Annotated in this window: 52 protein-coding genes (2 of these 52 running past the window's edge); 24 read left to right on the top strand and 28 right to left on the bottom strand. The window is 64.4% G+C overall.

What is annotated here, in order from left to right:
- From phaC (EPK82_RS06650) to EPK82_RS06610, 9 genes are all read right to left on the bottom strand, one after another.
- Nucleotides 1-1503: the 5' portion of a class II poly(R)-hydroxyalkanoic acid synthase gene (gene phaC / locus EPK82_RS06650; RefSeq protein ID WP_134676120.1), read on the bottom strand. The gene continues 180 nt to the left of window position 1, outside the view; 1503 of the gene's 1683 nt are visible here — the first part of the coding sequence; the start codon lies at nucleotides 1501-1503; its stop codon lies off the left edge, out of view.
- A gap of 216 nt (nucleotides 1504-1719) precedes the next feature.
- Nucleotides 1720-2577 carry a poly(3-hydroxyalkanoate) depolymerase gene (phaZ, locus tag EPK82_RS06645; protein ID WP_037049877.1) on the bottom strand — a complete coding sequence of 286 codons (858 nt, stop codon included), beginning with the start codon at nucleotides 2575-2577 and terminating at the stop codon, nucleotides 1720-1722.
- Nucleotides 2578-2721: 144 nt separating this feature from the next.
- On the bottom strand, nucleotides 2722-4401 hold the full coding sequence (phaC, locus tag EPK82_RS06640) for a class II poly(R)-hydroxyalkanoic acid synthase (RefSeq protein WP_037049875.1): 1680 nt from the start codon (nucleotides 4399-4401) through the stop codon (nucleotides 2722-2724).
- A gap of 296 nt (nucleotides 4402-4697) precedes the next feature.
- Entirely contained in the window at nucleotides 4698-5069 is a 372-nt protein-coding gene (locus EPK82_RS06635; RefSeq protein WP_037049873.1) for a gamma-butyrobetaine hydroxylase-like domain-containing protein, read from the bottom strand.
- Nucleotides 5070-5162: 93 nt separating this feature from the next.
- Nucleotides 5163-6503 carry an HslU--HslV peptidase ATPase subunit gene (gene hslU / locus EPK82_RS06630; RefSeq protein WP_037049871.1) on the bottom strand — a complete coding sequence of 447 codons (1341 nt, stop codon included), beginning with the start codon at nucleotides 6501-6503 and terminating at the stop codon, nucleotides 5163-5165.
- Nucleotides 6504-6546: 43 nt separating this feature from the next.
- Nucleotides 6547-7077, bottom strand: coding sequence for an ATP-dependent protease subunit HslV (hslV, locus tag EPK82_RS06625; protein ID WP_037049870.1), 531 nt, complete (start codon nucleotides 7075-7077; stop codon nucleotides 6547-6549).
- Between the two features lie 95 nt (nucleotides 7078-7172).
- Nucleotides 7173-7847: an SPOR domain-containing protein gene (locus EPK82_RS06620; protein WP_037049868.1), complete on the bottom strand. Its 675-nt coding sequence runs from the start codon at nucleotides 7845-7847 to the stop codon at nucleotides 7173-7175.
- Nucleotides 7848-9587 carry an arginine--tRNA ligase gene (gene argS, locus EPK82_RS06615; RefSeq protein ID WP_134676119.1) on the bottom strand — a complete coding sequence of 580 codons (1740 nt, stop codon included), beginning with the start codon at nucleotides 9585-9587 and terminating at the stop codon, nucleotides 7848-7850.
- Nucleotides 9588-9723: 136 nt separating this feature from the next.
- On the bottom strand, nucleotides 9724-11943 hold the full coding sequence (locus EPK82_RS06610; protein ID WP_134676118.1) for a primosomal protein N': 2220 nt from the start codon (nucleotides 11941-11943) through the stop codon (nucleotides 9724-9726).
- 158 nt (nucleotides 11944-12101) lie between these two features.
- Between EPK82_RS06610 and rpmE the strand changes: the two genes are divergently transcribed.
- The 4 genes from rpmE (at nucleotide 12102) to EPK82_RS06590 (ending at nucleotide 15946) form a co-directional block, all read left to right on the top strand.
- Nucleotides 12102-12314, top strand: a complete 213-nt coding sequence (gene rpmE, locus EPK82_RS06605; RefSeq protein WP_003459015.1) for a 50S ribosomal protein L31 — start codon at nucleotides 12102-12104, stop codon at nucleotides 12312-12314.
- A 26-nt stretch (nucleotides 12315-12340) separates the two neighbouring features.
- A complete protein-coding gene (locus EPK82_RS06600) occupies nucleotides 12341-13141 on the top strand; it encodes a thermonuclease family protein (RefSeq protein WP_134676117.1) in 801 nt (266 codons plus the stop codon).
- The gene (locus EPK82_RS06595) at nucleotides 13138-14574 is read left to right on the top strand and encodes a M48 family metalloprotease (protein WP_134676116.1); all 1437 of its coding nucleotides are present in this window, start codon (nucleotides 13138-13140) and stop codon (nucleotides 14572-14574) included. Before EPK82_RS06600 ends, EPK82_RS06595 begins: the two co-directional genes overlap by 4 nt.
- 103 nt (nucleotides 14575-14677) lie before the next feature.
- Nucleotides 14678-15946 carry a malic enzyme-like NAD(P)-binding protein gene (locus EPK82_RS06590; protein ID WP_037049853.1) on the top strand — a complete coding sequence of 423 codons (1269 nt, stop codon included), beginning with the start codon at nucleotides 14678-14680 and terminating at the stop codon, nucleotides 15944-15946.
- Between the two features lie 85 nt (nucleotides 15947-16031).
- Here the strand turns inward: EPK82_RS06590 and EPK82_RS06585 are convergent, their stop codons facing one another.
- Nucleotides 16032-18443, bottom strand: coding sequence for a penicillin-binding protein 1A (locus EPK82_RS06585; protein WP_134676115.1), 2412 nt, complete (start codon nucleotides 18441-18443; stop codon nucleotides 16032-16034).
- A gap of 181 nt (nucleotides 18444-18624) precedes the next feature.
- On the opposite strand from EPK82_RS06585, the gene EPK82_RS06580 reads away from it, so the two are divergent.
- The 10 genes from EPK82_RS06580 (at nucleotide 18625) to EPK82_RS06535 (ending at nucleotide 33080) form a co-directional block, all read left to right on the top strand.
- The gene (locus EPK82_RS06580) at nucleotides 18625-19689 is read left to right on the top strand and encodes a pilus assembly protein PilM (RefSeq protein ID WP_037049850.1); all 1065 of its coding nucleotides are present in this window, start codon (nucleotides 18625-18627) and stop codon (nucleotides 19687-19689) included.
- Nucleotides 19689-20261 carry a type 4a pilus biogenesis protein PilN gene (pilN, locus tag EPK82_RS06575; RefSeq protein WP_134676114.1) on the top strand — a complete coding sequence of 191 codons (573 nt, stop codon included), beginning with the start codon at nucleotides 19689-19691 and terminating at the stop codon, nucleotides 20259-20261. The genes EPK82_RS06580 and pilN overlap by 1 nt, the downstream gene beginning before the upstream one ends.
- Nucleotides 20258-20878, top strand: coding sequence for a type 4a pilus biogenesis protein PilO (pilO, locus tag EPK82_RS06570; protein ID WP_134676113.1), 621 nt, complete (start codon nucleotides 20258-20260; stop codon nucleotides 20876-20878). The genes pilN and pilO overlap by 4 nt, the downstream gene beginning before the upstream one ends.
- Nucleotides 20878-21402: a type 4a pilus biogenesis lipoprotein PilP gene (gene pilP / locus EPK82_RS06565; RefSeq protein WP_134676112.1), complete on the top strand. Its 525-nt coding sequence runs from the start codon at nucleotides 20878-20880 to the stop codon at nucleotides 21400-21402. Before pilO ends, pilP begins: the two co-directional genes overlap by 1 nt.
- A 55-nt stretch (nucleotides 21403-21457) precedes the next feature.
- Entirely contained in the window at nucleotides 21458-23566 is a 2109-nt protein-coding gene (pilQ, locus tag EPK82_RS06560) for a type IV pilus secretin PilQ (protein ID WP_134676111.1), read from the top strand.
- A 5-nt stretch (nucleotides 23567-23571) separates the two neighbouring features.
- Nucleotides 23572-24090: a shikimate kinase AroK gene (gene aroK / locus EPK82_RS06555; RefSeq protein WP_134676110.1), complete on the top strand. Its 519-nt coding sequence runs from the start codon at nucleotides 23572-23574 to the stop codon at nucleotides 24088-24090.
- A 51-nt stretch (nucleotides 24091-24141) separates the two neighbouring features.
- Nucleotides 24142-25245, top strand: coding sequence for a 3-dehydroquinate synthase (aroB, locus tag EPK82_RS06550; RefSeq protein WP_134676109.1), 1104 nt, complete (start codon nucleotides 24142-24144; stop codon nucleotides 25243-25245).
- Between the two features lie 10 nt (nucleotides 25246-25255).
- Nucleotides 25256-26854 carry an SPOR domain-containing protein gene (locus EPK82_RS06545; RefSeq protein WP_134676108.1) on the top strand — a complete coding sequence of 533 codons (1599 nt, stop codon included), beginning with the start codon at nucleotides 25256-25258 and terminating at the stop codon, nucleotides 26852-26854.
- Between the two features lie 240 nt (nucleotides 26855-27094).
- Nucleotides 27095-31543 (top strand): glutamate synthase large subunit, encoded by a 4449-nt coding sequence (gltB, locus tag EPK82_RS06540; RefSeq protein ID WP_134676107.1) that lies wholly within the window; start codon nucleotides 27095-27097, stop codon nucleotides 31541-31543.
- A gap of 118 nt (nucleotides 31544-31661) precedes the next feature.
- Nucleotides 31662-33080, top strand: coding sequence for an FAD-dependent oxidoreductase (locus EPK82_RS06535; protein WP_037049831.1), 1419 nt, complete (start codon nucleotides 31662-31664; stop codon nucleotides 33078-33080).
- On the opposite strand, the gene EPK82_RS06530 is transcribed toward EPK82_RS06535, so the two are convergent.
- Nucleotides 33065-34987, bottom strand: a complete 1923-nt coding sequence (locus EPK82_RS06530; protein WP_134676106.1) for a sigma 54-interacting transcriptional regulator — start codon at nucleotides 34985-34987, stop codon at nucleotides 33065-33067. The two genes, EPK82_RS06535 and EPK82_RS06530, sit on opposite strands and share 16 nt — an antisense overlap.
- A gap of 267 nt (nucleotides 34988-35254) precedes the next feature.
- Between EPK82_RS06530 and EPK82_RS06525 the strand changes: the two genes are divergently transcribed.
- The 5 genes from EPK82_RS06525 (at nucleotide 35255) to hemE (ending at nucleotide 39976) form a co-directional block, all read left to right on the top strand.
- Nucleotides 35255-36622, top strand: coding sequence for a CmpA/NrtA family ABC transporter substrate-binding protein (locus EPK82_RS06525; protein WP_134676105.1), 1368 nt, complete (start codon nucleotides 35255-35257; stop codon nucleotides 36620-36622).
- Nucleotides 36622-37458, top strand: a complete 837-nt coding sequence (ntrB, locus tag EPK82_RS06520; protein ID WP_047591924.1) for a nitrate ABC transporter permease — start codon at nucleotides 36622-36624, stop codon at nucleotides 37456-37458. Before EPK82_RS06525 ends, ntrB begins: the two co-directional genes overlap by 1 nt.
- A gap of 4 nt (nucleotides 37459-37462) precedes the next feature.
- The gene (locus EPK82_RS06515) at nucleotides 37463-38371 is read left to right on the top strand and encodes an ABC transporter ATP-binding protein (protein WP_134676104.1); all 909 of its coding nucleotides are present in this window, start codon (nucleotides 37463-37465) and stop codon (nucleotides 38369-38371) included.
- Nucleotides 38364-38804: a cyanase gene (gene cynS / locus EPK82_RS06510; protein WP_037049821.1), complete on the top strand. Its 441-nt coding sequence runs from the start codon at nucleotides 38364-38366 to the stop codon at nucleotides 38802-38804. Before EPK82_RS06515 ends, cynS begins: the two co-directional genes overlap by 8 nt.
- Nucleotides 38805-38908: 104 nt before the next feature.
- On the top strand, nucleotides 38909-39976 hold the full coding sequence (gene hemE, locus EPK82_RS06505; RefSeq protein ID WP_134676103.1) for a uroporphyrinogen decarboxylase: 1068 nt from the start codon (nucleotides 38909-38911) through the stop codon (nucleotides 39974-39976).
- Between the two features lie 36 nt (nucleotides 39977-40012).
- Here the strand turns inward: hemE and EPK82_RS06500 are convergent, their stop codons facing one another.
- Entirely contained in the window at nucleotides 40013-40348 is a 336-nt protein-coding gene (locus EPK82_RS06500) for a DUF2141 domain-containing protein (RefSeq protein ID WP_244229867.1), read from the bottom strand.
- Nucleotides 40349-40527: 179 nt separating this feature from the next.
- Here EPK82_RS06500 and EPK82_RS06495 point away from each other — a divergent pair, with 179 nt between their 5' ends.
- Genes EPK82_RS06495 through EPK82_RS06480 form a run of 4 tightly spaced genes read left to right on the top strand, consistent with a single transcriptional unit; the run spans nucleotide 40528 to nucleotide 44017 of the window.
- Entirely contained in the window at nucleotides 40528-41445 is a 918-nt protein-coding gene (locus EPK82_RS06495) for a dialkylrecorsinol condensing enzyme (protein ID WP_134676102.1), read from the top strand.
- Between the two features lie 19 nt (nucleotides 41446-41464).
- Nucleotides 41465-42622 (top strand): beta-ketoacyl-ACP synthase III, encoded by a 1158-nt coding sequence (locus tag EPK82_RS06490; RefSeq protein WP_134676101.1) that lies wholly within the window; start codon nucleotides 41465-41467, stop codon nucleotides 42620-42622.
- On the top strand, nucleotides 42612-43019 hold the full coding sequence (locus tag EPK82_RS06485) for a hypothetical protein (protein ID WP_134676100.1): 408 nt from the start codon (nucleotides 42612-42614) through the stop codon (nucleotides 43017-43019). Before EPK82_RS06490 ends, EPK82_RS06485 begins: the two co-directional genes overlap by 11 nt.
- A complete protein-coding gene (locus EPK82_RS06480) occupies nucleotides 43016-44017 on the top strand; it encodes a BtrH N-terminal domain-containing protein (protein ID WP_134676099.1) in 1002 nt (333 codons plus the stop codon). Before EPK82_RS06485 ends, EPK82_RS06480 begins: the two co-directional genes overlap by 4 nt.
- Before the next feature lie 18 nt (nucleotides 44018-44035).
- Here EPK82_RS06480 and EPK82_RS06475 read toward each other — a convergent pair whose 3' ends face one another.
- Genes EPK82_RS06475 through EPK82_RS06450 form a run of 6 tightly spaced genes read right to left on the bottom strand, consistent with a single transcriptional unit; the run spans nucleotide 44036 to nucleotide 48415 of the window.
- The gene (locus tag EPK82_RS06475) at nucleotides 44036-44596 is read right to left on the bottom strand and encodes a hypothetical protein (RefSeq protein ID WP_134676098.1); all 561 of its coding nucleotides are present in this window, start codon (nucleotides 44594-44596) and stop codon (nucleotides 44036-44038) included.
- Nucleotides 44593-45702 carry a beta-ketoacyl synthase N-terminal-like domain-containing protein gene (locus EPK82_RS06470; protein WP_134676097.1) on the bottom strand — a complete coding sequence of 370 codons (1110 nt, stop codon included), beginning with the start codon at nucleotides 45700-45702 and terminating at the stop codon, nucleotides 44593-44595. Before EPK82_RS06470 ends, EPK82_RS06475 begins: the two co-directional genes overlap by 4 nt.
- The gene (locus EPK82_RS06465; protein ID WP_134676096.1) at nucleotides 45699-45965 is read right to left on the bottom strand and encodes an acyl carrier protein; all 267 of its coding nucleotides are present in this window, start codon (nucleotides 45963-45965) and stop codon (nucleotides 45699-45701) included. The genes EPK82_RS06470 and EPK82_RS06465 overlap by 4 nt, the downstream gene beginning before the upstream one ends.
- A complete protein-coding gene (locus EPK82_RS06460) occupies nucleotides 45947-47137 on the bottom strand; it encodes an ABC transporter permease (protein ID WP_134676095.1) in 1191 nt (396 codons plus the stop codon). The genes EPK82_RS06465 and EPK82_RS06460 overlap by 19 nt, the downstream gene beginning before the upstream one ends.
- Nucleotides 47134-48018: an ABC transporter ATP-binding protein gene (locus EPK82_RS06455; protein WP_134676094.1), complete on the bottom strand. Its 885-nt coding sequence runs from the start codon at nucleotides 48016-48018 to the stop codon at nucleotides 47134-47136. Before EPK82_RS06455 ends, EPK82_RS06460 begins: the two co-directional genes overlap by 4 nt.
- Nucleotides 48011-48415, bottom strand: coding sequence for a hotdog family protein (locus EPK82_RS06450; protein WP_134676093.1), 405 nt, complete (start codon nucleotides 48413-48415; stop codon nucleotides 48011-48013). Before EPK82_RS06450 ends, EPK82_RS06455 begins: the two co-directional genes overlap by 8 nt.
- Nucleotides 48416-48488: 73 nt before the next feature.
- Here EPK82_RS06450 and EPK82_RS06445 point away from each other — a divergent pair, with 73 nt between their 5' ends.
- On the top strand, nucleotides 48489-49043 hold the full coding sequence (locus tag EPK82_RS06445) for a methyltransferase family protein (RefSeq protein ID WP_134676092.1): 555 nt from the start codon (nucleotides 48489-48491) through the stop codon (nucleotides 49041-49043).
- Nucleotides 49044-49107: 64 nt separating this feature from the next.
- Here the strand turns inward: EPK82_RS06445 and EPK82_RS06440 are convergent, their stop codons facing one another.
- The 10 genes from EPK82_RS06440 to EPK82_RS06395 form a co-directional block, all read right to left on the bottom strand.
- Nucleotides 49108-49545: an excinuclease gene (locus tag EPK82_RS06440; RefSeq protein WP_134676091.1), complete on the bottom strand. Its 438-nt coding sequence runs from the start codon at nucleotides 49543-49545 to the stop codon at nucleotides 49108-49110.
- A gap of 21 nt (nucleotides 49546-49566) precedes the next feature.
- On the bottom strand, nucleotides 49567-49989 hold the full coding sequence (locus tag EPK82_RS06435) for a hypothetical protein (protein WP_134676090.1): 423 nt from the start codon (nucleotides 49987-49989) through the stop codon (nucleotides 49567-49569).
- Nucleotides 49986-51218 (bottom strand): beta-ketoacyl-ACP synthase, encoded by a 1233-nt coding sequence (locus tag EPK82_RS06430; protein ID WP_134676089.1) that lies wholly within the window; start codon nucleotides 51216-51218, stop codon nucleotides 49986-49988. Before EPK82_RS06430 ends, EPK82_RS06435 begins: the two co-directional genes overlap by 4 nt.
- Entirely contained in the window at nucleotides 51218-51946 is a 729-nt protein-coding gene (gene fabG / locus EPK82_RS06425; RefSeq protein ID WP_134676088.1) for a 3-oxoacyl-ACP reductase FabG, read from the bottom strand. The genes EPK82_RS06430 and fabG overlap by 1 nt, the downstream gene beginning before the upstream one ends.
- Nucleotides 51939-52403 (bottom strand): hotdog family protein, encoded by a 465-nt coding sequence (locus tag EPK82_RS06420; RefSeq protein WP_134676087.1) that lies wholly within the window; start codon nucleotides 52401-52403, stop codon nucleotides 51939-51941. The genes fabG and EPK82_RS06420 overlap by 8 nt, the downstream gene beginning before the upstream one ends.
- On the bottom strand, nucleotides 52400-53587 hold the full coding sequence (locus EPK82_RS06415) for a beta-ketoacyl-[acyl-carrier-protein] synthase family protein (protein ID WP_134676086.1): 1188 nt from the start codon (nucleotides 53585-53587) through the stop codon (nucleotides 52400-52402). Before EPK82_RS06415 ends, EPK82_RS06420 begins: the two co-directional genes overlap by 4 nt.
- The gene (locus EPK82_RS06410) at nucleotides 53587-54084 is read right to left on the bottom strand and encodes a DUF3261 domain-containing protein (protein ID WP_134676085.1); all 498 of its coding nucleotides are present in this window, start codon (nucleotides 54082-54084) and stop codon (nucleotides 53587-53589) included. Before EPK82_RS06410 ends, EPK82_RS06415 begins: the two co-directional genes overlap by 1 nt.
- Nucleotides 54081-54803: a class I SAM-dependent methyltransferase gene (locus tag EPK82_RS06405; RefSeq protein WP_134676084.1), complete on the bottom strand. Its 723-nt coding sequence runs from the start codon at nucleotides 54801-54803 to the stop codon at nucleotides 54081-54083. The genes EPK82_RS06410 and EPK82_RS06405 overlap by 4 nt, the downstream gene beginning before the upstream one ends.
- A 13-nt stretch (nucleotides 54804-54816) precedes the next feature.
- Nucleotides 54817-56064 carry an NAD(P)/FAD-dependent oxidoreductase gene (locus EPK82_RS06400; protein ID WP_134676083.1) on the bottom strand — a complete coding sequence of 416 codons (1248 nt, stop codon included), beginning with the start codon at nucleotides 56062-56064 and terminating at the stop codon, nucleotides 54817-54819.
- A 74-nt stretch (nucleotides 56065-56138) separates the two neighbouring features.
- Nucleotides 56139-56610, bottom strand: partial view of an MMPL family transporter gene (locus EPK82_RS06395; protein WP_134676082.1) — the final stretch only. Its footprint extends 1856 nt past the window's final position; the window shows 472 of its 2328 coding nt (coding positions 1857-2328); the start codon falls outside the window, past its right edge; it ends in the stop codon at nucleotides 56139-56141.

Here is a 56610-nt window from a genome sequence, read left to right as displayed (position 1 = left end):
GAGCTTGGCGTTCTCGTAGTAGTTGGCCTTGGGGTTGCCGGGCGGGTTGAGGATGCTCTGGATATGGCCGCTGTTGGACAGGATGAAGCGGCGGTTGCCGCCGAGCAGCAGGGTCGAGCGATAGACCGCATCCCAGGGCGTGATGTGGTCGTTGATGCCCGCCACGCTGAAACTGTCGACGGTGACCTTGGTCAGGTCCACCGGGGTGCCGCAGACCTCCAGCGCACCGGCACGGGTCAGCGGGTTGTGCTTGAAGAAGTCGATCAGGTCGCCATGCAGCGCCGCCGGCAGGCGCGTGTTGTCGTTGTTCCAGTAGAGGATGTCGAAGGCCGGTGGCTGCTTGCCCATCAGGTAGTTGTTGATCCAGTAGTTCCAGATCAGGTCGTTGGGGCGCATCCAGGCGAACACCTTGGCCATGTCGCGGCCGTCCAGTACGCCCTGCTGATAGGAGCGGCGCTTGGCCGACTCGAGGGTCTGCTCGTCGGCGAAGAGCATCGCCGGGCTTTCGATCTGGCTGTCCAGCAGGCTGACCATGTAGGTGGCGCTGGCAATCTTGCGCAGCTGGCGGCGGGCCTGCAGGTGGCCCTGCAGGGCGGCGATGGTCAGGCCTCCGGCACAGGCGCCGAGCAGGTTGACGTCCTTGCTGCCGGTGATGGCCCGGCAGGCATCGACGGCTTCCTCCACTGCCTGCACGTAGGTCGACAGGCCCCACTCGCGGTGCCGTGGATCCGGGTTGCGCCAGCTGATCATGAAGGTCTGCAGGTCGTTCTTCAGCGCGTACTGGACGAAGCTCTTGTCGTTGGACAGGTCGAATATGTAGTACTTGTTGATCTGCGGCGGCACGATCAGCAATGGGCGCAGGTACTGCTTCTCGCTCATCGGTTTGTACTGGATAAGTTCCAGCAGTTCGTTGCGAAACACCACCGCGCCGGGGGTACAGGCCAGGTTGCGGCCGACTTCGAACGCGTGCCGGCTGACCTGGCTGGGCAGGCCGTCGTTGTTCAGCAGGTCGTCGAACAGGTGCCGCAGCCCCTTGAGCAGACTGCTGCCACCGGTATTGAACAGCTCCTTGACCGCCTGCGGGTTGAGCGGGCTGTTGGAGGGCGACAGCGCATCGCTCATCAGCGAGGCGAGAAAGCGCGCGCGGGCACGGTCGTCAGGCGACAGGTCGCTGTCGTCGATCCAGGCGGCGAGTTGCTTCTGCCAGGCCAGGTAGGCCTGCAGGCTGCGCCGGTATAAGGGGTTGAGGTGCCAGGTCGGGTCGGCGAAGCGAGCGTCCTGCGGGTTGACCTTGTGCAGCGTGTCACCGATGAGCACGCGGCCCAGCTGGCTGCCGAAGGCCAGCAGGTGGCGGCCACTGCGTACGGGATTCTTGATCCCCTGGCTGGCCAGCAGGCGCATCGTGGACAGCAGATCGCGGCCGCGTACGCCGACCACGGCGCTCTGGGCATTCATGAAACTGGCAGGTGCCGGCAGGGTAGCCGGGGTCGACTTGTCTCGCATGGCAACACTCCGTCGTCAAACCGTCTAGAGACTTGCATGGCACCGACTGCCGGGCTCGCTCGAAGCCTCAGGTGCGCCGCTTGCTTGCACAGAGATGCAGCAAGCCCTGTACCAGACGCGCAGGAGGTGCATTCCAGACAGCCGCGTCGAATTTGCCCGGGGCGGCTTGCGCCCCTTCGTCGAGCATGCCGAACATTGCGCACTCTGCTGGTGCGGTCAATGCTGGCGTAGTGGCGTGGGCTGCGGGTGCATCACCGCACGCTGTCGCTCCTCCTCGAGAAACTTCATGATGATAGGCGCCACCGCTTCGGCACGCGTCACCAGGAACAGGTGGCCGTCGTCGATGACGTGCAGCTCGGCGTTGGGAATGCGCCAGGCCAGCAGACGCATGTTGATCAGCGGGATCAGCGGGTCATCATCGCCAGCCATGACCAGCGTAGGCTGCCGAATCTTGTGTAGCCAGTGAATGCTGGTCCAGCCGAGGCCGGCGAACAGTTGCCAGTAATAGCCCATCTTGCCGCCCGAACGCACCTTGCTGGCATGCGCCATGGCCAGCTTGGGGTCGCGACGGAAGGCACCGCCGTAGATGTCCGGGGCGATGCGCACGCCGTAGGAGGGCTGCACGTAGCGTCTGGGACTGGCCATGCGCCAGAGGACCTTGGGCTTGCCGGGCACCATCACCGCGCCGGCCGACGTGGCGGCGAGGATCAGCTTCTTGCAGCGCTCGGGATAGTCGTGGGCGAACTGCTGGGCCAGGGCGCCGCCCCAGGACACACCGATGGCGTTGACCTGGCCGTAGTTCAGGTAGTCGAGCATGCGCGCCGCCAGCTTGGCCAGTCCGGGAAACCGGTAGGGCGTGGCGGGGGTCGATGAGCCACCGACGCCGGGAACGTCGAAGGCGATGATCTCCAGCTCCGGGTCGAGTGCGGCGACGAAGGGCATCACCAGCTCCAGGTTGGCGCCGATGCCGTTGAAGATCAGCAGCGGCACCAGCTGGCTGTTGCCCGGCCGCACTGCGGTACGGATGGTCTGTCCATCGAGGTCGATGGTGCGGAATACGAATGGTTGCGGCATAGGCGCAGCCCCTATGGAGTTGAGCGCTGGAGAGGGCCGTCCGGGCCGCCTCCAGAGTTACCAGGACGCGCCTGGTTCACCACACCCACAAGGGCCGGCGTGGCGTGCGGCACTTCCCGGTGCCGCCGCGGTTGAGGTCGATGATCAGCGTTCGTGTACATAGGTGCCCGGCGCGGCTTCGCCGACCGGGTACTTCTTGTTGCCCAGTGCCCTGGGGGCATTCTTGGTTTCACCCGAGCGCTCGGCCAGCCAGGTCTGCCAGTGCAGCCACCAGGAGTCGGCATGCTTGGTCGAGCTTTCCTGCCAGGCTTTCGGGTCCAGCGGCATTTCGCTATTGGTCATGTAGCGTGCCTTGGGGTTGCCCGGCGGGTTGAGAATGCTCTGGATATGGCCGCTGTTGGACAGGACGAACTCGCACTTGCCGCCGAACAGGTGCGCCGACTTGTAGCACGAGTCCCAGGGCGTGATGTGGTCGGTGGTGCCGGCCACGACGAAGAAGTCGCAGGTGACCTGCTTGAGGTCGATCGGCGTACCGCAGACCTCCAGGGCGCCCGGACGGGTCAGCGGGTTGGTCTGGAACATCTCGATGAATTCGCCGTGCAGGGCAGCCGGCAGGCGCGTGGTGTCGTTGTTCCAGTAGAGGATGTCGAACACCGGTGGCTCGTTGCCGAGCAGGTAGTTGTTGACCCAGTAGTTCCAGATCAGGTCGTTGGGGCGCATCCAGGCGAACACCTTGGCCATGTCGCTGCCTTCCAGCACGCCGGCCTGGTAGGAGCGGCGCTTGGCGGCTTCCAGGGTCTTCTCGTCGGCGAACAGGGCCACCTGGGTGTCGAGCTGGGTGTCGAGCACGCTGACCAGCAGGGTCAGGGCGTTGACCTTCTGCTGGCCGAGGGCCGCGTAGTGGCCGAGCAGGGAAGCGGTGGTCAGGCCACCGGAGCAGGCGCCGAGCATGTTGACGTCCTTGCTGCCAGTGATGGCGCAGATGACGTCGATGGCGTCCTTGAGTGCCTCGATGTAGGTCGACAGGCCCCACTCGCGCTGCGCCTTGGTCGGGTTGCGCCAGCTGACCACGAAGGTCTGCACCTGGCTGCGCAGGAGGAAGCGCGCCAGGCTCTTGTCCGGCGACAGGTCGAATACGTAGAACTTGTTGATCTGTGGTGGCACCACCAGCAACGGGCGCTCGTGCACGCTCTCGGTGATCGGCTTGTACTGGATCAGCTCCAGCACGTCGTTGCGAAACACCACGGCGCCCTCGGTGGTGGCGAGGTTCTTGCCCACCTCGAAGGCTTCCATGTTCACCTGGCTGGGCATGCCGCCGTTGTTGACCATGTCCTTGGCCAGGTGCGAGAGGCCGTCGAGCAGGCTCTTGCCGCCCGTTTCGAAGAAGCGTTTGACGGCGGCCGGGTTGGCCATGCTGTTGGACGGCGCCATGGCTTCGGTCATCAGGTTGATGACGAAGTGGCCGCGACTGGCATCCTGTTCGGACAGCGAGCTGTGTTCGATCCAGTCGTGCAGCTCCTTGCGCCAGGCCAGGTAGGTCTGCAGGTAACGGCGGTAGAGCGGATTCTGGCTCCAGGCCGGATCGTTGAAGCGGCGGTCGCCGTCTTCGGGCTGGAGCGCGGACTGGCCGAGCAGGACGTTCTTCAGTTCGAGGCCGAAGTGGGCCACATGCTTGGCACTATGGAAGGGTTGCTTGAGTGCCTGAGCGAGCACCATGCGGGCAGAGGTCAAAAGATCCTTGCCGCGGATGCCAATCACCGGGTTGAGTCCCAGCGTATTTTCCGAGGCCTGGCGTTTCAGGTCATCGTTGTTCTTGTCACTCATCTACGACGCTCCATTGTCCTGAGACGAATACCGGCCTGCGAAGGCGCGCGGCTGAACAGGGCCTGGTACTGCTCGGGTTACCGGGGGCGGATCGAGTCCGCACATTTCGTTGCACCTGGCACAGCCAAATGCAGGGAACCTGCCAGTTCCTTGGTTACCCGAGTTTGTGCAGTTAAGCAAGCCAGTCGATGGCGCAGGAGTATGCCGCGATAGATTAGAAAACTCGCCCTAACTGTCGCTAACGTGATCGGTGGTGAGGGTGCCGGGCGCTCTGCGGCAAGGGTTTGCCTGGCGCCTCAGAGCATCAGGCGGACGACCGATTCGTTGGGATCGCGGGATTTTCCGGCCGCGCTCAGTTGCGCCAGATAGTCGGCCCACAGCTCGCTCTGGCGCGTGGCCAGTTCGTGCAGGTAGTCCCAGGTGAACAGGCCGCTGTCATGACCGTCGTCGAAGCACAGTTTCAGTGCATAGTTGCCGGCCGGCTCGATGCGCTCCAGGCCGACACCAAGTTTGCCGGTCTGCAGGATCGGCTGGCCATGCCCCTGCACCTCGGCCGAGGGCGAGTGCACGCGGAGGAATTCGGCGCTGAGCTGGTAGCTCGTTTCCCCATAGCGCAGCTCCAGGGTCTTCGAGGCCTTGTGCAGTTTGATCGCGCTGGGGATGGGCATGTGCGGCTCCTGAAACGATGTAGCCCGGATGCAATCCGGGACGCTGTCGTAAACGTCCCCGGATGTCATCCGGGCTACGTGGCGTGAGTGCTGTCAGAGAATATAGCGCGACAGGTCTTCGTCCTGGGCCAGTTCGCCCAGGTGGCCGTTGACGTAGTCGGCGTCGATGCGGATCGGTTCGCCGTTCTGCTGCCCGGCCAGGTCGCCGGCACTGAAGGACACCTCTTCCAGCAGGCGCTCGAGCAGGGTGTGCAGGCGGCGCGCACCGATGTTCTCGGTCTTCTCGTTGACCTGCCAGGCAATCTCGGCCAGACGCTTGATGCCGTCGTCGGCGAACTCGATGTGCAGCCCCTCGGTCTTCAGCAGTTCGCTGTACTGCTCGGTGAGCGAGGCGTGCGGCTCGCGCAGAATGCGCTCGAAGTCCTGCGGGCTCAGCGCCTTGAGTTCGACGCGAATCGGCAGACGCCCCTGCAGCTCGGGCACCAGGTCACTGGGTTTGCTCAGGTGGAAGGCGCCGGAGGCGATGAACAGGATGTGGTCGGTCTTGACCATGCCCAGCTTGGTGTTGACCGTGCAGCCCTCGATCAGCGGCAGCAGGTCGCGCTGCACGCCTTCGCGGGAGACGTCGGCGCCGCCGGCGTTGGCGCGCTTGGCGACCTTGTCGATCTCGTCGATGAAGACGATGCCATGCTGCTCGACGGCCTCCAGCGCGCGGGCCTTGAGTTCTTCCTCATTGACCAGGCGGGCGGCTTCCTCGTCGCGCACCAGCTTCAGCGCATCGACGACCTTGAGCTTGCGGCTCTTCTTCTTGCCCTTGCCCATGCTGGAGAACAGGTTCTGCAGCTGGTTGGTCATTTCCTCCATGCCCGGCGGGGTCATGATCTCGACGCCCATGGGCGACTCGGCGACCTCGATGTCGATTTCCTTGTCGTTCAGTTGGCCTTCGCGCAGGCGCTTGCGGAACAGCTGGCGGGTGTTGGAGTCCTCGCTGCGCGCCGGCTCGTCGCCGAAGCCCTGGCGTGCCGGTGGCAGCAGGGCGTCGAGGATGCGCTCCTCGGCGGCGTCCTCGGCGCGGTGGCGGACCTTGACCATTTCCTGCTCGCGCAGCATTTTCACCGCTGCATCGGCCAGGTCGCGGATGATCGACTCGACGTCACGGCCGACGTAGCCGACCTCGGTGAACTTGGTCGCTTCCACCTTGAGGAACGGCGCGTTGGCCAGCTTGGCCAGACGCCGGGCGATCTCGGTCTTGCCGACACCGGTGGGGCCGATCATCAGGATGTTCTTCGGCGTGACTTCCTGGCGCAGGTCGGTCGGCAGTTGCATGCGCCGCCAGCGGTTGCGCAGGGCGATGGCGACGGCGCGCTTGGCGTCGTCCTGGCCGATGATATGGCGATTGAGTTCGTGGACGATCTCGCGGGGCGTCATGGACATGGAATTTGGCTCGCAATAAACGAAAACGGTGAGGCGGTGGACGCTACTCGGCGGCGTCCAGTTCCTCGATGGTCTGGTGATGATTTGTGAACACGCAGATGTCGCCGGCGATGCCCAACGCGGTCTCGGCCACCTCACGGGCGGACAGGTCGGTCTTCATCAGCAGCGCGCGCGCGGCGGCCTGGGCGAAGTTGCCGCCGGAGCCCATGGCGATCAGGCCTTCTTCGGGTTCGACCACGTCGCCGTTGCCGGTGATGATCAGCGATGCATCCTTGTTGGCCACTGCCAGCATGGCTTCCAGGCGGCTCAGGCTGCGGTCGGTACGCCAGTCCTTGGCCAGTTCCACGGCGGCGCGTACCAGATGGCCCTGGTGTTTTTCCAGCTGGCCTTCGAAACGCTCGAACAGGGTAAAGGCATCGGCGGTGGCGCCGGCGAAACCGGCCAGCACCTGGCCGTGGTACAGGCGGCGCACCTTCTTGGCGTTGCCCTTCATGACGGTGTTGCCGAGCGATACCTGGCCGTCGCCAGCCATCACGACCTTGCCATGACGGCGCACTGAAACGATGGTGGTCAAGGGTGAATCTCCACGCTGCGGGGCGAATTGCCCGGATGGAAACTCAGATGGGGTGCCCGCTGCGGCTTTTCAACCGGCAGCGGGCGAATCGACGATCAGCGGACCTGGCGCTGCTGTAACAGCAGGTTGCTGAAACCATTGCCGGCCAGGGTCTTCTGCGCCGACGCCAGCTGCTCGCGGCTGGCGAACGGGCCGACCAGCACGCGGTGCCAGGTTTCCTCGCGTACCTTGCCGGTCTCCACGCGCACGTTCTGCCCCAGCAGGATGATCTGCGCGCGCAGGGTGTCGGCGTCATCGCGCTTGCGGAACGAGCCGGCCTGCAGGAAGAACTGCGTGGTGACCGGTGCGCTGGCGATGACCGGCGGCGGGGGCGGCGGTACCTGGCCGTTGAGTGCGGCCTCGGCGCGAGCGGTGTCGATCTTCGCGGCTTCCTCGGGGGTGACCGGTTTCTGCGCGGCGGTTGGCGGCGGTGTTTCTTCCAGTGCCTGCGGCAGGATCACCTCGGACTCCGGCAGCAGGGTGTAGAAGTCGTACTTGGGCTTGGCCGGTTCCGGCTTGCTCGGCTTGGGTTCCGGCTTGGTGCTGCGCGCCTGCTCGCCACGGTCGCGCTTGATCTCGTCGCGACCGGGTTCGAGGCTGAACAGGAACATGAAGAAACCGCCGACCACCAGGCCGCAGACCAGCCAGATCCAGCCCGGTACGGGTTTCTTGGCCGGAGCCTGGTAGCGACTGGCGCCGCGCTTGGGCGCCGGTTTCTTGCGCGCGGCCATTTACATCCGCTCCAGGGTGTCCAGGCCGAGCAGCTCCAGGCCCTGCTTGAGGGTACGGCCGGTGAGCGCGGTCAGGCGCAGACGGCTGTCGCGCGTGGCCTCGTCTTCGGCAGCGAGGATCGGGCAGTTCTCGTAGAAGCTGGAGAACAGGCCGGCGATGTCGTACAGGTAGCTGCACAGCATGTGCGGCGTGCCTTTCTCGGCGACGCTGCTCAGCAGTTCATTAAACTGCGCCAGCTTGGCGGCCAGGGCCTGCTCCTGCTCGGCGACCAGGGCGATCTGCCCGCCGATTTCCTCGATGCCCTTGCCCAGCTTGCGGAATACACCAGCCACGCGGGTGTAGGCGTACAGCAGGTAGGGCGCGGTGTTGCCCTCGAAGCTCAGCATCAGGTCGAAGTTGAAGCTGTAGTCGCTGGCGCGGTGCTTGGACAGGTCGGCGTACTTCACCGAGGCGATGCCGACCACGCGGGCGATCTGGCGCAGCTCGTCGTCGCCCAGCTCCGGGTTCTTGCTCTTGACCAGCGCATAGGCGCGCTGCTCGGCTTCGTCGAGCAGGTGCACCAGTTTCACCGTGCCGCCGTCGCGGGTCTTGAACGGGCGGCCGTCTGGGCCGTTCATGGTGCCGAAGCCCATGTGCTCCATTTCCATGCTGGCTGGCACGAAGCCGGCCAGACGGGCGCAGGCGAAGACCATCTGGAAGTGCAGGGCCTGGCGCTGGTCGACGAAGTACAGCACGCGGTCGGCCTTGAGCGTGCCGGCGCGATAGCGGGTGGCGGCCAGGTCGGTGGTGGCGTACAGGTAGCCGCCACCGGCCTTCTGCACGATCAGTGGCAGCGGGTTGCCTTCGCTGTTCTTGAATTCGTCCATGAACACGCACTGCGCGCCATTGTCCTCGGTCAGCAGGCCCTTGGCGGCCAGATCCGCGACCACCTGCGGCAGGTCGTCGTTGTAGGCGCTCTCGCCCTTGACGTCGGCCATGCTCAGCTTGACGCCGAGGCGGTCGTACAGCGCCTGGCAGTGGCTCAGGGAGATGTCGTTGAAGCGGTTCCACAGGCGCAGGCATTCGGCGTCGCCAGCCTGCAGCTGCACCACCAGCTCACGGGCGCGGTCGGCGAACTCGGGGGACTCGTCGAAGCGCTTCTTGGCGGCGCGGTAGAAGCCTTCCAGGTCGGCCAGCTCGCTCTCGGCGGCCGCCGGGTTTTCCTGCATGTAGGCCAGCAGCATGCCGAACTGGGTGCCCCAGTCGCCGACGTGGTTCTGGCGGATCACGGTGTCGCCGAGGAACTCCAGCACACGGGCCACGCCATCGCCGATGATGGTCGAGCGCAGGTGGCCGACGTGCATCTCCTTGGCCAGGTTGGGTGCCGAGAGGTCGACCACCACGCGCTGCGCGGCGCCATTCTTGCGCACGCCGAGCCTGGCGTCGGCCAGCGCAGCCTCAAGGCGTTGAGCGAGGGCGTCGCTGTTCTGGAAGAAGTTGAGGAAGCCGGGGCCGGCGATCTCCACCTTGGTGATCTGCGTATCGGCCGGCAGGGCGGCGATCAGTTTCTCCGCCAGGTCGCGCGGCTTCATGGCGGCCGGCTTGGCCAGCATCATGGCAATGTTGCTGGCGAAGTCGCCGTGGCTCTTGTCCTTGGTGTTCTCCACCTGGATGGCCGGCGTCAGACCTTCAGGCAGCACGCCTTCGGCGGTGAGGCGGTCGAGGGCTTGCTGGATCAGGTGGCGAATGCTGTCTTTCATGTTCGGCTCGGGGCTGCCTTGGGGGCTTTGGTCGAAAACTGTGCATTATAAGAGCAGCGACAAGCTGCAAGCCACAAGCGGCAAGGAAAAGCACGTCGCCGTTCTTGCTTGAAGCTTGTGGTTTGCAGCTAGAAGCTCAAAAAAGGTCGATCGGGTCGACATCCAGCGACCAGCGCACCGCGCGGCCGCTGGGCATCTGCTCCAGTGCCTGTAGCCAGGGGGTGAGCAGGCGATGCAGGGCGGCGCGGGTGCTGCCTTGCAGCAGCAGCTGCGCGCGGAAGCGCCCGGCACGGCGCTCCATCGGGGCGGGAACGGGGCCGAGCAACTCGATGCCGGACAGGCCCAGCTCGCCCAGCAGGTACTCCGCCTCGCTGCAGGCTTCATCGAGGAATCCTTCTGCTTGCCCCGGCTTATGCGCCTCGGCGCGCAGCAGGGCCAGGTGGCAGAACGGCGGCAGGCCGGCGGCGCGGCGCTCGCTCAGGGCCTGTTCGGCGAAGGCGAAGTAGCCTTGCTCGGTCAGTTGCACCAGCAACGGGTGGTCGGCCAGGTGGCTCTGGATGATCACCTTGCCCGGCTCTTCGGCGCGTCCGGCACGCCCGGCGACCTGCACGATCAACTGGGCCATGCGCTCGCTGGCGCGAAAATCCGCGGAGAACAGGCCGCCGTCGGCATCGAGGATCGCTACCAGCGTCACCCGTGGGAAGTGATGGCCCTTGGCGAGCATCTGCGTGCCGACCAGGATGCACGGCTCACCCTTGTTGATGGTGGCGAACAGGCGATCCATGGCGCCCTTGCGCGAGGTGCTGTCGCGGTCGATGCGCAGCACCGGGTAATCGGGAAACAGTACCGCCAGGCGCTCCTCGGCACGCTCGGTGCCGGCGCCGACCGGGCGCAGGTCGACGTGCTGGCATTTCGGGCAGTTGCTCGGCTGGCGCTCGACGTGCCCGCAGTGATGGCAGCGCAGTTCCTGGTAGCGCTGATGCACGGTCATGCGCGCATCGCAGCGCGGGCACTCCGACAGCCAGCCGCAGTCGTGGCAGAGCAGGGCCGGGGCGAAGCCGCGGCGGTTGAGAAACACCAGCACCTGCTGGCCGGCCGCCAGGGTCTGGGCGATGGCCTGCTGCATCGGCCCGGAGATGCCGGCGTCCAGCGGTCGGCTCTTCACGTCCAGGCGCAGGAAGCGTGGCTGGCTGGCGCCACCCGCCCGCTGCGTGAGCTTGAGCAGGGCATAGCGGCCGCTATGGGCGTTGTGCAGGCTCTCCAGCGACGGCGTGGCCGAGCCGAGCACGATGGGCACGTCTTCCTGGCGCGCCCGCACCAGGGCCAGGTCGCGGGCGTGGTAGCGCAAACCCTCCTGCTGTTTATAGGAGGCGTCGTGTTCTTCGTCGACGATGATCAGCCCCGGGTTCAGCATGGGGGTGAACAGCGCCGAGCGGGTGCCGATGATGATGTCCGCCTCGCCGTCGCGGGCCGCCAGCCAGGCGTCCAGGCGTTCGCGGTCGTTCACCGCCGAATGCAGCAGGGCGATGCGCGCATTGAAGCGACGGGCGAAGCGCTCGCAGGTCTGCGGCCCGAGGTTGATCTCGGGGATCAGCACCAGGGCCTGCTTGCCGGCTTCCAGGCATTGATGGATCAGTTGCAGGTAGACCTCGGTCTTGCCGCTGCCGGTGATGCCTGCGAGCAGGAAGGCGTTGAACTGCCCCCAGCCCGAGGCGACAGCGTTGACCGCCGCGCGTTGCTCGGCGTTGAGTGGCAGCTCCGGTTGCGCCAGCCAGTGGGCGGGCTTCGCCTGTGGTTTGTTGCGGCGCACCTCGACGCGCACCAGGCCTTTCTCATGCAGCAGCTGCAGGCTGTCGCGGTTGAGCTGCAACTGACTGAGCAGGCTGTGGGCGACGCCGTGCGGGTGCTGGGCCAGCGCCTTGAGCGCATCGCGCTGGCGCGGTGCCCGGGCCAGGCGCGGGTCGTCTACGCTGGCGCCGCTGGTGGCCAGCCAGAAGCGCTCCTGCCGCGCCTCGGCCGGTTCGCCCTGGCGCAGCAGCACCGGCAATGCCCAGCTCAGCGTGTCGCCGAGGCTGTGCTGGTAATACTGGGCGGTCCACAGGCACAGCTTGAACAGCGCTGCCGGCAGCGGCGGGCGGGCGTCGAGCAGCTGCAGCGCAGGCTTGAGCTTGTCGGCCGGCACGTCGCTCTGGTTGTCGACCTCCACCAGTACGCCGATCATCTCGCGCCGGCCGAACGGCACACGCAGGCGTGCGCCAGGCTGCAGCGCGCTACGCGGTACACCGGCAGGGGCGCGGTAGTCGAACAGGCGGCGCAGGGGCGAGGGCAGGGCGAGGCGCAGGATCAGGTCGGGCAAGCCGGAAGCTCCAATGACAGGTGGCCGATGGTAACACGCGACGGCCGGTGCCCTGTCTGGCTTGCATCGCTTCACGTGTCTGGTAAGATGCGCGGCCTATTTCTGTGCGGTGCCTGACATTGGTTGGGTGGCGGCACGACTACCCCGAGGAAAGCATCATGAAAGCCGATATCCATCCGAACTACGTCGAGATCGACGCCACCTGCTCCTGCGGCAACGTCATCAAGACCCGCTCCACCCTGGGCAAGAACCTGAGCCTCGACGTCTGTTCCGAGTGCCACCCGTTCTACACCGGTAAGCAGAAAGTGCTGGACACCGGCGGCCGTATCGATCGCTTCAAGCAGCGCTTCGGCGTATTCGGCGCCAAGTAAGCGGCCGAAGCAAGACGGAATCTGGCATGCGCCACTCCGTGCTACTGAAAAAGGCGTCCCTGGTGGGCGCCTTTTTCGTTTCTCTGTTCTGCGTCGAGCTGGCGCAGGCCTTTTGCCCGCTGCGCGAGGATCTGCCCCGCTTCGCCGTGCGCCAGGTGGTCGACGGCGACACCCTGCGCCTGGTCGATGGGCGCAGCATTCGCCTGATTGGCATCAACGCCCCTGAGCTGGGGCGCAAGGGGCGCAGCGACGAGCCCTATGCCGTGCAGGCCAAGCGCCGTCTGCAGGCGCTGGTGGATGCCAGTGAGGGGCGCGTTGGCCTGTTGCCCGGCGAGCAGCGCAAGGATCGCTATGGACGCACCCTGGCGCACCTCTACGACGCTCAGGGACGTAATCTCGAGGCGCAGCTGCTCGGCGAAGGCCTGGGTTTCATGGTCGCGGTGGCGCCGAATGTCGAACTGGTACGCTGTCAGGCGGTCGCCGAGCGCGAGGCGCGTGATCGGCGCCTGGGGCTCTGGCGGGATTACCGGGTCCGTTCGGCCGGGCAGGTCCGCAGCGGCGGGTTTGCCTTGCTGAGTGGGCGTGTGGCCAGGGTGCAGCGCAATCGTGGCGGCCTGTGGCTGGAGCTGGACGGTGGCCGCGTGCTGCGCGTGGCGCCGGCGCTCCTGGATGCATTCGATCTGCCGGCGATGCAGGCGCTCGCGGGGCGAAGAGTCGAGGCCCGCGGCTGGGTGATCGACCGCCAGTCACGGGGTGGTCTGCAGTCGGGCCAGGCGCGCTGGATGCTGCCACTGACCCACTCGGCGATGCTGGAGGTGTTGCCATGATGCGTGCATTGATGCTGTGCCTGTTCTGCGCCTGGCTGACGGGCTGTGCCGTCAACCCTGCCACGGGGCGCACCGATTTCGTGATGATGAGCGAGCGCCAGGAGCTCGACCTCGGTGCCCGCTACAACCAGGAAATCCTCAAGCAGAACCCGCCTTATGCGGACGCCAAGTTGCAGGCCTACATCCAGCGGGTGGGCGAGCGGGTGGCGCGCAACAGTCATCGCAATCAGCTCAGCTACGTCTTCACCCTGGTCGACAGCCCGGACGTCAATGCCTTCGCCCTGCCGGGCGGCTATATCTACATTCACCGTGGGCTGCTCGCCTACCTCAACTCCGAGGCGGAACTGGCCGCCGTGCTCGGCCATGAGATCGGTCACGTGACGGCGCGCCACAGCGTGCGTCAGCAGAGCCAGTCGACCGCCTGGGGGCTGCTCGGCCAGGCGGCGGCCATCGGCACCGGGGTTGGCGCTGTCGGCGACCTGACCAGCGTCATGGGCAATGCCTTCGTGCGTGGCTATGGCCGTGACATGGAGCTGGAGGCGGACGGCCTCGGCGCACAGTACCTGGCACGCAGCGGCTATGACCCGCAGGCGATGATCGAAGTGGTCAAGGTGCTCAAGAGTCAGGAGGACTTCGCCCGTGAGCAGGCCGCCAGGCGTGGTGAGGCGCCCGCGCAGGGCGGCTATCACGGTCTGTTCGACACCCACCCTGACAACGATCGCCGCCTGCAGGAGGTGATCGGTCCGGCGCGGGCGCTGGTCGGTGGCAATCAGGAAGTGGGGCGCGATGCGTTCCTGCAGCAGCTCGATGGCCTGGTGTTCGGTGATTCGGCAGCCAGCGGGATTCGTCGTGGGCGCCACTTCTACCATGGCGAGCTGGATTTCACCCTGACCTACCCGCAGGGCTGGCAACTGGTCAATCGCGCCGATGTGCTGATCGGCCATACCCCGGATGAGCAGGCGTTCATCGCCATGACGCTGGAGCCGGCGGACAAGGCGCTCGCGCCTGCCGAGTACCTGCGCAAGCGGGTCGGCAATCAGCGCCTGGTGGCCGGTGAAGAGCTGCGCCTGGGGACGTTGCGCGGCTACACGGCCATCTTGCAGGGGCAGGCGGCGCGCCGGGTGGCGGTGATCTACCGTGGTGACAGTGCCTATCTGTTCGTCGCCGCGGTCAAGGGGCGCGCTTCGCTGGAGAGCGAAGACGAGCGTTTCCTCGAAGTGATCCGCAGCTATCGTCCGCTCAAGGCGACCGAGCGCAAGCTGGCTGAGCCGGTGCGTCTGCATCTGGTGCGGGCCAAGGCAGGGCAGGGCATGGCGAGCCTTGCTCGCAACTCGCCGTTGCCGAGCGATGGCGAGGCGCAGCTGCGCTTGCTCAACGGGCTCTACCCCGCTGGTGAGCCGCGTGCAGGGCAGTGGTTGAAAACGCTGCGCTAGTGGGGCGCTTCAATCGCGACCGAACAGTCTTGTGCAGCTGTATACAACTTGCGTATCCTCGGCCGCTGCCCGTTCAACAGCCAACAAAAGCGGAAATGCCACTATGTCTGATTTGAAAACTGCCGCTCTCGAGTATCACGCCCAGCCGCGCCCCGGCAAACTGAGCGTCGAGTTGACCAAAGCCACCGCCACTGCCCGCGACCTGTCGCTGGCCTACAGCCCGGGTGTCGCCGAGCCGGTGCGTGAAATCGCCCGCGATGCCGAGCTGGCCTACCGCTACACCGGTAAAGGCAACCTGGTGGCAGTGATTTCCGATGGCACCGCCATCCTCGGCCTGGGTAACCTCGGCCCGCTGGCGTCCAAGCCGGTGATGGAAGGTAAAGGCGTGCTGTTCAAGCGTTTCGCCGGTATCGACGTGTTCGATATCGAGGTCGATTCGGAAAGCCCGCAGGCCTTCATCGACACCGTGAAACGCATCTCCATCACCTTCGGTGGCATCAACTTGGAAGATATCAAGGCCCCCGAGTGCTTCGAGATCGAGCGCGCGCTGATCGAACAGTGCGATATCCCGGTATTCCACGATGACCAGCACGGTACCGCGATCGTTACCGCCGCCGGCATGCTCAATGCCCTGGAAATCGCCGGCAAGAGCCTGGAAGAGGCGAAGATCGTCTGCCTGGGCGCTGGTGCTGCCGCCATCTCCTGCATGAAGCTGCTGGTGAGCATGGGTGCCAAGGTCGAGAACATCTTCATGATCGACCGCAAGGGCGTGATTCACGCAGGCCGCGACGATCTGAACCAGTACAAGGCGGTATTCGCCACCGAGACCGACAAGCGCACCCTGTCCGACGCGCTTGAAGGTGCCGATGTGTTCGTCGGCCTGTCCGGTGCCAACCTGCTGAGCCCGGAAGATCTCAAGCGCATGGCGGCCAACCCGATCGTCTTCGCCTGCTCCAACCCGGATCCGGAAATCAAGCCGGAGCTGGCGCACGAGACCCGCAACGACGTGATCATGGCGACCGGTCGTTCCGACTACCCGAACCAGGTCAACAACGTGCTGGGCTTCCCCTTCATCTTCCGTGGCGCGCTGGACGTTCGTGCGACCCGCATCAACGAGGAAATGAAGATCGCTGCCGCGCTGGCGCTGCGTGATCTGGCCAAGCTGCCGGTGCCGCAGGACGTCTGCGACGCCTACGGTGGCATCAAGCTGGAATTCGGTCGCGAGTACATCATTCCGAAACCGATGGATCAGCGTCTGATCACCGTGGTCTGCGATGCGGTGGCCAAGGCTGCCATCGAGTCCGGCGTGGCGACGCTGCCGTATCCGAAGCACTACCCGCTGCAGTCGGTGGATGACGTGTTCAACGGCTGATCCCCTGGATGCAGACAACAAAAAACCCGCCTAGGCGGGTTTTTTGTTGTCTGTCGTTTGCCGCCCCTGGGGGGCGGCGCACCGATCAGAACAGATCGATCGGTGCCATCTCGTCAGCCGGCAGCGGGCTGCCGGGGATGCCCATGCCGGGCTCGAACTCGCTCATCGGTGGTGGCGAGTCTTCGCTCTTGAACAGCTCGAAGTAGGCGTCCGGCGTGCTCGGCGTGGCGGCGCGGCCGCTGACCGGATCGACCCGCAGCGTGAGGATGCCCTTGGGTTCCTTGGGCACGTGGCTGGGGCGGTCCTTGAGTGCGGCGCCCATGTAGCTCATCCAGATGGGCAGGGCGACGGTGCCGCCGTACTCGTGGCGTCCCAGGCTTTCCGGCTGGTCGAAGCCGGACCAGACGGTGGTCACGTAGTCGGCGTTGTAGCCGGAGAACCAGCTGTCCTTGGAGTCGTTGGTGGTCCCGGTCTTGCCGGCCAGGTCGTTGCGGCCCAGGGCCAGGGCGCGGCGGCCGGTACCGCGCTTGATCACGTCCTGCAGCATGCTGGTCATGATGTAGGCGGTACGCTCGTCGATGATCTGCTCGGCGACCTTGGGTTCTTCCTGGGGCAGGTCGTCCGTTGCATTCACGGCCAGGTTGGCGTTCTCCTCGCTCGGTTTGCTGCCCGGTACGCGTGCCGGGTTGGCGCGGAACAGCGGCTTGCCGTTGCGATCGTCGATGCGTTCGATCAGATAGGGCTCGATCTTGTAGCCGCCATTGGCGAAGGTGGCCCAGCCCTCGGCGATCTCCATCGGGGTCAGGCTGGCGGTGCCCAGCGCCAGGGACAGGTTGCGTGGCAGGTCCTGTTCGGCGAAGCCGAAGCGCTGGATGTAGTTCACCGTCTGGTCGACGCCCATGTCCTGCAGCAGGCGAATGGACACCAGGTTGCGCGACCGGTACAGCGCTTCGCGCATGCGGATGGGGCCGAGGAAGGTGTTGTTGTCGTTCTTCGGGCGCCACTTCTGCGACAGGTAATCGTCGGAGAGGATGATCGGTGCGTCGTTGACCAGGGTCGCGGCGGTGTAGCCGCTGTCCAGGGCGGCGCTGTAGACGAAGGGTTTGAAGCTGGAGCCGGGCTGGCGCTTGGCCTGTACGGCGCGATTGTAGTTGCTCTGGTCGAAGGAGAAGCCGCCGACCAGCGACTGGATGGCGCCGCTGTAGGGGTCGAGGGAGACCAGCGCGCTCTGTGCCGCCGGAATCTGCGAGAAGACCAGGCTGCCGTCAGCCTGGCGCTGCACCCTGACCACATCGCCTACCTGGACGACATCGGCGGGTTGCTGCGGGCGAGGACCCATGCTGTTGGTGCTGAGGAAGGGGCGTGCCCATTTCATGCTGTCCCAGGCCACGGCCTGTTCTTCGCCGTTGCGCGGCAGCACCAGGATGCCGCTTTTCTCCACCTGAGTGACCACGGCCGGCTCCAGTCCGCCGATGCCGCGGAACTTGCTCAGCTCTGTCAGCCAGGCTTCGCGTGTCATGCCTGGCAGGCGACTTTCCGGGCCACGGTAGCCATGGCGCTGGTCATAGGCCATCAGGCCGTCGCGCAAGGCGGTGTTGGCCATTTCCTGCAGGTTGCTCGGTACCGTGGTGGTGACATTGAAGCCTTCGGTATAGGCCTCGCTGCCGTAACGACCGACCATCTCCGCACGTGCCATCTCGGCGATATAGGGTGCGCTGATCTCCGGTGCCGGCACGTGATAGCGAGCATCGACCTCTTCGGCCAGTGCCGACTCGTAGCTGGCCTGGTCGATGCGGCCAAGACGGAACAGGCGACCGAGGATCCAGTCGCGGCGTTCCTTGGCGCGGGTCGGGTTGACCAGCGGATTGTAGCGCGAGGGGGCCTTGGGCAGGCCGGCGATCATCGCCATCTGCGCCAGGCTCAGGTCGCGGATCGATTTGCCGTAGTAGACCTGCGCCGCCGCCTCGATGCCGTAGGCGCGGTGGCCGAGGTAGATCTTGTTGACGTACAGCTCGAGGATCTCGTCCTTGCTCAATTCGCGCTCGATCTGCAGCGCCAGGAGAATCTCGGTGGCCTTGCGCGAGAAGCTGCGCTCGTTGGTGAGGAAGAAGTTCTTCGCCACCTGCATGGTGATGGTGCTGCCGCCGCTCTGAATCTGCCCGCTTTTCAATAATTGCGTGGCAGCGCGCATCAGGCTGGTCACATCGACGCCATAATGATTGGCGAAATTGTCGTCTTCGGCTGCCAGTAGCGCACTGATGAAATCCTTGGGGATTTCGTCGAAGCGAATGGGGGAGCGGCGCATCTCGCCAAACTCGGCAATCAGCTTGGCATCGCTGCTGTAGACGCGCAGCGGTATCTGCAGCTGCACTTGCCGCAGTGACTCGACGGACGGAAGGGTCGGGCTAAGATAAAGAAACGCACCGCTGAAACTGAGCAACAGCCCACAAAAAACGGCAACGCAGGACCACCAGATGAACTTCAGCAGGCGCATCAAAATGTTTGGAATTCCAAGTAAAAGAATGAGTTAAGCAGGAGTCGTGGCAAAAAGGGAAAAGCTGATCACATTATAAGCGTTTTTTTTCCCGGGGAGCCATTTGCGCTTCTGTCAAGACTGATATTTAATGTGGAAAAACATAAATAGTCCGTAAGTCGCGGATGCCAATAGGAAAACGGTCGTGCTAGGGCTCTTCACTAAGAAAGCGAATACGCTGCTGGGGATCGATATCAGCTCGACTTCGGTCAAGCTCCTCGAACTGAGTCGCTCGGGAAGCCGCTACAAGGTAGAGGCTTACGCAGTCGAGCCACTCCCGCCGAACGCAGTAGTTGAAAAGAACATCGCCGAGCTGGAGGGGGTCGGTCAGGCGCTCTCGCGCGTGTTGGCCAAGGCCAAGACCGGCGTCAAGACCGCGGCCGTCGCCGTCGCGGGATCGGCAGTCATCACCAAGACCATCGAGATGGAAGCGGGTCTTTCCGAGGACGAGCTGGAAAACCAGCTGAAGATCGAAGCCGATCAGTACATTCCTTATCCGCTCGAAGAAGTCGCGATCGATTTCGAAGTGCAGGGCCCTGCGCCGCGTAACCCGGAGCGGGTCGAAGTCCTGCTCGCGGCATGCCGCAAGGAGAACGTCGAGGTGCGCGAGGCGGCACTGGCGTTGGCTGGCGTGACCGCCAAGGTGGTCGATGTCGAAGCCTATGCGCTCGAGCGTGCCTACGGCCTGCTGGAAGCGCAGCTCGGTGGCGGTCATGACGAGCTGACGGTCGCCGTGGTCGACATCGGCGCGACCATGACCACGCTCAGCGTGTTGCACAACGGGCGCACCATCTATACCCGCGAGCAGCTCTTCGGTGGCAAGCAACTGACCGAGGAAATTCAGCGTCGCTATGGTCTGTCGGTGGAGGAAGCTGGTCTTGCCAAGAAGCAGGGCGGTCTTCCGGATGACTATGACAGCGAGGTCTTGCAGCCGTTCAAGGAAGCGGTGGTTCAGCAGGTCTCTCGTTCGCTGCAGTTCTTCTTCGCTGCCGGCCAGTTCAACGATGTGGACTACATCCTCCTGGCAGGTGGTACCGCGTCCATTCCGGATCTCGATCGGCTGATTCAGCAGAAGATCGGTACGCAGACGCTGGTAGCCAATCCCTTTGCCGACATGGCGCTCAGCAGCAAGGTCAACGCCGGTGCGCTGGCCAGTGATGCGCCGGCACTGATGATTGCCTGTGGCCTGGCGATGAGGAGTTTCGACTGATGGCGCGGATCAACCTACTTCCCTGGCGCGAGCAGTTGCGCGAGGAGCGCAAGCAGCGCTTTCTGGTCAGCCTCGCAGGCGTGTTTATTGTCGCGGCCGGCCTGGTGTTCCTTGGCGATCAGATGCTCAATGCCGCGATCGACAACCAGAACGCTCGCAATGACTTCATCCAGAAGGAAATTGCCGTCCTTGATGCGCGGATCAAGGAAATCAGTGAGCTCAAGACCCGTCGTCAGCAACTGCTGGAGCGGATGAAGATCATCCAGGACCTGCAGGGCAACCGGCCGATCATTGGTCGCGTATTCGATCAGTTGGTAAGGACGCTGCCGGACGGTGTGTATTTCACCAGTGTCAAGATGAGCGGCAAGAACATTGCAATCGTCGGTGCTGCCGAGTCGAACAACCGGGTTTCAAATCTCATGCGCAATCTGGATGGTTCCGAATGGTTGACGGCGCCTAACCTCACCGAGGTCAAGGCCGTTACGGCTGGCGCTCTGGATCAGGCGAACGTGTTCCAGCTGACGGTTCAGCAGACTCAGCCTGGTCAGGAAAAAGCGGAGGCCGCGCGATGAGTATCAAGAGTTCGCTGGAAGGCCTGCGCAGTATCGATCTCAATGATCTCGACATGAACAATGTCGGCTCCTGGCCGGCTGCGGTCAGGTTCATCGCCGGCTTGCTGCTGTTTATCATCGTGCTCGGGCTCGGCTACAACTTTCACCTGAAAGACCTGCAGGCCATGCTGGAGCAGCGTCAGGGCGAGGAAGTGACGCTCAAGGATCAGTTTTCCATCAAGGCCTTTCAGGCTGCGAATCTGGAGGCCTATAAGGAACAGATGGAGGAGATGGAGGTGTCCTTCGGTGCGCTGCTGCGGCAGCTGCCGAGCGATACCGAAGTTCCCGGGCTTCTCGAAGATATTACGCGCACGGGCTTGGGAAGCGGCCTGGAGTTCGAGGAGATCAAGTTGCTGCCTGAAGTGGCTCAGCAGTTCTATATCGAGTTGCCGATCCAGATCAAGGTAAGTGGCAGTTATCACGACCTGGCCACCTTCGTCAGTGGTGTAGCCAGCTTGCCTCGTATCGTGACTTTGCATGATTTCGAGCTGGCTCCGGCCAGTGCCGATAGTTCAACCCGTTTGAGCATGCAGATCATGGCGAAGACCTACCGCTACAACGACAAGGGGGCTCAATGATGAGTTTCTCTCGCGCTCTTCTGGTAGCAGGGTTGTTGGGCATTGCCGGCTGTGGCTCCAGTGGCGATTTCGATGATCTGCGCAGCTACATGGACGAAGTCCGTGCCAAGCCGAAAGGGGCCATCGAACCGCTACCCACCTTTCAGCCGTACGAGAGCTTCACCTATCGTGCAGCCTCGTTGCGTAGCCCGTTTCAACCGCCAGTCAAGATCGACGTTGTCGCTCGGCAGAAAGGCTCGGCCGAAATCAAGCCGGACGAGAGTCGCGTCAAGCAGTTCCTCGAAGGCTTCAATATCGAAACCTTTGAAATGGTCGGCACGTTGCGCAATGACCGTGAATTGTTTGCATTGGTTAACGGCGCCGGTGGTGTGCATCGTGTGAAAGTAGGTGATTACCTGGGGCGCAACCACGGCAAGATCATTCTGATCGACGAGTCCAAGGTCGATGTAATGGAAATTGTTCCGGATGGCGAGGGTGGCTGGCTTGAGCGACCGCGCAGCCTGACCTTGAAGGAGCGCTCCTGACGGGGCGAGGTGAGAAATGACTATAAATAATCTGTCTGCCAAACGGGATACGAAAATGAACGGCTCTCTTTCGCGTCTTAGTGTCGCCTTCATGGCAGCGCTGCTGTCGCCAGTAGTCCTGGCAGCCAACCTGCAAGGCCTGGATGTCGCCAGCCTGCCTGGTGACCGGGTCGAGTTGAAACTGTCTTTCGATGAGCCGGTGACGGCGCCGCGAGGCTATACCATCGAGCAGCCCGCTCGCATCGCCCTGGACCTTCCGGGTGTATCGAACAAGCTCGGTGCCAAGAACCGGGAACTGGGTGTCGGCAATGCGCGTAGCGTCACCATCGTCGAAGCCAAAGACCGCACGCGCCTGATCGTCAATCTGACGAGCCTGGCGCCCTATAGCACACGTGTCGAAGGCAACGACCTGTTTGTCCTTGTTGGTGACGCCGCTGCTGCCTCTCGTCAGGCTGCCGCGCCCGCTGCGGTAGCTCCCGCTCCTGCGAAGAAGACCTATGGTCCCCAGACGAAGGCGATCAGCAATATCGACTTCCAGCGGGGCGAGCAGGGCGAAGGCAACGTCGTCATTACCCTTTCCGACAAGTCCGTCGCACCTGATATCCAGGAGCAGGGTGGCAAGATCCGTCTCGACTTCGCCAAGACCGAGCTGCCTGAGTCCTTGCGTGTACGCCTGGACGTGAAGGACTTCGCCACGCCGGTCCAGTTCGTCAGTGCCAGCGGTAGTTCAGACAAGGCAAGCATCGTCATCGAGCCGGTAGGCTTTTACGATTACCTCGCCTATCAGACCGAGAACAAGCTGACCCTCAGCGTCAAGCCGCTGACCCAGGAAGATGTCGAGCGTCGCAATGCGGATCGTTTTGCCTACACGGGCGAGAAGCTGTCGCTGAATTTCCAGGACATCGATGTTCGTTCCGTGCTGCAGTTGATCGCTGACTTCACCGATCTGAACCTGGTGGCCAGTGACACCGTCGCGGGCAATATCACCCTGCGCCTGCAGAACGTGCCATGGGATCAGGCGCTGGACCTGGTGCTCAAGACCAAGGGCCTGGACAAGCGCAAGGTAGGCAACGTGTTGCTGGTCGCGCCGGCCGACGAAATCGCCGCCCGCGAGCGCCAGGAGCTCGAGTCGCAGAAACAGATCGCCGAGCTCGCTCCGCTGCGTCGTGAACTGATTCAGGTGAACTACGCCAAGGCGACCGATATGGCCAAGCTGTTCCAGTCGGTGACCAGTGCCGATGGCGCGGCCGATGATCGTGGGTCTATCACGGTGGACGATCGCACCAACAGCATCATTGCCTATCAAACCCAGGAGCGTCTGGACGAGCTGCGCCGCATTATTGCCCAGCTGGATATCCCGGTGCGTCAGGTGATGATCGAGGCGCGAATCGTGGAGGCCAATGTTGATTACAACAAGGCGCTGGGTGTGCGCTGGGGCGGCGCTTCCCGTCGTGGTAACTGGAGTGTGTACGGCAAGGATGGTGCTACGTCATTTGATGATGACGGGCGGGCGTTGTTGCCGGGCTCTGACACTGTCGGTAGCTTCACGCTGGAGGACGGTACGGCTCCTGTGCCGTTCGTCGACATGGGGGTTGCGAACAGTACAGCGGGCATCGGCATTGGCTTTCTGACGGACAATATCACGTTGGACCTGCAGCTTTCTGCCATGGAAGCGACCGGTAACGGTGAGGTCATCTCCCAGCCCAAGGTCGTGACTTCCGACAAGGAGACCGCGAAGATCCTCAAAGGGCAGGAAGTGCCTTACCAAGAGGCCAGTTCCAGTGGTGCGACCAGCACGTCCTTCAAGGAAGCGGCTCTGTCGCTGGAAGTGACGCCGCAGATCACGCCGGACAACCGCATCATCATGGAAGTCAAGGTGACCAAGGACGCCCCGAACTTCCAGGCCGCCCTCAACGGCGTTCCGCCGATCAACAAGAACGAGGTCAATGCCAAGGTGCTGGTCAACGATGGTGAAACCATCGTGATCGGTGGCGTATTCGAGAATACCCAGACCAAGGCGACCGAGAAGGTGCCTTTCCTCGGTGACCTGCCGTTCATCGGTCGCGTGTTCCGTCGCGACATCGTGCAGGACGAAAAGACCGAGTTGCTGGTTTTCATCACTCCGCGCATCATGAACAACAATTCTATTGCCGTGAATCGATGATCTAAGTGCGGAACGTAATCCTCGTAGGCCCGATGGGTGCTGGAAAGAGCACCATCGGGCGTCTGCTTGCAAAAGAACTGCGTGTGCCCTTCAAGGACTCCGACAAGGAGATCGAGCAGCGTACGGGGGCCGATATTCCCTGGATCTTCGATGTCGAGGGAGAGCAGGGTTTTCGCGAGCGGGAGCAGGCCGTCATCGCCGAGCTGTCGATGCAGGATGGCCTGGTGCTTGCCACTGGCGGCGGCGCGGTCATGCGCCCGGAGAACCGCCAGGCACTGCATGCCGGCGGGCGTGTGGTCTACCTGCATACCTCGGTCGATCAGCAGATCGATCGCACCTCGCGTGACCGCAATCGTCCCTTGTTACGCACGGCCAACCCTGCTCAGGTGCTGCGAGACCTGATGACACTGCGCGACCCGCTGTATCGGGAAGTGGCCGATATCATCATCGAGACGGACGAGCGTCCGCCGCGTATGGTGGTGCAGGAAATTCTCTCGCGTCTTGAAGCTCTTTCGCCCCGTTAAAGCGCGGGGCGAACTGCGCTATTCTTAAGGCCTTTTTATTCTGGGGGCCTCATGCAGACTCTTCACGTTGAACTCGGCGAGCGCAGTTATCCCATCTACATCGGTGACGGCCTGCTCGGCCGGCCTGAGCTGCTTGCCCGGCATATCGCCGGTCGGCAGGTGGCAGTGGTCACCAATGAAACGGTCGCGCCGCTCTATCTCGATGCCTTGATGCGTTCGCTGGACGGCTTCAAGGTCGCGTCGGTGGTGTTGCCCGATGGTGAGGCGTTCAAGAACTGGGAGACCCTGCAGCTGATTTTCGACGGGCTGCTGAGCGCGCGCCACGACCGACGCACCACCGTGGTGGCGCTGGGTGGCGGCGTGATCGGCGATATGGCCGGGTTTGCCGCTGCTTGCTATCAGCGCGGCGTGGATTTCATCCAGGTGCCGACCACCTTGCTGTCGCAGGTCGACTCCTCCGTCGGCGGCAAGACCGGGATCAATCACCCGCTGGGCAAGAACATGGTGGGCGCGTTCTATCAGCCCAGGGCGGTGCTGATCGATACGGCCAGCCTGAGCACCTTGCCGGCGCGCGAGCTGTCGGCCGGCCTGGCCGAGGTGATCAAGTACGGCTTGATCTGCGATGAGCCGTTCCTGGGCTGGCTGGAGGACAACATGGCGGCTCTGCGCGCGCTGGATGGGGCGGCGCTGACCTATGCCATCGAGCGCTCGTGTGCGGCCAAGGCGCGGGTGGTGGGTGCCGACGAGCGCGAGTCCGGCATTCGTGCGACCCTGAATCTGGGGCATACGTTCGGTCACGCCATCGAGACGGAGCAGGGCTACGGGGTCTGGCTGCATGGCGAGGCCGTTGCCGCTGGAACGGTCATGGCGCTGGAGATGTCCTATCGTCTCGGCTGGTTGTCCGCGGTGGATCGGGATCGGGGCGTGCGTCTGCTGCAGGCCGCCGGTTTGCCTGTCGTACCCCCTGAAGACATGGCGCCCGAGCAGTTTCTCGAGCACATGGCGGTGGACAAGAAGGTTCTCGATGGCCAGCTTCGCCTGGTATTGCTCAGGCGTCTGGGCGAGGCCGTGGTGACCGCCGATTACCCGCGTGAAATTCTCGATGCCACGCTGCGTAGCGATTATGCGGCGCTGGCTCAGTCGTCCAACTCTTGAAGAGTGATTCATGACCAGTTTGCATGCTGACGAAGCTTTCCTGACGCATTACCAGTTCAGTCACGACCCCTTCGCGCCACGAGTGCCCGGTTTCAAGTTCTTCCCGGCGCAGAGAAAGCCGGTGCTGGGGCAGCTGCATCATCTGGCGCGCTACAGCCAGTTGCTGCTGGCCGTTGTCGGGCCGGAAGGCAGCGGCAAGACACTGCTGCGTCAGGCGTTGGTTGCCAGTACCAACAAACAGGCCGTGCAGACGGTGGTCGTTGCGCAGGGCGTGACGGGCAGTGATGCACTGCTGCGTCAGGTGGCTCAGGGGTTGTCCGTCGCCCAGGCCGATGTGAGCGCGATCCTGGCTCAGGTCGGGCAGCTGGCGCTGACGGGGCAGGAGGTCTATCTGCTGGTCGATGACGCCGATCAGCTGGATGACGCTGCCCTGAACGCGGTTCTGGCCCTGGCGGCCGGCAATGGCGAGGGGCGTCCCCATCTGTTCCTGTTTGCCGAACAGGGTTTGCTGGCCCGGCTGGAGGCCCTCGCAGGTGGTGAGGAGTGCTATCACGCGATCGAGCTGCAACCCTACGCCGAGGACGAGACGCGTGAATACCTGGCGCAGCGCCTCGAGGGCGCCGGGCAGGGGATCGACCTGCTCAGCGACGATCAGGTCGAGGATATCCATGTGCGGGCGCAAGGCTGGCCGGGGGCGATCAATCAGGAGGCTCGCGAGCTGCTGGTCGAGCAGATGCTCGCGCAGCGTTCCGCCGAGCGTGGTGCAGGGGGTGGCTTTGCCTTGCCGAAGAAGCACCTGCTCGCCCTGGCGGTGGTTGTTCTCGGTGTCGCCGCTGCCTGGTTCATGCAGGGGCGTGACAGCGCTTCCTCGGCACCCGTTGCCAGCAATGCGTCATTGCCGCTGCAGCCGGCTTCGCCTGCTGTCGAGGCTGAGGCGCCAGCGCCGCTGGCGACGACGGAAGAGCACGCGCCGGCCATCGAGTTCGCCGGTGCAAGCCAGCCGCTGCCGTTGCCTCTGGTCGGCGAGTCGCAGGCTGTCATTCGTCAGCCACTGGCCGAGGCTGCGGGTGAGGAACTCGACGCTTTCGAGCCGCCTGCTGCCACTGTCCCCTCGACCGTAACGGCGCCAACCGCTGCAATCCCCGCTGCACCTGCACCTGCACCTGCACCTGCACCTGCACCTGCACCTGCACCTGCACCTGCACCTGCACCTGCGAAGCAGCCTGAGCCTGTCGCATCCAAGCCGGCTGCTCCTGCTCCTGCGCCGGCAGCCAAGCCTGCGCCTGCCAAACCAGAGCCTGCCAAGCCTGTGGCTGCGGCCAATGCTGCGGGTAGCTGGTATGCCCAGCAGCCTGCATCGCGCTATGCATTGCAGGTAGTGGGTTCGCGTTCGGAGTCGAATATCCAGGCGCTGGCGCGCGAGGGCGGGAGCGAGTACCGCTACTTCAAGAAAATCCACCAGGGCCAGCCTCTGTACGTGCTGACCTATGGTAGCTTCGCCACTCGTGACGCTGCCCAGGCTGCCGTGAAAACCCTGCCTGCCAAGCTGCAGGCGGGTAAACCCTGGCCGCGCACCCTGGGCAGCATCCAGCAGGAAATGAGCCGCTAAGCCCCCCCGCCTTCAAGGTGACCGCCTGGTCTTTAGCACGACCTCGCGGTCCCATCCTTCGTTTTTGCGACATTAATTTTCACCCCCTCGTCACGAAAATTTGTGACGCCATGGGTGGATATGTACAATGACCTCCCTTTTGCCTACGCAAAGCTGGCGCGTGCCTGCTTTTCGGGTTTAAGCAATTGAATTAGAAAGTAATTTGCCTGAGGTCTAGGCAGCCTGGTGAGAGTTTCCCCTATGAAAGCAGGTTTGTACCGTCCTGATGAGTTCAAGGATAACTGCGGCTTCGGTTTGATCGCCCACATGCAAGGTGAGGCTAGTCATCACCTGCTCAAGACCGCTATTGAGGCCCTCACCTGCATGACTCACCGCGGCGGTATCAACGCCGACGGCAAGACCGGTGATGGTTGTGGCCTGCTGATCCAGAAGCCTGATCAGTTCCTGCGTGCGATGGCCCAGGAGCATTTCGGCGTCGATCTGCCCGCGCAATACGCCGTCGGCATGGTGTTCCTCAATCAGGATGCGGCCAAGGCCGAGGCCGCGCGCGAGAACATGAACCGCGAAATCCTCGCGGCCGGCCTGCAACTGGTCGGCTGGCGCAAGGTGCCGGTCGATACCAGCGTACTCGGCCAGCTGGCGCTGGAGCGCCTGCCGCAGATCGAGCAGGTGTTCATCGGTGGCGAGGGTCTCAGCGACCAGGAATTCGCCATCAAGCTGTTCAGCGCGCGCCGTCGCTCCTCGGTGGCCAATGCCGACGACAGCGATCACTACATCTGCAGCTTCTCGCACAAGACCATCATCTACAAAGGCCTGATGATGCCGGCGGACCTGCAGCAGTTCTACCCGGACCTGGGTGACGAGCGCCTGCAGACTGCCATCGCGGTCTTCCACCAGCGCTTCTCCACCAACACCCTGCCGAAGTGGCCGCTGGCGCAGCCCTTCCGCTATCTCGCCCACAACGGCGAGATCAACACCATCACCGGCAACCGCAACTGGGCGCAGGCGCGTCGCACCAAGTTCGCCAACGAACTGATCCCCGACCTGGACGAGCTCGGCCCGCTGGTCAACCGCGTCGGCTCCGACTCCTCGAGCATGGACAACATGCTCGAGCTGATGGTCACCGGCGGCATCGACCTGTTCCGTGGCCTGCGCATGATCATTCCGCCGGCCTGGCAGAACGTCGAGACCATGGACGCCGACCTGCGTGCGTTCTACGAGTACAACTCCATGCACATGGAACCGTGGGACGGCCCCGCCGGCGTGGTCCTGACCGACGGTCGCCATGCCGTGTGCCTGCTCGACCGTAACGGTCTGCGCCCGGCGCGCTGGGTGACCACCAAGAACGGCTACATCACCCTGGCCTCGGAAATCGGTGTCTGGGACTACCAGCCCGAGGACGTCATCGCCAAGGGCCGTGTCGGTCCGGGGCAGATCCTCGCGGTCGACACCGAGACTGGCCAGGTGCTGGACACCGAGTCCATCGACAGCCGCCTGAAGTCGCGTCACCCCTACAAGCTGTGGCTGCGCAAGCATGCCCAGCGCATCAAGGCGACGCTGGAAGACCGCGACCATGGTTCGGCCTTCTACGACCCGGATCAGCTCAAGCAGTACATGAAGATGTTCCAGGTCACCTTCGAGGAGCGTGACCAGGTGCTGCGTCCGCTCGGCGAGCAGGGCCAGGAGGCGGTCGGCTCCATGGGCGACGACACCCCGATGGCGGTGCTCAGCCAGCGCGTGCGTTCGCCTTACGACTACTTCCGTCAGCAGTTCGCCCAGGTCACCAACCCGCCGATCGACCCGCTGCGTGAAGCGATCGTTATGTCCCTGGAGATCTGCCTGGGCGCCGAGCGCAACATCTTCAGCGAGTCGCCCGAGCACGCCACCCGCGTGATCCTCAGCAGCCCGGTGATCTCGCCGGCCAAGTGGCGCGCGCTGATGAATCTGGATCGCCCTGGCTTCGATCGTCATGTCATCGACATGAACTACGACGAGGCGCTGGGACTGGAAGCGGCCGTGCGCAACATGGCCGACCAGGCCGAGGAAGCCGTGCGCGCCGGCAAGGTGCTGCTGGTACTGACGGACCGTCACATTGCCCCGGGCAAGCTGCCGGCGCATGCGGCGCTGGTCACCGGTGCCGTGCACCATCGCCTGACTGAGAAAGGTCTGCGTTGCGACTGCAACATCCTGGTGGAAACCGCCACGGCACGTGATCCGCACCACTACGCGGTGTTGCTGGGCTTCGGTGCGTCGGCGGTGTATCCGTTCCTCGCCTACGAAGTGCTGGGTGACCTGATCCGAACCGGCGAAGTGCTGGGCGACCTGTACGAAGTGTTCAAGCACTACCGCAAGGGCATCTCCAAGGGCCTGCTGAAGATCCTGTCGAAGATGGGTATCTCCACCGTGGCCTCCTACCGTGGCGCGCAGCTGTTCGAAGCGGTCGGCCTGGCCGATGAAGTCACCGGGCTGTGCTTCCGTGGCGTCGCCAGCCGCATCCAGGGCGCGCGTTTCGTCGACATCGAAAGCGAGCAGAAGCTGCTCTCCTTCGAAGCCTGGAACAACCGCAAGGCGATCCAGCAGGGCGGTCTGCTCAAGTTCGTCTACGGTGGCGAATACCACGCCTACAACCCGGACGTCGTGCGTACGCTGCAGGACGCCGTGCAGCAGGGCAACTACGAGAAGTACAAGGAATACTCGGCGCTGGTCGATACCCGTCCGGCCTCGATGATCCGCGACCTGCTCAAGGTCAAGGAATCCGCCACACCGATTGCCCTCGATGCGGTCGAGCCGCTGGAGTCGATCTTCAAGCGCTTCGATGCCGCCGGTATCTCCCTGGGCGCCCTGTCGCCCGAGGCGCACGAGGCACTGGCCGAAGCGATGAACCGCCTGGGTGGCCGCTCCAACTCCGGTGAGGGTGGTGAGGACCCGGCGCGCTACGGCACCGTCAAGAGTTCGAAGATCAAGCAGGTGGCCACCGGCCGCTTTGGCGTGACCCCGGAATACCTGGTCAACGCCGAAGTGCTGCAGATCAAGGTGGCCCAGGGCGCCAAGCCCGGTGAGGGTGGCCAGCTGCCGGGTGGCAAGGTCAACGGCCTGATCGCCAAGCTGCGCTATGCCGTGCCGGGCGTGACCCTGATCTCGCCGCCGCCGCACCACGACATCTACTCGATCGAAGACTTGGCGCAGCTGATCTATGACCTCAAGCAGGTCAACCCGCAGGCGCTGGTCTCGGTCAAGCTGGTGGCCGAGGCCGGGGTAGGCACCATCGCCGCCGGCGTGGCCAAGGCCTACGCCGACCTGATCACCATTTCCGGCTACGACGGCGGCACCGGTGCCTCGCCGCTGACCTCCATCCGTTATGCCGGCGCGCCGTGGGAACTGGGCCTGGCCGAGACCCACCAGACCCTGCGCGGCAACGACCTGCGCGGCAAGGTGCGGGTACAGACCGATGGTGGTCTGAAGACCGGCCTGGACGTGATCAAGGCCGCCATCCTCGGTGCCGAGAGCTTCGGCTTCGGCACCGCGCCGATGGTCGCCCTGGGCTGCAAGTACCTGCGCATCTGCCACCTGAACAACTGCGCCACCGGCGTGGCCACGCAGAACGACAAGCTGCGCAAGGACCACTTCATAGGTACCGTCGAGATGGTGATGAATTTCTTCACCTACGTCGCCGAGGAAACCCGCGAGTGGCTGGCCAAGCTCGGCGTCAGCCGCCTCGAGGACCTGATCGGGCGTACTGATCTGCTCGAGGTGCTGCCGGGTGAGACTGCCAAGCAGGGCAACCTGGATCTGTCGCCGCTGCTCGCCAGTGCGCATATCCCGGCCGACAAGCCGCAGTACTGCCAGGTGCCGAAGAACCCGCCGTTCGACGAAGGTCTGCTGGCCGAGAAGATGGTCGAACTGGCCAAGGACGCCATCGCCGGCAAGACGGGCGGCGAGTACGAGCTGAAGATCGGCAACTGCGACCGTTCCATCGGTGCCCGTGTGTCCGGCGAGATCGCCCGTGCCCACGGCAACCAGGGCATGAACGGCGCACCGATCACCTTCCGCTTCAAGGGCACTGCCGGTCAGAGCTTCGGCGTATGGAACGCCGGCGGCCTGAACCTGTGCCTGGAAGGCGACGCCAACGACTACGTGGGCAAGGGCATGACGGGCGGCAAGATCGTCATCACCCCGCCTGCTGGCAGCCCGTTCGCCACCGAAGACAGCGCCATCATTGGCAACACCTGCCTGTACGGTGCCACCGGCGGCAAACTGTTCGCCACCGGCACCGCCGGCGAGCGTTTCGCTGTGCGTAACTCCGGCGCTCACGCCGTGGTGGAAGGCACCGGCGACCATTGCTGCGAGTACATGACCGGCGGCTTCGTCTGCGTGCTGGGCAAGACCGGCTACAACTTCGGTTCGGGCATGACCGGCGGCTTCGCCTACGTGCTCGACCTGGACAACGGCTTCTACGATCGCGTCAACCATGAGCTGGTGGAAATCCAGCGCATCAACAACGAGGCGATGGAGGCTTATCGCAGCCACCTGGAAAGCGTATTGGCCGAGTACGTCGCGGAAACCGGCAGTGAGTGGGGCCATAACCTGCTGGAGAACCTGGACGACTACCTGCGCAAGTTCTGGTTGGTCAAGCCGAAAGCGGCCAGCCTGAAGTCGCTGCTGTCCAGCACCCGTGCCAACCCGCAATAAAGCCGCAAGCGGCAAGCCCCACGCTGCAAGTCAGAAGCAGCTCCGGGCTTGCCGATCCAACGTGATCGTCTTGCAGCTTGCAGCTTGAAGCTTGCCGCTGCTGTTATGAGGTAATGCAATGACTGAACGTCTGAACAACGACTTCCAGTTCATCGAAGTCGGGCGCAAAGACCCGAAGAAGAAACTGCTGCGTCAGCGCAAGAAGGAATTCGTCGAGATCTACGACAACTTCAAGCCGGCGCAGGCCTCCGACCAGGCGCATCGCTGTCTGGGCTGCGGCAACCCGTATTGCGAGTGGAAATGCCCGGTGCACAACTTCATTCCGAACTGGCTCAAGCTGGTTTCGGAGGGCAACATCCTCGCGGCGGCCGAACTGAGCCACCAGACCAATACCCTGCCGGAAGTCTGCGGTCGGGTGTGCCCGCAGGACCGTCTGTGCGAGGGCGCCTGTACCCTCAACGACGGTTTCGGTGCGGTGACCATCGGTTCGGTGGAGAAGTACATCACCGACACCGCCTTCGCCATGGGCTGGCGTCCGGACATGTCCAAGGTCAAGCCGACCGGCAAGCGCGTCGCCGTGATCGGTGCCGGCCCGGCCGGTCTGGGCTGTGCCGACGTGCTGGTGCGTAACGGCGTGACCCCGGTGGTGTTCGACAAGAACCCGGAGATCGGTGGCCTGCTGACCTTCGGCATTCCCGAGTTCAAGCTGGAGAAGACCGTACTCAGCCGCCGCCGCGAAGTCTTCAGCGGCATGGGCATCGAGTTCCGCCTGAACACCGAAATCGGCAAGGACGTGACCATGCAGCAGCTGCTGGATGAGTACGATGCCGTGTTCATGGGCATGGGCACCTACACCTACATGAAGGGCGGTTTCCCGGGCGAGGACCTGCCGGGCGTCTACGACGCACTGGATTTCCTCATCGCCAACGTCAACCGCAACCTGGGCTTCGAGAAATCGCCGGAAGACTTCATCGACATGAAGGGCAAGCGCGTCGTGGTGCTCGGCGGTGGCGACACCGCGATGGACTGCAACCGCACCTCGATCCGTCAGGGCGCCAAGGCGGTGACCTGCGCCTATCGGCGTGACGAAGAGAACATGCCGGGCTCGCGCAAGGAAGTGAAGAACGCCAAGGAAGAGGGCGTGAAGTTCCTCTTCAACCGCCAGCCCATCGCCATCGTCGGTGAAGGCAAGGTGGAAGGCATCAAGGTGGTCGAGACCCGTCTCGGCGAGCCGGATGCCCGTGGCCGCCGCAGCCCCGAGCCGATTCCGGGTTCCGAGGAAGTCATCCCGGCAGAGGCCGTGCTGATCGCCTTCGGTTTCCGCCCGAGCCCGGCCCCCTGGTTCGAGCAGTTCGAGATCCAGACCGACAGCCAGGGCCGCGTCGTGGCGCCCGAGCAGGGTCAGTTCAAGCACCAGACCAGCAACCCGAAGATCTTCGCCGGTGGCGACATGGTGCGCGGTTCCGACCTGGTGGTGACCGCGATCTTCGAAGGCCGCAACGCCGCTGAAGGTATCCTCGACTACCTCGGCGTCTGATTCGCCCGAGACCTGCGCGGCTGCGGTCGGTAGTCGCGCGGGTCGATGGCGAAACTCTCCAGGCGTGAGCGCAGGGTGGTGGGCTTGAGCTCCAGCAACCGCGCCGCCCCGTCCTTACCCGATATCCTGCCCGCGCAGGCACTGAGCGCGGCGATCAGGTTGTCGCGCATCTGTCTGCGCTGTTCGCCTTGAGTGAGGATGCGTGCTTCCTGCTCCCTCGCTATTGGCGTCAGCGGCTCCGCCGGTGCGTCGCTGGGCAGGTCCAGTCGCAGGCGTGTGCCGGGTGAGATGATCACCGCGCGTTCGATCAGGTTTTCCAGTTCGCGGATGTTACCGGGCCAGGAGTAGGCCTGCAGGCGCTGGATATCGGCCAGGCGCAGGCTCGGTTCGGGTCGGTTCAACTGGCGGCAGACGCGGCCGAGGAAGTGCTGGGCGAGCAACGCGATGTCGTCCGTTCGCTGGCGCAGCGGTGCCGACTCGATGGGGAAGACGTTGAGGCGGAAATACAGGTCTTCACGAAAGCGTCCTGCGCGCACCTCCTGGCGCAGGTCGCGGTTGGTGGCGGCGATCACCCGTACGTCCACCTGGCGCGTGCGGGTATCGCCGACCCGTTCCAGCTGCTGCTCCTGCAGCACGCGCAGCAGTTTGCTCTGCAGTTCCAGCGGAATCTCGCCGACCTCGTCGAGAAACAGCGTGCCGCCATCGGCCAGTTCGAAGCGGCCGACCCGGTCGTTCAGCGCGCCGGTGAACGCGCCACGGATATGGCCGAAGAACTCGCTCTCGAACAGCTCGCGCGGTACCGCGGCGCAATTGACCCGGATCAGCGGCCGGCGGCTGCGCCCGCTGTTGTCGTGAATGGCGCGGGCGATCAGCTCCTTGCCGGTACCCGACTCGCCGCTGATCAGCACGTTGGCGCCGGTCGGGGCGACCAGTTCGATCTGGTGGATGACCTGCTGCATGGCCGCGCTGCGCCCCACCAGGTCGTGTTGCGCATACTCGCCGCGAATCTCCTCCTGCAGGTAGGCGTTCTCCAGTTCCAGGCGCTGCTTGAGCTGCTGCACCTCGCTCAGTGCCTGGCGCAGGCGGCGCTCGGTTTCCAGGCGCTCGCTGATGTCGCGAAACACCACCACGGCGCCGACCAGCTCACCGTCGTCACGCAGCGGCGTGCTGGTGTACTCCACCGGGATGGGCTTGCCATCCTTGTTCCAGAACACCTCGTCCGCCACCTGGTGCACCTCGCCATCGTTGAACGCGGCATAGATGGGGCAGGTATGGCCATCGTAGGCGCTGCCATCGGGGTGGTGGTGATGGATCAGCTGATGGATGCTGTGCCCGATCAGGTCCTCGGCGCGCCAGCCGAGAATGCGTTCGGCCGCCGGGTTGACGAAGGTGGTCTCGCCGTTGCGATTGACGCCGTAGATGCCTTCGCCGGCGGCACCGAGGATCAGCTGGTTCTGTCGCTCGAACTGGCGAAAGATGCGTTCCACCCCCTGCCATTCCAGCAGGCCGCGGCGCTGATAACGCTCGGCCTCGGCCAGCCCGCGCAGTGCGTCGAGGCGACGGCGCTCCTGAATCAGCAGGCCGAGCAGCGCAACGCCATCGTGCTGCAGGTGGCTGCCGCTGATTTCCACTTCCCGGCGCTCACCGTCCTGACTCAGCAGGCCAAGGCTGTCGCGCCAGGCATGGCCGCGTGCCTGGACCTCCTCGGTGAAGGTCACCAGGGCGCCCAGATCGTGCGCCCAGAGACGGCTGGCGCGTTGTGCCAGCAAGGCGTGCATGGGCCAGCCGAGCAGCTCGCAGCAGGCCGGGTTGGCCTGCAGGATACGGTCGGCGGCCGGGTCGATGAGCAGGCTGGCGCTGTGCATGTGCTGCACCAGCAGGTGGCTGGCGGTCGTCGAGTCAGGCATGGCGTTGTCCGAGGCGGTTGTCTGCTCAAGGTGCAATCAAGCAGCGTGCCATTTGACGACTTGTCGTTTCTGCTGCTGACGATATCTCGTTGATTACGATATTCCGTTGTTCTCGTTATTAGATAAAACGTTTATTTATCAGTAGGTTGCGCTGTTTTATGAAGTGGTACAGCTCCTGCAGTGCCTGAGTCGAACCGGCCGAGAGCGGTCATTCCACTCAGCGTCAGCCTCACCAGTTTGGGGCACGCGACAGCAGGAGTAGTCACGATGAGCGTCAACAGCCTGGACGATCCGTTCAGCCCCGATAGTGAGCTGGCCCATGCTGCCGGCTGCGAGTGTCAGCGTTGCGCCCCGAGCGCGGCGGCCTTGCCGGAGAGCAGCGAGCAGATGCTCGACCGCGCCGTGGAAAGTGCCATCGTCCGTGGCGTGTTCGGCCACAACGAATTTTCCCGGCGCAGTTTCATGGGCATGATCGGCGGCGGTGTGGCGGCGGCGATCCTCGGCAGCATGATTCCCCTCGATGCCGTCAAGGCGGCGGTCAAGGACAGCCTCGGGCCCCTGGAGAAGAAGACGCTGAAGATCGGCTTCGTGCCCATCACTTGCGCCACGCCGATCATCATGGCCGACCCCATGGGCTTCTATGCCAAGTACGGGCTGGAGGTGGAAACGGTCAAGACCGCTGGTTGGGCGGTGGCGCGCGACAAGTCGCTGGCCGGAGAATACGACGCCTCGCACATGCTCTCGCCTATGCCCCTGGCCATCAGCCTGGGCCTGGGCTCGACGCAGACGCCGTTCGTCATGCCGGCGCTGGAGAACGTCAACGGCCAGGCCATCGTGCTGGGTATGCAGCACCAGGACAAGCGTGATCCGAAGCTGTGGAAGGGTATGCGTTTCGGCGTGCCGTTCGAGTATTCGATGCACAACTTCCTGCTGCGCTATTACGTCGCCGAGCATGGCCTGGACCCGGATCGCGATATCCAGATTCGCGTCGTGCCGCCACCGGAGATGGTTGCCAACCTTCGCGCCGGCAATCTCGATGGCTTTCTCTCGCCGGACCCGTTCAACCAGCGCGCGGTGTGGGAGAAGGTCGGCTTCATCCACCTGCTGACCAAGGACCTGTGGCCGGGCCACCCGTGCTGCGCCTTCGCCTGCAGCCAGCAGTTCGCCAGCGACAACCCCAACACCTACGGCGCCCTGCTGCATGCGCTGGTCGATGCCACGCAGTATTCGTCCAGGGCGGAGAACCGCAAGGCAGTGGCCGAGGCGATCTCCACCAAGAACTACCTCAACCAGCCGGTGGCGGTGGTGCAGCAGGTGCTCAGCGGGCGCTTTGCCGATGGTCTGGGCAAGATTCACGACGAGCCCGAGCGGATCGACTTCGACCCGTTCCCCTGGCAGTCGATGGCGGTGTGGATCCTCACTCAGATGAAGCGCTGGGGCTACCTGGAAGGCGACGTGGACTACCGCACCATCGCCGAGCGGGTGTTCCTCGCCGCCGACGCCGGCAAGGTCATGCAAGACCTCGGCCTGCCGGTGCCGGGCGACGCCTACAAGTCCTTCAGCGTGATGGGCAAGCCGTTCGATCCGGCCGACCCGGAGGGCTACCTGTCCAGCTTCGCCCTGCGGAGGTCATGATGAAGGCTTCATTGCCACTGCGCTCGGCGATCATCTCGGTCCTGCTGCTGGTGCTGCTGCTGGGCATCTGGGAGGCGTTGTGCCGGGTGCCGCCCAGCGCCGAGGTGGCGGCCGACGACGAGTACGCGCTGCTCATGGGCGAGGCCGAGCAGCGCGCCAGCGTGCCGCCGCCTTCGGTGGTGCTGGCGCATGCCTACGCCGAGCTGAGCCAGCCTTTCTACGACAACGGGCCGAACGACAAGGGCATAGGTATCCAGCTGGGGCACTCGCTCTATCGGGTGCTGAGCGGCTATCTGCTGGCGGCGCTGGTGGCGATTCCGCTCGGTTTCGTCATCGGCATGTCGCCACTGATGTACCGCGCGCTCAACCCCTTCATCCAGGTCCTGCGACCGATCTCGCCGCTGGCCTGGATGCCGCTGGCGCTGTTCGTGATCAAGGATTCGCAGACCTCGGCGATCTTCGTGATCTTCATCTGCTCGGTATGGCCGATGCTGCTCAACACCGCGTTCGGCGTCGCTGGCGTGCGCCGCGACTGGATCAACGTCGCCCGTACCCATGAGCTCGGCCCGTTGCGCACGGCGTTCAGCGTCATCCTGCCCGCCGCGATGCCGACCATCCTCACCGGCATGCGTATCTCCGTGGGTATCGCCTGGCTGGTGATCGTCGCCGCCGAAATGCTCGTCGGCGGCACCGGCATCGGCTACTACGTGTGGAACGAGTGGAACAACCTGGACCTGTCCAGCGTGATTTTCTCGATCCTGATGATCGGCGTGGTGGGCATGCTGCTCGATCTTCTGCTGGGCAGCGTCGCCCGTCTCGTCAGTTATCAGGAGTGATGCCATGTCCCGTTATTTTCTCGATGCGCGGTGCCTGGCCAAGCGCTTCGCGCAACCCGGCACGGAGCCGCTGACGGTGTTCGAGGATGTCAGCTTCGGCCTCGAACAGGGTGAGTTCGTCTGCATCATCGGCCACTCAGGCTGCGGCAAGTCGACCATTCTCAACGCCCTGGCCGGGCTCGACAGCTTCAGCGAAGGCACCCTGGAAATGGCCGGCAAGGAAGTCGCCGGGCCGAGCCTGGAGCGCGGCGTGGTGTTCCAGAACTACAGCCTGCTGCCCTGGCTCAGCGCGCTGGAGAACGTCGAGTTCGGCGTGCGTGCACGCTTCCCCGAGTGGTCCAGGGAGCAACGCCGCGCGCACAGTCACAAGTACCTGGAGATGGTCGGCCTGGGCGGCTCCGAGGCGCGCAAGCCGTCGCAGTTGTCCGGCGGCATGCGTCAGCGCGTGAGTATCGCCCGCGCCTTCGCCACCCAGCCGCAACTGCTCCTGCTCGACGAGCCGTTCGGCGCGCTGGATGCCCTGACCCGGGGGGTGATCCAGGACGAGCTGATCAAGATCTGGAGTGCCACCCGGCAGACGGTGTTCATGATCACCCACGATGTCGACGAGGCGATCCTGCTCTCCGACCGCATCCTGCTGATGACCAACGGCCCGCAGGCACGCATCGCCGAGTCGGTACGCATCGACCTGCCACGCCCACGACAGCGCGACCAGGTAATCCACCACCCGGCGTACTACCGCATTCGCAATCACCTCGTGGACTTCCTGGTGAACCGCTCGCACGCATTGCGCGGCTGCACCCTGGCCGACGAGCAGGGCTTCCCGCCCGAGATCAACCCCGCCCTGGAGGAGCCAGCCGCTGCTACCAGGGTCGTACCTCTGACCCCTGTGAAGGAGTTTCACCATGGATAAACAACAGATGCGCAGCACCATCAACGCCGCCAGGGAGCGCCTCGGTCTCGACTGGGCAGCCCTTGGCCAGGGTATCGGCATGTCGCCGGTGTGGACCACCTCGGCGTGCCTGGGCATGAACAGCATGCCCAAGGCACAGGCCGACGCCCTGTGCGAGATGCTGGAACTGCCCGAGGAGGTCTCGGCGGCGCTGCAGGCCTTCCCGCACAAGCATTGGGACAAGGCCATTCCCACCGACCCGCTGATCTATCGCTTCTACGAGATGATCAACGTCTACGGTGAGACCATCAAGGAACTGATCCATGAGGAGTTCGGCGACGGCATCATGAGCGCCATCGACTTCAGCATGGACATTTCCCGTGTCGCCGATCCCAAGGGTGACCGCGTGCAGATCGTGCTCAACGGCAAGTTCCTGCCCTACAAGGCCTGGTGAAACGGCGCGGCATATGGTCGCGATGGACGAAAGGCACGGCACCCGCCGTGCCTTTTGTTTTGCGCTCTGCGAAAATGCCCGCACTTTTTTTCCAGGACTCTGCCATGACCGCCCTGAAGAACGACCGTTTCCTGCGCGCCCTGCTCAAGCAACCTGTGGATGTCACGCCGATCTGGATGATGCGCCAGGCCGGCCGCTATCTGCCGGAATACCGCGCGACCCGGGCCAAGGCCGGCGACTTCGTGAGCCTGATGAAGAACCCGGAGCTGGCCTGCGAGGTCACCATCCAGCCGCTGGATCGCTATCCGCAACTGGACGCGGCGATCCTCTTCTCCGACATCCTCACCATCCCCGATGCGATGGGGCAGGGGCTGTACTTCGAGACCGGCGAAGGTCCGCGTTTCAAGAAGGTGGTCAGCAACCTGGCCGACATCGAGGCGCTGCCGGTCACCGACGCGGAGAAGGACCTGGGCTACGTGATGGACGCCGTGCGCACCATCCGCCGCGAGCTCGGTGGTCGGGTGCCGCTGATCGGTTTCTCCGGCAGCCCGTGGACGCTGGCGACCTACATGGTCGAAGGCGGCTCGAGCAAGGATTTCCGCAAGACCAAGGCCATGCTTTACGACAACCCGCAGGCCATGCATGCGCTGCTGGACAAGCTGGCGCAGTCGGTCACTGCCTACCTGAACGGGCAAATCCTGGCGGGGGCGCAGGCGGTGCAGATTTTCGACTCCTGGGGCGGCGCGCTGTCGGCAGCGGCCTATCAGGAGTTCTCCCTGGCCTACATGAAGAAGATTGTCGCTGGCCTGATCCGCGAGCATGAAGGTCGCCAGGTCCCGGTGATCCTGTTCACCAAGGGCGGCGGGTTGTGGCTCGAGTCGATGGCCGACAGCGGCGCCGAAGCCCTGGGCCTGGACTGGACCTGCGACATAGGCAGCGCCCGCGCCCGCGTCGGCGCCAAGGTGGCACTGCAGGGCAACATGGACCCGGCGGTGCTCTACGCCAAGCCCGAGGCGATCCGCGCCGAAGTGGCGCGCATCCTGGCGGCCTACGGCGCCGGTAGCGGCCACGTGTTCAACCTCGGCCACGGCATCACCCCGGAAGTCGACCCGGCCCATGCCGGCGCCTTCTTCGAGGCCGTGCACGAGCTGTCGGCGCAGTATCACCACTAAATCGCTTGCCGGCGGGATGCGGCGACTCCGTTCGTGTTAGCGGTCCCCTTTGCGCGGCGTGTTCGGCGCCAGGCGCTCCTGCTTCTTGCGCGGTGGATGCAGGCGTACGCGGATCACGCTATCCGTCATGCCGTGTTCGAACTGGCTGTCCTGCGGGGAGGGCTTGCCGCCGAAGAGCGCCGGGTTGCGGGAAAAGCCCACCGGCTCCTGGGGAATGCCGCGTGGGCTGACGTCCAGCAGGCCGTTGCCATTGCTGTCCTCGAACAACTGCACGGCATAGCGTCCCGGAGGCAGGTCCTGCAGGCGCAGCGGCATTTGCGTACCGTGCAGCTCGCGCAGGCTGGGCTGCCAGTCCGGCTGATCGGCTGGCACCAGTGCGAGATACAGGGCTGCCTGAGGGGCCTTGCCCTCTACCTCGATCAGCAGGTCCGCTGCTTGCAGCGTTTGGCACGCGAGTAGCAGAACCAGTAGGCATGACTGGCGCAGGCAGGTTACGGTTTGAAGAAGTCTCTGTGGCATAATTCGGACATTTTGCAGGGAATGCGCCGCGAATGCGTCATGTTTTAGTCGTCCATTTTTCCCAGACTGGCCAATTAGACCGCTTGGCGCAATCGGTCTGTGCGCCCCTGCGCGAACACGATGGCATCGAGGTGGATTTTCTCGCGCTCGAACCCGCCGAGCCGTTTCCCTTTCCCTGGCCGTTTCTCGGCTTCTTCCGTATCTTCCCGGAAACCGTCCTGATGAAGCCGCAGCCGTTGCTGCCGCTCGCGGTGGACAGCGGAAAACGCTACGACCTGGTGATCCTGGCCTATCAGGTCTGGTTTCTGTCGCCCTCGCTGCCGTGCACCAGCTTTCTCGCTTCAGCCGAAGCCGCGTCCCTGCTGAAGGACACGCCAGTGGTGACCCTGATCGGTTGCCGCAACATGTGGCTGATGGCCCAGGAGAAGGTCAAGGCGCGCCTTCAGGCGCTGGGCGCACGACTGGTGGACAACGTCGTGCTGACTGATGCCTGTGGTACGGCAGCGAGCTTTCTGGCCACGCCGCTGTGGATGTTCACCGGCCGCCAGAAGCCCTACAGCTGGGTGCCGCGTGCCGGTATCGACGAGCAGGAACTGGCGGCAGCGAGTCGTTTCGGCGACGCGATGACACGCCGGCTGCTTGCTGACCAGCAGCCCATCGAGGCACCGATGCTCGCCGGTCTGGGCGCGGTCAAGGTGGACGAGAAGCTGATCGCCAGCGAGAAGGTGGGCAATCGCAGCTTCACCCTGTGGAGTCGCCTGTTGTCCGCTCTCGGGCCGCAGCAGAGTCGCCGGCGAGGTGTCGGGCTGGTGGTCTATATCGTTTTTCTGCTGTGCCTGATTCTCACCGTGGTGCCGATCACGGCGCTGTTGAAGAAGTTGCTGGCGCCGCTGTTCAAGGCGCGTATCCAGCGAGAGAAAGCCTACTTTGCCGGCCCGTCCGGCGAGTGATGTGACCCGAGGTATTGCAGTGGCTCACCCCGTATTCATCAATCGCATCAGTGCATACCTGCCGCACGATCCCGTGGACAACGAGCAGATGGAGACGCGCCTCGGCATGGTCGGTGGCAAGCCATCGCGGGCGCGCAAGCTGGTGCTGCGTCGCAACGGTATCCAGCAGCGTCACTATGTGATCGACCCCGGTACCGGCGAGCCGAGCATGAGCAATGCTCAGCTCAGTGCCGAGGCCATCCGTGCGTTGCAGGGCGAAGGGTTCGCGCTCGATCAGCTCGACTGCCTGGTGGCCAGCACCTCGTCGCCTGACCAGGTGATGCCGGGGCATGCGGTGATGGTGCATGGCGAGCTGGGCAATCCTTCCTGCGAGGTGGCGACCACGGCAGGTATCTGTCTGTGCGGCATGACGGCATTGAAGTACGCCTGGATGAGCGTGGCCAGCGGCGAGAGCCGCAGTGCCGTGGCCTGCGGTTCGGAGGTCGCCTCCACGTTGATGCAGGCGCGCAATTTCAACGCCGAGTACGAAAGCCGTGTCGAGGAGCTGGAGAACCATCCGGAGATCGCCTTCGAGAAGGACTTTCTGCGCTGGATGCTTTCCGACGGCGCTGGTGCCGTGCTGCTCCAGGGCCAGCCGAACGCTGTCGGTCTGAGCCTGCGTGTCGACTGGCTGGACATCTATTCCTTCGCTGACCAGATGCCGGCGTGCATGTATGCCGGTGCCGACATGGAAGCGGGCGGCTTGCGTGGCTGGAGCCACTACGACGCCGAGGCACGTGCGAAGCAGTCGATCATGGCGATCAAGCAGAACGTCAAGCTGCTCAACGAAAACATCGTCAAGTACACCGTCGAGGAGGCGCTCAAGCGCATCATGGCGCGCCGCGAGTTGCGCGTCGCCGACATCGACTGGTTCCTTCCGCACTATTCCTCCGAGTTCTTCCGCGAGCCGCTGGCCGCAGGGCTGGCCAACGTCGATCTGCCGATTCCGCAGGCGCGCTGGTTCACCAACCTGACCAGCAAGGGCAACACCGGAGCGGCCTCGATCTTCATCATTCTCGAAGAGCTGTTCAACGGCGGGCGCTTGCGCAGTGGCCAGCGCCTGCTCTGCTACGTGCCTGAAAGTGGGCGCTTTTCGAGTGCGTTCATGCACCTGACGGTGGTTGGCGATGAAGCTTGACGAAGTCCCCCAGGACCACAGCTCCACCTATGGTGGCCACAGCAAGCTGGTCTACGCGGTAGATGAGAGCGGGCACTATCAATGTGCGCAAAGTGATGGCTGGGAGCCGGAGGCTTACGCTACCCGGCTGGCGGTCGCCGAGCTCGAGGCCCAGGAGGCCGAGGCCCTGGCGCAGTGGCGGCGTGGAGAGCTGTCGCCACTGAAGTGCCTGATGTATCGCTATCGCATGGATGAGCCGGCATTGGCTCAGATCACCGGGTTGTGGCAATGGCGGGTACGCCGCCATTTTCGTCCGGACATCTATCGTCGCCTGAGTACCTCGGTGCTGGCGCGCTACGCCGAGGCTTTCGGCCTGACCGTCGACGAGTTGCGTCGCTACCAGAGAGAGTTGCCATGACTGCCTTCCAGCACCGCCAGAGTGCCCACTGCGAGAGCGGTGTCATGGCCAGCCTGCTGACCCATGCCGGTTTGCCGATGAGCGAGCCGATGGCATTCGGCCTGGCCTCCGGTCTGGCCTTCGCTTATCTGCCGATCGTCAAACTCGGCGGCATGCCGTTGATTGCCTACCGCATGCCGCCGCGCCACCTGATCAAGACCCTGAGCAAGCGCCTGGGAGCAAGGTTGACCAGTCGCACCTTCGCCAGCCCGGAGCAGGGCCGGATCGCGCTGGATGCGGCGCTGGACAGTGGCCGCCTGGCCGGTCTGCAGAGCTCGGTGTTCTGGTTGCCGTATTTCCCGCCGGAAATGCGCTTTCATTTCAACGCCCACAATCTGCTGGCCTACGGCCGCGATGGTGACGAGTACCTGCTCAGCGACCCGGTGTTCGAGGCGCCCGTGCGCTGTGCCGGCGCCGACCTGCAGAAGGCCCGTTTCGCCAAGGGTGCGCTGGCGGCCAAGGGGTTGATGTACTACCTCGATGACGTGCCGCCGGAGCAGGACTGGGAGCGCCTGATTCGCCAGAGCGTGCTCTCCACCTCACGCATCCTCGATGGCATGCCGTTGCCGTGGATCGGCATTCGCGGCATCCAGCATCTGGCCAAGTGCGTCGAGAAACTCGACCCCGCGCAGACCAAGTACAACCGCCTGTACCTCACCCACATCGTGCGCATGCAGGAAGAGATCGGTACCGGCGGCGCCGGCTTTCGCTTCATGTACGCCAGTTTCCTGCAGGAGGCCGGCGAAAAGATCGGTGACGCCAGCCTGCTGGAAGCCTCGACGCGTCTGACCGCGGTGGGCGATGACTGGCGCCAGTTCGCGTCGGCCTGCGTACGCGCCAGTCGCAGCACGGGGGAGGTGGCGGATTTCCGGCCGATCGCCGACAGGTTGCGGGCGATCGCCGATCAGGAGCGGGTGTTGATGAAAGAGCTCGGCGCCTGGTCCAGGCGCAAGGGCTGAAGCAGGATGGGGTGCGCGTCAGCCACCCTGCATCTGCAGGCACAGCACCTGAGTGCCGGCGCTCAGCTCGTCGAAGTCCCGTGCATGTGTGGCGCCGTCGAGCAACACGGCCTGGGCCAGGAAGCTTCCGTTCTCGTTGATCACTGCCAGCAGTGCCTGGTCGATCAGGCCGTCCGCCAGATCCAGCGCCGCCAGCGCCTGCAGTTGTGGCCAGACCCTGGTGCCGGCGCCGATGAACAGGTTCGGACCGTCCAGCCCCAGCTGCGCAGCGATGTGGAAGCCGGCGGCGTTGCTCACGCTGTTGACGAACTCGAAGGGTTTCGGCTGGCGCTGGTGAACGCAAACGGCATCGAGCAGCGCCCCCATGGTGGCGCGGTCCGGGTGGCGGGAAGCCAGGTACAGGCCGCAGCGTTTGTGCGCCTTGGCCTTCAGCGGCGCGGTGCAGAGCAGGGCCTGCAGGATCATGCGGTCTATGCGCCGCGGCGGCGTCTGCAGCCACTGGCCCAGCGCCGCTTTCAGTTCCTTGTCGGTGCAGGCGGCATCACCGCTGACGCTGCAGGCTGCGATCACCCGTTTCATCGCTCGCCTCCCGGGCAGCCTTGCAGCACCAGGCTGGCATTGTTACCGCCAAAGCCGAAGAAGTTCGCCAGCAGCAGGCCGTCCGCAGCCATGCCGGTCGCTTCGCTGGCAAGAGGCAGGATGGCTTCGCCGGCGTAGTCCAGGCCGGGCAGGCAGGCGAGGTTGTTCATGAGCAGCAGGGTCTCACTGAGGCCGCAGGCCCCCAGGGAGTGACCGAGCCAGGGTTTGAGTACACAGAGACGTGGCAGCCGGTCGGCGAACAGCAGGCGCACACCGTTGCTCTCGGCTCGGTCGTTGGCGCCGGTAGCGGTGCCGTGCAGTTTGACCAGTTCGATCTCGTCGGCCCCTATGCCAGCGCTGCGCAGGGCTTCGCGCATGACCCAGTCGATATGGCTGCCGTCTTCGCGGGTGGTGGTCAGGTTGCTGGTATCGCAGGCGCTGAAACCGCCGAGCAGTTTCGCCAGAGGGGCGTCACCGGGCGCCGGTGACAGCAGCGCGGCCGCATAGGCTTCACCGAGAACCAGGCCATCGCGCTGCGGGTGGAACGGCCGATAGTCGCCGCTGGGGCTGGTCAGGTCGAGTGCCCCGAAACCTTGCTGGGCAATGGCGCTGGGCGTTTCGAACGCCAGCACCAGCACGCGCCGGTACAAGCCGGCCGCGAGCATGCGGGCACCGTACAGCAGGGCATTGGCGGCGCTGGTGCAGGCGGTATTCAGGGTGAAAGCGTCAGCGAAGCTCCAGCGTTGCTGCAGCGCGGCGGCCAGCAGGTCGAGTGAGGTCGAATGCTCGGCCTGGAAGCCTCCCTGCGTGGCTGCCAGTGTTTCCAGGTCGTTGATATCGAGGCTGGTGCTGGCGATGATCAGCAGGCAGTCGTGCAGATCGCTCGTGTCTTGCTCCAGGGTCTCGAGGATCAGGCGATCGAAGCGCTGGTCGAGACTTTCCTGGCTCCCGCTGACCCGCAGGTAGGCGCGCGGCTGCTGCAACTCATGCAGTTCGAATGACGACGGCACGGGGCGTGAGCCCTGCTGCAGAGCCCTGCTGGCCGTGCGCAGGTCAGGCCCCAGAGCGCTGTGCAGAGCGCCACGCTGCAGGTAGATGGGCGTCACTGCTGTTGCCGGATGAACGCCGCGATGCTGGCGATGCTGTTGAGGATGCGTCGCCCGTCCTTGGCGCCTTCGATGCGTACGCCATAGTGCTGTTGCAGGGCGAGCGATACCTGTAGGGCATCGAGGCTGTCCATGGCGATGCGGCTCTGTTGGCCGAACAGGGGCTCGTCATCCTCGATGCTCTGCCAGTCGATGTCGTCTTCCTTGTCGCATTCACGGATCAGCAGTTGCTTGAGTTCTTGTTCTAGTAGTGTGTGGTCCATTGCGTTTGCTGCACTCGTTTGCGGAACAGGAAAAGCCCGACGCTGCCCAGCAACAGGGCGAACAGCAGAAGGCGGGCACAGTCGGGCGCGATATCGGCAAGGCCGCCCTGGCCCACCAGCAGGGTCAGGAACGCGTCCAGCGCCCAGCTCATCGGGGAAACTTCTGCCAGCTGGCTCATGGCCTCGGGCATCACGCTCTTGGGCACCATGATGCCGCCGATTGCGGCGAGGATGATATTGATGCCGCCCCCCAGCAGCAATGCCTGCTCGCCGCTGCGCGCCAACGCCGCCAGCAGCAGCCCGAGGCTGCAGGCCGCCAGGCTCAGGCTCAGGGCGAGCAGAAGATAGGCCAGTACCGAGCCCGGCAGCTCGAGGCCGGCAAGTCCGAGCCAGGGCAGGGCATGCACGCCAATGCTCAGCAGCAGCGCGAACTGCAGCAGATTGATGCTGATATAGGGCAGCAACTTGCTCAGCAGCAGACTGGACGGGCTCAGGCCCAGGGCGCGGAAGCGGAGCAGAGCGCCGCTCTGTTGTTCGCGCTGGAAACCGCCCGCCATCGGCAGGGCGACGAAGAACATGCCGAAAATCAACCAGGCCGGCACGCTCAACTGGCTGGCGTTGGCCTTGCCGCTGAGTTCGCCGCTGGCCAGTACCTGCAGTTCGCGGATCTGGCTTTGCGTGCGCTGACGAATCAGCTGCAGACGCTGCTCTGCGTCCAGGTCTTGCCCCAGCGCATTGCTGTCTTCCAGGTAGGCGAGCAGGCGGGTCTGGGCCAGGGCGATATTGACCGCGGCGCGCAGGCGCTGGCGGGTCTGTCTGTCGACGCGTGCCGGATAGGTCAGCACCGGACCGATATGCGGAGTGTCCAGCAATGTTTCGGCGAAGTCGGCGGCGAGGATGATATGCGGCAGGGCTTCGTCGCTCCGGGCGAGCACCCGGCTGCCTGGCAATTGTTCCTGCAGGGCCTGCCGGAAGAAAGCACTGGCTTCACCAGGTTGTGGGGCCTCGAGCACCAGATCCAGCGCCGGCGGCTGGTCGCTCAGGTAGTTGGACAAGGCCGCCGCCATCAGCAGCAGAAACAGGACCGGCATGATGAACAGCACGGCCAGCGCGTGCGGGTCGCGCAGCAGCAGCAGGTATTCCTTGCGGATCAGCGCCAGCATGGGGCTCATAGCCGGCCTCCGTTGAGGCTCAGGTAGAGCTGCTCCAGTGACGGCCGGCCGAAGCGCAGCAGGCTTGGGGGCTGGGCCTGGACGCAGACGAACTGGGTGATGGCCTGCAACTGCGTGGCATCGAGGTCGCTGATGCGCACTCCGCCTGGCAGGGGCTCGGCGTGCAACTGCAACTGCGCGAGCAGTTCGCTGAAACCGTCCGGCACCTGTTGCGGCCATTCCAGCTGCAGGCTGTGGCCGGCATCGAGCAACTGCTGTTTGTCCACGTCGAGCTGTACGCGGCCCTCGTGCAACAGCAGGATGCGGCTGGCCACCCGCTCGATCTCGTCCAGGTAGTGGCTGGTGTAGATCACGCCGTGGCCGTCGCCGGTGAGCCGTTCGACGGCGTCGAGCAGCAGTTGTCGGCTGCTGGCATCGACACCCACGGTGGCCTCGTCGAACAGGTACAGGCGCGCAGGCTGGAGCAGGCCGATGGCAAAGTTCAGGCGCCGCTGCTCGCCGCCGGACAGGCGCGCGGCGCGGCGGGTCAGCTTGTCCTCGAGTGCCGTGCTGTGGATGCACAGCTCCAGGCGCAGGCGCCGCCGGGCGCCTTGCAGGCGGTGGAGATCGGCGAACAGCGCCAGGTTCTCGGCAACCGTCAGTTCCGCGTAGAAGGCCAGCTGCTGCGGCACCAGGCCCAGGCTGCGCGGGCCGTCCCAGCGAATGTCGCCGTGCTGCATGGCCAGGGTTTCGCTGAGCAGGGCGAGCAGCGTGGTCTTCCCCGCTCCGTTGCTGCCGAGCAGACCCAGGCACTGGCCTTCCTGCAGCTGCAGGTCGATGTTCTGGAGGGCCGGGCTCTGTGCGCCCGGATAGCGAAAGCTGATGTTGCGCAACTCAAGCATTGACGAGCACCAGCAGCAGTTTGCCGTCGATCAGTGGTTGCGTGCCGGCGTGGATGGCAAAGGCGTAGAGCGCGCCAGCCGGGCTCAGGGCTTCCTGTCGGGCACTGACCAGAAGCGGCTCGTCACGGCGTGTGAGCGGATACAGATACAGCTGGGAAAGTTTGCCGACCAGGGCCATTTCGATGGCATCGGTCTCGCCGTATAAGGCACCATGTGCCGCGCAAAGCTGGGCGGCGGCTTCGAACAGCAGGGCGGGAGAGGCATCTTCGCCAAGCTTGTCGAGATGATGCCAGCCGCTCAGGCCGCGAATGCCATGGGTATCGTGATCGATCAACGCATCCAGCCAGAGCGCGTCGCCCTGATGCGGCAGCAGTGAGTGCAGTTGGGTGCGATCCATGGCGACGGGTCAGGGCGTACGAGCGACGCAGTGTAACAGAGGGAAGCGCCCCACGGGGCAGAGGGAGGACCGAGTGACGATCTGGCAGGTGGTGGCTTTTGTGATACTCAGCGCGGTGCTGCTGGGGATTTCCTGGCGCACGTTGGGCAATCCGCGCAGCCATGGTTTCTATCGCTTTCTCGCCTGGGAAGTGATGCTGGTGATGCTGCTGTGCAATGCGCCCTACTGGTTCGGTGATCGTGGCGAGCTGCATCAGCAGGTTGCCTGGGTGCTGCTCAGCCTGTCGCTGCTGGTGCTGTTCGCCGGGGTGTATCAGATGCGCCGCTTCGGGCGGGCCGGAGAGCAGCGCCAGGATGACGAGCTGTTCGCCTTCGAGCGCACCTCCAGGCTGGTGACGGGCGGTGTCTTCCGCTACATCCGCCATCCGATGTACTGCTCGCTGCTACTGCTGGCCTGGGGCATCGCCTGCAAGCGCATCGATGCGATGATCCTGCTGCTGGCCTCGCTTTCCAGCGTGCTGCTGTGGTGCGCGGCCCGTTGCGAGGAGCGCGAGTGCCTGGCGTACTTCGGTCAGCCCTACCGCGACTACATGAGGCGCAGCCGCATGTTCGTGCCGTTCGTGTTCTGAAGCGGCCATCGCCGGCCCCTGAATGAAAAGGCCACCATACGGTGGCCCCGGTTGCAACACAGGATTACTTCACCTTGGCGTATTTGGCCTTCAGTGCGACACCCGCCATGATTGCGCCGGCGTGGCATTCGTACTTGGTGTCGTCACGGTATTCCTTGTTCTTGTAGTTGCTGGCCAGGTCGACCACCGCGTTGGCGCCGGCGGCCTTGGCAGCGTTCTGCAGCTTGATCAGGGCGGACTGCAGCACCCAGCTGCAGGCGGCTTCGTCGGTCTTGTTGAAGGCGTTGGTCTTCTGGCTGGTGGTGACGTTGGCGTTGATGATCTGCGCGCCAGCCGGGGTCTTGTTCAGGTAGAACTTCACCGAGCCGTCGAGGCGGCCGGCCTGGATGGCTTCGTTCACCACCGTCTGAAAGTCGAGGAAATGCGCGGTATCACGCGCCTGGCTGATGCCGGGCAGCAGGCTGGCGCAGAAGACGGTGGCGATCCAGTACTTGTGTTTCATCAAGCTCTCTCCTTGGTGATGTTATTGCAACGAGCCGTTGAGGTTTTGCGCGATGCGGACTTCCTGCAGGATCACCCGGTTGAGCTTCTTCACCAGAGCGTTGTAGCGCTTGTGAATCTTGCCATCCGCGTAGTCCAGATCGTGGCTGTCACGATAGCGGATGTCATAGCGCCCGCCTGCGTAGTCGATGGTAATGGAGGCACTGTGCTGGCGGAAGTCGATGCGGGCCAGGATGCGATTGGCTTCCTCCTCCTCGATCGTCCACTTGGCCCGTGTCAGCGCCCGGATCAGCGGCGTGCGCAGCTGCTCGTCGTTCAGTGTGGTCGTGGCGGGCAGTTGCTGGTGCACGGTCAGGATCGGTTGCACACGGCTGCAGGCGGCGAGGCCGGCGAGCAGCAGGATGAAGACAAGGCGTGACAGGGTTCGGGTGGTCATCAGGTTCATGGTTGGCGCCAGCGTTTGAAGATCAGCGAGGTGTTGACCCCACCGAAAGCGAAGTTGTTGTTCATCACGTACTCGTGACGCATGCTGCGGAACTCGCCGCACAGGTAGTCCAGCTCGCCGCACGCCGGGTCGACGTGATCGAGGTTCAGGGTGTGCGCGTAGCTGTCGGCGTTCATCATTTCGATGCTGAACCAGGACTCCAGTGCGCCGCAGGCTCCGAGTGTATGGCCGAAGTAGCTCTTCTGCGAGCTGATCGGCATGCGTGGGCCGAACAGGCTGCTGGTCGCCTGGGTCTCGGCCACATCGCCCTGCTCGGTGGCTGTACCGTGACCATTGACGTAGCCGATCGCCGAGGGCTCGAGGCCGGCATCATCCAGTGCCAGCTGCATGGCACCACGCATGGTTTCCTGCACGGGTTTGGTGGCGTGCTGGCCATCGGCGTTGCAGCCGAAACCGACGATCTCGGCGTGGATGGTGGCGCCACGGGCGAGGGCGTGTTCGAGCTCTTCCAGTACCAGGATGCCAGCGCCTTCGCCGATCACCAGGCCATCACGACCGCTGTCGTAGGGGCGCGGACTGGTATGCGGGGCGTCGTTCTTCAGGCTGGTGGCATACAGGGCGTCGAACACCATCGCTTCGGTGGGGCAGAGCTCCTCGGCGCCGCCGGCGAGCATCATCTTCAGACGGCCGAACTTGATCGCCTCATAGGCATAGCCGATGCCCTGGCTGCCACTGGTGCAGGCGCTGGACGTGGGGATCAGGCGACCCTTGAGGCCGAAGAAGATGCTGATGTTGGCCGCCGTGGTGTGCGGCATCATGCGGATGTAGGAGTTGGCGTTGAGCCCATCGGCCACCGAGTTCAGCAGCATGTTGCCGAACGCCTTGACTTCCTCGGTACTGCCGGTGGAAGACCCACAGGCCACGCCCATGCGTCCGTCGGATATGCACGGATCACCGAGCAGGCCGGCCTGTTCCAGGGCACGTTCGGCGGCGAACACGGCCAGCTTCGATACGCGGCCCATACTGCGCGTCTGCTTGCGGTTCCAGTGCCTGGGCTGGAGGAAATCATCCACAGGCCCGCCCAGACGGGTGTTCAACTCGGTGAAGCGATCCCACTCGTCCATGCGCCGGATGCCGCTCTTGCCGGCCTTGAAGTTGGCCGAAATGGTCGGCCAGTCGCTGCCCAGCGAGGTGATGCCGGCCATGCCGGTGACGACTACACGTTTCATCAGCACAGACCACCATTGACCGCGAGTACCTGGCGGGTGATGTACGCCGCCTCCTCGGACATCAGGAAGTTGACGGCGCCGGCCACCTCTTCGGGGGTGCCCATGCGCGCCGCAGGAATCATCTTGAGAATTTCCTCCACCGGCACCAGTTCGTCGAGAATCTCGGTGTCGATCAGCCCTGGAGCCACGCAGTTGACCGTGATCTTGCGCTTGCCCAGTTCGATGGCCAGTGCCTTGGCCGCACCGATGATGCCGGCCTTGGAGGCGCTGTAGTTGACCTGGCCACGGTTGCCGACCAGCCCTGAGACCGAGGTGATGCAGACGATGCGCCCGGCGGCGCGGCGGCGGATCATCGGCATGGTCAGCGGATGCAGGACGTTGTAGAACCCGTCCAGGTTGGTGCGCAGCACCTGATCCCAGTCGTCCTCGGACAGGGCCGGGAAGGCACCGTCACGGGTCAGGCCGGCATTGCACACTACGCCGTAGTAGGCACCATGCGCCTCGATGTCGCGCTCCAGGGCCGCGCGGCAGGCAGCGCGGTCGGATACATCGAACTGCAGGATGCGCGCCTGGCGGCCCATTTCGAGGATTTGCCCCTGCACGGCTTCGGCTTCATCGCGGCGCGAGCGGCAGTGCAGGACGATGTCGTGGCCCGAGCGGGCCAGGCGCAGGGCGATGGCCCGGCCGATGCCGCGGCTGGAGCCAGTGACGAGAACGGTTTCAGTCATGGGATTGTTCTTGCGGTTCTTGTAGATAGACCGCCGGTTGCGGCGGGCGGAATACATTGAGGCGAGCTTCGGCATGGATGGCGGGGCCGTCGAGATGACACTCGAACACGCCCATGCCGTTTTCGTCCTGCAGCGAGCACAGGGCGCGGATGCGCAGCTCGCTGCCAGCCGGAAAACGCTCGACGTTGCAGGCATACTTGCGCGTGCCCAGCAGAAAACCAAGCTCTACAGGCTGGCCTGCGCGCTTGGCCTGGATGCCGGCGAATGCGGCGATGGCCTGGGCCATCAGCTCGATGCCGCTCCAGGCCGGCAGGTTGCCGTCGCTGTCGCTGAGCAGGCTGTCCGGACGGACCACCAGGCGTACCTCGATCGCTTCCGTGTCGCAGCTCAGCACTTCATCGAGCAGCACCATGTTGCCAGCGTGCGGCACCAGCTCGGCTACAGGCCACAGGTTCATGGGGCATCTCCGAGAATCAGTGCGATGTTGTTGCCGCCGAAGGCGAAGGAGTTGCTCATCAGGTGCCGGCCTTGCTGACGTTGCAGGCGCTCACCCGGCCGGGTCAGCTGCAGTGGTTGCAGCAGCGGGTCAGGGTGTTCGTCCCAGAGGTGAGGGGGCAGCAGGGCGTCGGGGTTGTGCTCGCTCAGGGTCAGCCAGCAGAAGGCCGCCTCCAGTGCGCCGGCAGCGCCCAGGGTATGCCCGGTCATGGGTTTGCTCGAGGAACAGGCCACTCCAGCGGGGAACAGGCTGTGCACGGCTGCGCTTTCCATCGAGTCGTTGTGTCGGGTCGCGGTGCCGTGCAGGTTCAGGTAGTCGATCTGCTCGGGCGCCAGCCCGGCGTTGCTAAGGGCTTTCTGCATCGCGCCGAGTGCCCCGAGACCGTCCGGGTGCGGGGCGGAAATATGATGGGCGTCGGAACTGGCGCCGCCGCCGAGGAAGGCGATGGGCGCATGCTCGCGGCTCATCAGGAACAGCGCGGCTGCTTCGCCGATGTTGATGCCGTTGCGATTGGCCGAGAAAGGGTTGCAGGGTTCGGCGGCTACCGCTTCGAGCGACGAGAAGCCATTGAGCGTCAGGCGGCACAGGCTGTCCACGCCGCCGCAGATCACTGCGTCGCAAGTGCCTTGCTGCAGCAGGCGATGGGCGCTGAGCAGCGCGCGGGCGCCGGATGTGCAGGCGGTCGACTGGCAGTAGACGGGACCTGCCAGGCCCAGCCAGTCGGCGAGGAAGGTCGCCGGCGCGGCCATTTCCTGCTGGGCGTAGCTGTATTCGCGCGGCAGCTCACCGTCCCGGACGTAGCGGGCTATGTGCTCGCCCGCCTCGCGAATGCCTGACGTACTGGTGCCCAGCACCAGGCCGACGCGTGTGCTGCCGTAGCGCTCGATCGCCGCACGCAGTTCGGGCTCGATCTGCAGTGCTGCGGCCAGCAGCAACTGATTGTTGCGGCTGTGCATGGCCTCGAAGCCGGCAGGCATGGCCGGCAGTTCGGCATGCACGGCACCCACGGTCAGCTGGCGCCCGCTCACCCAGCCATCTTCCGCGCGCATGCCGCTGCTGTCGCCAGCGAACAGCGCATCGGCCACGGCCTGTTTGCCGGCGCCTAGGGCGCAGACAACTCCGAGTGCGTTGAGGTAGCTGGGCATCAATTACGTTCTTCCTGGTTCAGTACGCTTATCCGGTAGCTCAGCCCGGGCCTGTCGAGGCTGAAGCTCAGCGGGGCGCTGTAGTTTACCTGCCAGTGCGGCGTCAGATCGCGCCCACCGTCGGCTCGCCGCAGCCAGGTGCCGGCGGGGTAGCTGTGCGGCAATGCGGCGGCGTCACTGAGGGCGAACAGCAGGGCGGCGAACAGTTCCCTGGCTTCCGGGTTGGGTGGCAGCAGGCCGTCATTCTGCCACGTGCCGGCTTGCAGGCGCTGGCGAGCCAGGGGAATCCCCAGTGGGTCGAGCAGTGACCAGCGCAGGACCTGGCCTTCGCGCTGGATCACCAGCAGCCAGTCCTGCCGCCCATCGCTGTGCTGGCGCTGGATCTGCAGCGTCAGTGGCAGTGGCGCGACGAGTGGTGGCGGTACTTCGGGCAGCGGGGTACGCGCGGCACAGGCCGCGAGCAGAAGGCTGGCGAGAAGCAGAACGATGCGGCTCATAGCGGTTTGCGTGCCACCACGTTGAGCAGGGTCTCGTCGCGCTGGCCCACCGGCTTCGGCCGCATCAGTCCCCAGCGCTCGAGCAGTCCGAAGTCCCTGGAGCGACTCCACCACAGGTACGGGTAGGAGACGTCATTGTCGGTGAACTCGAAGCCCTGGGCGGCGAGCATGTCCAGGTACTGCTGGGCGCTGCGCTGCACGTGCATCGGATGGCGGAACAGCCAGCGGATCACCCAGGTGTCGATGTAGTACTTGGTCGACTCGGCCAGCAGCAGCCGACCGCCGGGTTTGAGCACGCGCCAGAATTCGCCGAGAGCCTTCTCCTGCTCCACCAGGTGGTGCAGCGTCTGGTGACAGAACAGCAGGTCGACGCTGTTGTCGGGCAGGTCGATGGCGGCGCAGTCGCTGGCTACCAGCTCGACCTCCAGGTCCAGTTGCTCGGCTTCACGGCGTGAGCAGTCGAGGCTATGCGGGTCGGCATCCAGGCCAATCATGCGGGCCGGTGCGAATGCCTGCTGCAGCAGGCGGAAAGAGCGCCCCTGGCCACAGCCGGCATCGAGCAGCACCGCTGCCTGTGGCAACGGCTCACCGACCAGGCGCAGCAGGTCGTTGATCGCCACGCGCAGCACATGGTGTTGCCACACATGGCTTTGCAGGAACCAGAAGCCGAAGCGTGTTTCCTCGACGTAGGTGGGCGAAACGGGTGGGGCGCTGTTCATCGACGTTCCTTTGTCAGTTCAGGGCGCAGAGCTCGGCCAGTACACCGAGTCGGCGTTTGGGCTCTGCCACATAGGGGTTCTGGATGTCCCAGGCGTAGCCGGCGAGGATCGAGCTGATCATTCGGCGAATTTCCGGGGACGCCTTCTCGTAGTAGATCACGTCCTGGAAGGAACCATCGTACCAACCCTGCACGTAGACGCGGAACGTATCCACACCACGCTTGAGCGGCAGGGCGAACTCCTGCTCCCAGTCCACCGCCTCGCCGCTCAACTGGCGGTGCAGCAGGCCGGCGGCCATGCTCGCCGAGCGCATGGCGATGGTGACCCCGGAGCTGAATACCGGGTCGAGAAACTCGGCAGCATTGCCCAGCAGGGCGAAACCACGGCCATGCAGGCTGCTGACGTTGGCCGAGTAGCCGTTGATCTCGCGTGCCGGGGTGTCCCACACGGCGTTGCCCAGCACCCTGCCCAGCGAAGGCGTTTCCTCGACGAACCGGCGCAGGCAGGCGTCGAGATCCTGCGGGTAGTCGGCATAGTGTTCGGCGGCGGCGACCACGCCCAGCGAGCAACGGCCATTGCTGAAGGGAATGGTCCAGAACCACACATCACGCAATGTCGGGTGGGTGGTGATAAGAATCTTCTCGCGGTCGAAACCGCTGGCCGGGTCGATGTGGTCCTCGATGTGGGTGAACACCGCCCGACGCACCGGGAAGGAGGACGGTGTGTCGAGGTCGAGCAGGCGCGGCAGCACCCGGCCATAGCCGCTGCCATCGAGGACGAACGCGCACTCGACCTGATACTCGTGAGCATCGGCAAGACGGCGTACCGACAGGCGCGGACAGTCGCCCGTGAAGTCCGCCGCGAAGATTTCCTCTTCATAGCGTATTTCCACACCCTGGCGGGCGGCCTCGTCGGCCAGCAGCTTGTCGAAGTCGGCGCGCACCACCTGGTAGGTGGAACCGTGGCCGGCGGTGAACTTGTCGCGGAAGTCGAACTCCGTGTAGCGCTCGCCCCAGGCGAAGGCTGCACCATGCTTGGTCTGGAAGCCGGCCGCCTGGACGGCCTCGAGCATGCCGGCCTCTTCGATGAAATCGAGGCAGTGCGACAGCAGGCTCTCGCCGATGGAAAAGCGAGGGAACCGCTGTCGCTCGAGCACCAGTACGTCATGCCCCTGGCGTTTGAGAATGGCTGCCGCGATTGCTCCGGACGGGCCTGCACCGATAACGACGATCTGACGCTGTTCGATTTCAGGAGATTGCATGACGACTTCTTCGCCTCATGGTTGTGGGCATGCCTGGCGCGCCTGGCGCCGGGGGTTATGGATAACGGGGCGGATCATGTCGGCTGCGCCTCGGCCTGGCGCTCGCCCGCCCAGGGCGCCAGGAGGAAGCTGAAGACCAGGCCGATGCTGATGGTCAGGCCGAAGTTGCTGACCGCAGGCGTGCTCGATACCGCCAGCAGGCCGAATGACAGCCAGGTGGTCAGGGCCGACAGCAGGGTGCCGAGCAGGCTGGTTGCTGCACCGCCGACCCGTTCGCGGACCAGGATGGCGTAGTCCACGCCGATGGCCGTGACCAGCAGCAGGCCGAACAGGCTGAACAAGGTCAGCGGTTGCCCCAGCCAGCCGAGACAGGCCAGGCTGGCCAGCGCTGCCAGCAGCGAAACGGCCAGTACGCGGGCCGCGCCGCGTACGCCGAAAGGGATGCACAGCAGGATGAAGATCAGCAGGCAGGAGGCCAGTTTGAGCTCGGCCGCACTGACCTGGGTGGCGGCGAACAGGCGATTGAGTTCGCCGAGGCGGTCGACC

The sequence above is a fragment of the Ectopseudomonas khazarica genome (assembly GCF_004521985.1).
Taxonomy (GTDB): domain Bacteria; phylum Pseudomonadota; class Gammaproteobacteria; order Pseudomonadales; family Pseudomonadaceae; genus Aquipseudomonas; species Aquipseudomonas khazarica.
Note: the sequence above shows the minus strand (reverse complement) of the source record. Positions and strands in the feature narration are given on the sequence as shown.

Coding starts and splice junctions, on each gene's coding strand:
- EPK82_RS06485 (WP_134676100.1), top strand. CDS start 42,612: ATGAAGCTTGACGAAGTCCCCCAGGACCACAGCTCCACCTATGGTGGC.
- EPK82_RS06590 (WP_037049853.1), top strand. CDS start 14,678: ATGTCTGATTTGAAAACTGCCGCTCTCGAGTATCACGCCCAGCCGCGC.
- aroB (WP_134676109.1), top strand. CDS start 24,142: ATGCAGACTCTTCACGTTGAACTCGGCGAGCGCAGTTATCCCATCTAC.
- EPK82_RS06525 (WP_134676105.1), top strand. CDS start 35,255: ATGAGCGTCAACAGCCTGGACGATCCGTTCAGCCCCGATAGTGAGCTG.
- EPK82_RS06435 (WP_134676090.1), bottom strand. CDS start 49,989: ATGAACCTGATGACCACCCGAACCCTGTCACGCCTTGTCTTCATCCTG.
- EPK82_RS06600 (WP_134676117.1), top strand. CDS start 12,341: ATGCGCCACTCCGTGCTACTGAAAAAGGCGTCCCTGGTGGGCGCCTTT.
- ntrB (WP_047591924.1), top strand. CDS start 36,622: ATGAAGGCTTCATTGCCACTGCGCTCGGCGATCATCTCGGTCCTGCTG.
- EPK82_RS06420 (WP_134676087.1), bottom strand. CDS start 52,403: ATGAACCTGTGGCCTGTAGCCGAGCTGGTGCCGCACGCTGGCAACATG.
- EPK82_RS06450 (WP_134676093.1), bottom strand. CDS start 48,415: ATGGATCGCACCCAACTGCACTCACTGCTGCCGCATCAGGGCGACGCG.
- EPK82_RS06475 (WP_134676098.1), bottom strand. CDS start 44,596: ATGAAACGGGTGATCGCAGCCTGCAGCGTCAGCGGTGATGCCGCCTGC.
- rpmE (WP_003459015.1), top strand. CDS start 12,102: ATGAAAGCCGATATCCATCCGAACTACGTCGAGATCGACGCCACCTGC.
- gltB (WP_134676107.1), top strand. CDS start 27,095: ATGAAAGCAGGTTTGTACCGTCCTGATGAGTTCAAGGATAACTGCGGC.
- EPK82_RS06495 (WP_134676102.1), top strand. CDS start 40,528: ATGCGTCATGTTTTAGTCGTCCATTTTTCCCAGACTGGCCAATTAGAC.
- cynS (WP_037049821.1), top strand. CDS start 38,364: ATGGATAAACAACAGATGCGCAGCACCATCAACGCCGCCAGGGAGCGC.
- EPK82_RS06410 (WP_134676085.1), bottom strand. CDS start 54,084: ATGAGCCGCATCGTTCTGCTTCTCGCCAGCCTTCTGCTCGCGGCCTGT.
- EPK82_RS06480 (WP_134676099.1), top strand. CDS start 43,016: ATGACTGCCTTCCAGCACCGCCAGAGTGCCCACTGCGAGAGCGGTGTC.
- pilP (WP_134676112.1), top strand. CDS start 20,878: ATGAGTTTCTCTCGCGCTCTTCTGGTAGCAGGGTTGTTGGGCATTGCC.
- EPK82_RS06405 (WP_134676084.1), bottom strand. CDS start 54,803: ATGAACAGCGCCCCACCCGTTTCGCCCACCTACGTCGAGGAAACACGC.
- EPK82_RS06535 (WP_037049831.1), top strand. CDS start 31,662: ATGACTGAACGTCTGAACAACGACTTCCAGTTCATCGAAGTCGGGCGC.
- pilO (WP_134676113.1), top strand. CDS start 20,258: ATGAGTATCAAGAGTTCGCTGGAAGGCCTGCGCAGTATCGATCTCAAT.
- EPK82_RS06515 (WP_134676104.1), top strand. CDS start 37,463: ATGTCCCGTTATTTTCTCGATGCGCGGTGCCTGGCCAAGCGCTTCGCG.
- EPK82_RS06530 (WP_134676106.1), bottom strand. CDS start 34,987: ATGCCTGACTCGACGACCGCCAGCCACCTGCTGGTGCAGCACATGCAC.
- EPK82_RS06440 (WP_134676091.1), bottom strand. CDS start 49,545: ATGAAACACAAGTACTGGATCGCCACCGTCTTCTGCGCCAGCCTGCTG.
- phaC (WP_037049875.1), bottom strand. CDS start 4,401: ATGAGTGACAAGAACAACGATGACCTGAAACGCCAGGCCTCGGAAAAT.
- fabG (WP_134676088.1), bottom strand. CDS start 51,946: ATGACTGAAACCGTTCTCGTCACTGGCTCCAGCCGCGGCATCGGCCGG.
- pilN (WP_134676114.1), top strand. CDS start 19,689: ATGGCGCGGATCAACCTACTTCCCTGGCGCGAGCAGTTGCGCGAGGAG.
- EPK82_RS06620 (WP_037049868.1), bottom strand. CDS start 7,847: ATGGCCGCGCGCAAGAAACCGGCGCCCAAGCGCGGCGCCAGTCGCTAC.
- EPK82_RS06545 (WP_134676108.1), top strand. CDS start 25,256: ATGACCAGTTTGCATGCTGACGAAGCTTTCCTGACGCATTACCAGTTC.
- hslU (WP_037049871.1), bottom strand. CDS start 6,503: ATGTCCATGACGCCCCGCGAGATCGTCCACGAACTCAATCGCCATATC.
- argS (WP_134676119.1), bottom strand. CDS start 9,587: ATGAAAGACAGCATTCGCCACCTGATCCAGCAAGCCCTCGACCGCCTC.
- EPK82_RS06635 (WP_037049873.1), bottom strand. CDS start 5,069: ATGCCCATCCCCAGCGCGATCAAACTGCACAAGGCCTCGAAGACCCTG.
- EPK82_RS06400 (WP_134676083.1), bottom strand. CDS start 56,064: ATGCAATCTCCTGAAATCGAACAGCGTCAGATCGTCGTTATCGGTGCA.
- EPK82_RS06430 (WP_134676089.1), bottom strand. CDS start 51,218: ATGAAACGTGTAGTCGTCACCGGCATGGCCGGCATCACCTCGCTGGGC.
- hemE (WP_134676103.1), top strand. CDS start 38,909: ATGACCGCCCTGAAGAACGACCGTTTCCTGCGCGCCCTGCTCAAGCAA.
- pilQ (WP_134676111.1), top strand. CDS start 21,458: ATGAACGGCTCTCTTTCGCGTCTTAGTGTCGCCTTCATGGCAGCGCTG.
- EPK82_RS06415 (WP_134676086.1), bottom strand. CDS start 53,587: ATGCCCAGCTACCTCAACGCACTCGGAGTTGTCTGCGCCCTAGGCGCC.
- EPK82_RS06460 (WP_134676095.1), bottom strand. CDS start 47,137: ATGAGCCCCATGCTGGCGCTGATCCGCAAGGAATACCTGCTGCTGCTG.
- EPK82_RS06465 (WP_134676096.1), bottom strand. CDS start 45,965: ATGGACCACACACTACTAGAACAAGAACTCAAGCAACTGCTGATCCGT.
- EPK82_RS06595 (WP_134676116.1), top strand. CDS start 13,138: ATGATGCGTGCATTGATGCTGTGCCTGTTCTGCGCCTGGCTGACGGGC.
- EPK82_RS06455 (WP_134676094.1), bottom strand. CDS start 48,018: ATGCTTGAGTTGCGCAACATCAGCTTTCGCTATCCGGGCGCACAGAGC.
- phaZ (WP_037049877.1), bottom strand. CDS start 2,577: ATGCCGCAACCATTCGTATTCCGCACCATCGACCTCGATGGACAGACC.